At 59.1% G+C, this 57,671-nt stretch carries 47 protein-coding genes; 32 read left to right on the top strand and 15 right to left on the bottom strand.

Annotated features, from left to right (window positions below):
• Positions 1–18: 18 nt before the first annotated feature.
• Together yfbR and GUC32_RS17110 are read right to left on the bottom strand one after the other, a co-directional pair.
• Positions 19–618, bottom strand: coding sequence for a 5'-deoxynucleotidase (yfbR, locus tag GUC32_RS17115; protein ID WP_025303666.1), 600 nt, complete (start codon positions 616–618; stop codon positions 19–21).
• A gap of 107 nt (positions 619–725) precedes the next feature.
• Entirely contained in the window at positions 726–1,940 is a 1,215-nt protein-coding gene (locus GUC32_RS17110) for a pyridoxal phosphate-dependent aminotransferase (protein WP_025303665.1), read from the bottom strand.
• 856 nt (positions 1,941–2,796) lie between these two features.
• Between GUC32_RS17110 and lrhA the strand changes: the two genes are divergently transcribed.
• The 14 genes from lrhA (at position 2,797) to nuoN (ending at position 19,517) form a co-directional block, all read left to right on the top strand.
• Positions 2,797–3,741 carry a transcriptional regulator LrhA gene (lrhA, locus tag GUC32_RS17105; RefSeq protein ID WP_025303664.1) on the top strand — a complete coding sequence of 315 codons (945 nt, stop codon included), beginning with the start codon at positions 2,797–2,799 and terminating at the stop codon, positions 3,739–3,741.
• 708 nt (positions 3,742–4,449) lie between these two features.
• Positions 4,450–4,887 carry an NADH-quinone oxidoreductase subunit NuoA gene (nuoA, locus tag GUC32_RS17100; RefSeq protein ID WP_025303663.1) on the top strand — a complete coding sequence of 146 codons (438 nt, stop codon included), beginning with the start codon at positions 4,450–4,452 and terminating at the stop codon, positions 4,885–4,887.
• Positions 4,888–4,902: 15 nt separating this feature from the next.
• Positions 4,903–5,577, top strand: a complete 675-nt coding sequence (locus GUC32_RS17095; protein ID WP_004936039.1) for an NADH-quinone oxidoreductase subunit B family protein — start codon at positions 4,903–4,905, stop codon at positions 5,575–5,577.
• Between the two features lie 96 nt (positions 5,578–5,673).
• Complete coding sequence (gene nuoC, locus GUC32_RS17090; protein WP_025303662.1) at positions 5,674–7,470, top strand: NADH-quinone oxidoreductase subunit C/D; 1,797 nt, start codon at positions 5,674–5,676, stop codon at positions 7,468–7,470.
• Between the two features lie 2 nt (positions 7,471–7,472).
• Positions 7,473–8,024, top strand: a complete 552-nt coding sequence (gene nuoE / locus GUC32_RS17085; protein WP_004936034.1) for an NADH-quinone oxidoreductase subunit NuoE — start codon at positions 7,473–7,475, stop codon at positions 8,022–8,024.
• Entirely contained in the window at positions 8,021–9,367 is a 1,347-nt protein-coding gene (gene nuoF / locus GUC32_RS17080) for an NADH-quinone oxidoreductase subunit NuoF (protein ID WP_015378579.1), read from the top strand. Before nuoE ends, nuoF begins: the two co-directional genes overlap by 4 nt.
• 77 nt (positions 9,368–9,444) lie before the next feature.
• Positions 9,445–12,183 (top strand): NADH-quinone oxidoreductase subunit NuoG, encoded by a 2,739-nt coding sequence (gene nuoG, locus GUC32_RS17075; RefSeq protein ID WP_369435350.1) that lies wholly within the window; start codon positions 9,445–9,447, stop codon positions 12,181–12,183.
• A complete protein-coding gene (gene nuoH, locus GUC32_RS17070) occupies positions 12,180–13,157 on the top strand; it encodes an NADH-quinone oxidoreductase subunit NuoH (RefSeq protein ID WP_025303661.1) in 978 nt (325 codons plus the stop codon). The genes nuoG and nuoH overlap by 4 nt, the downstream gene beginning before the upstream one ends.
• Positions 13,158–13,171: 14 nt before the next feature.
• Positions 13,172–13,714, top strand: coding sequence for an NADH-quinone oxidoreductase subunit NuoI (gene nuoI / locus GUC32_RS17065; RefSeq protein WP_025160170.1), 543 nt, complete (start codon positions 13,172–13,174; stop codon positions 13,712–13,714).
• A gap of 13 nt (positions 13,715–13,727) precedes the next feature.
• Positions 13,728–14,285: an NADH-quinone oxidoreductase subunit J gene (gene nuoJ, locus GUC32_RS17060; RefSeq protein ID WP_019453717.1), complete on the top strand. Its 558-nt coding sequence runs from the start codon at positions 13,728–13,730 to the stop codon at positions 14,283–14,285.
• Entirely contained in the window at positions 14,282–14,584 is a 303-nt protein-coding gene (gene nuoK, locus GUC32_RS17055) for an NADH-quinone oxidoreductase subunit NuoK (protein ID WP_004936014.1), read from the top strand. Before nuoJ ends, nuoK begins: the two co-directional genes overlap by 4 nt.
• Entirely contained in the window at positions 14,581–16,428 is a 1,848-nt protein-coding gene (gene nuoL, locus GUC32_RS17050) for an NADH-quinone oxidoreductase subunit L (RefSeq protein ID WP_019453716.1), read from the top strand. The genes nuoK and nuoL overlap by 4 nt, the downstream gene beginning before the upstream one ends.
• A gap of 95 nt (positions 16,429–16,523) precedes the next feature.
• Positions 16,524–18,053 carry an NADH-quinone oxidoreductase subunit M gene (nuoM, locus tag GUC32_RS17045; protein ID WP_025303660.1) on the top strand — a complete coding sequence of 510 codons (1,530 nt, stop codon included), beginning with the start codon at positions 16,524–16,526 and terminating at the stop codon, positions 18,051–18,053.
• Positions 18,054–18,059: 6 nt separating this feature from the next.
• A complete protein-coding gene (gene nuoN, locus GUC32_RS17040) occupies positions 18,060–19,517 on the top strand; it encodes an NADH-quinone oxidoreductase subunit NuoN (RefSeq protein WP_025303659.1) in 1,458 nt (485 codons plus the stop codon).
• 59 nt (positions 19,518–19,576) lie between these two features.
• Here the strand turns inward: nuoN and GUC32_RS17035 are convergent, their stop codons facing one another.
• A complete protein-coding gene (locus GUC32_RS17035) occupies positions 19,577–20,452 on the bottom strand; it encodes a LysR family transcriptional regulator (protein ID WP_025303658.1) in 876 nt (291 codons plus the stop codon).
• A 288-nt stretch (positions 20,453–20,740) separates the two neighbouring features.
• On the opposite strand from GUC32_RS17035, the gene GUC32_RS17030 reads away from it, so the two are divergent.
• The 10 genes from GUC32_RS17030 (at position 20,741) to menE (ending at position 31,116) form a co-directional block, all read left to right on the top strand.
• A complete protein-coding gene (locus tag GUC32_RS17030) occupies positions 20,741–21,976 on the top strand; it encodes an MFS transporter (RefSeq protein WP_197819230.1) in 1,236 nt (411 codons plus the stop codon).
• Between the two features lie 130 nt (positions 21,977–22,106).
• Positions 22,107–22,616, top strand: coding sequence for a DUF1097 domain-containing protein (locus tag GUC32_RS17025; protein WP_025303656.1), 510 nt, complete (start codon positions 22,107–22,109; stop codon positions 22,614–22,616).
• Positions 22,617–22,855: 239 nt separating this feature from the next.
• The gene (gene idnO / locus GUC32_RS17020) at positions 22,856–23,620 is read left to right on the top strand and encodes a gluconate 5-dehydrogenase (protein ID WP_025303655.1); all 765 of its coding nucleotides are present in this window, start codon (positions 22,856–22,858) and stop codon (positions 23,618–23,620) included.
• 22 nt (positions 23,621–23,642) lie between these two features.
• Positions 23,643–24,674, top strand: coding sequence for an L-idonate 5-dehydrogenase (gene idnD / locus GUC32_RS17015; protein ID WP_099817464.1), 1,032 nt, complete (start codon positions 23,643–23,645; stop codon positions 24,672–24,674).
• A gap of 81 nt (positions 24,675–24,755) precedes the next feature.
• Complete coding sequence (elaB, locus tag GUC32_RS17010; RefSeq protein ID WP_025303653.1) at positions 24,756–25,067, top strand: stress response protein ElaB; 312 nt, start codon at positions 24,756–24,758, stop codon at positions 25,065–25,067.
• A 380-nt stretch (positions 25,068–25,447) separates the two neighbouring features.
• Positions 25,448–27,124, top strand: coding sequence for a 2-succinyl-5-enolpyruvyl-6-hydroxy-3-cyclohexene-1-carboxylic-acid synthase (menD, locus tag GUC32_RS17005; RefSeq protein ID WP_369435349.1), 1,677 nt, complete (start codon positions 25,448–25,450; stop codon positions 27,122–27,124).
• Entirely contained in the window at positions 27,121–27,891 is a 771-nt protein-coding gene (gene menH, locus GUC32_RS17000; protein WP_369435348.1) for a 2-succinyl-6-hydroxy-2,4-cyclohexadiene-1-carboxylate synthase, read from the top strand. The genes menD and menH overlap by 4 nt, the downstream gene beginning before the upstream one ends.
• 11 nt (positions 27,892–27,902) lie before the next feature.
• Complete coding sequence (gene menB / locus GUC32_RS16995; RefSeq protein WP_025303650.1) at positions 27,903–28,760, top strand: 1,4-dihydroxy-2-naphthoyl-CoA synthase; 858 nt, start codon at positions 27,903–27,905, stop codon at positions 28,758–28,760.
• Positions 28,760–29,743 carry an o-succinylbenzoate synthase gene (menC, locus tag GUC32_RS16990; RefSeq protein ID WP_025303649.1) on the top strand — a complete coding sequence of 328 codons (984 nt, stop codon included), beginning with the start codon at positions 28,760–28,762 and terminating at the stop codon, positions 29,741–29,743. The genes menB and menC overlap by 1 nt, the downstream gene beginning before the upstream one ends.
• Positions 29,731–31,116: an o-succinylbenzoate--CoA ligase gene (gene menE, locus GUC32_RS16985; RefSeq protein WP_264383662.1), complete on the top strand. Its 1,386-nt coding sequence runs from the start codon at positions 29,731–29,733 to the stop codon at positions 31,114–31,116. Before menC ends, menE begins: the two co-directional genes overlap by 13 nt.
• Before the next feature lie 43 nt (positions 31,117–31,159).
• Here menE and katA read toward each other — a convergent pair whose 3' ends face one another.
• On the bottom strand, positions 31,160–32,596 hold the full coding sequence (gene katA / locus GUC32_RS16980; RefSeq protein ID WP_369435347.1) for a catalase KatA: 1,437 nt from the start codon (positions 32,594–32,596) through the stop codon (positions 31,160–31,162).
• A 338-nt stretch (positions 32,597–32,934) separates the two neighbouring features.
• Here katA and GUC32_RS16975 point away from each other — a divergent pair, with 338 nt between their 5' ends.
• Positions 32,935–33,474 carry a YfaZ family outer membrane protein gene (locus GUC32_RS16975; protein WP_369435346.1) on the top strand — a complete coding sequence of 180 codons (540 nt, stop codon included), beginning with the start codon at positions 32,935–32,937 and terminating at the stop codon, positions 33,472–33,474.
• 61 nt (positions 33,475–33,535) lie between these two features.
• Here GUC32_RS16975 and tyrP read toward each other — a convergent pair whose 3' ends face one another.
• Positions 33,536–34,744: a tyrosine transporter TyrP gene (tyrP, locus tag GUC32_RS16970; protein ID WP_004935940.1), complete on the bottom strand. Its 1,209-nt coding sequence runs from the start codon at positions 34,742–34,744 to the stop codon at positions 33,536–33,538.
• 245 nt (positions 34,745–34,989) lie between these two features.
• On the opposite strand from tyrP, the gene GUC32_RS16965 reads away from it, so the two are divergent.
• On the top strand, positions 34,990–36,186 hold the full coding sequence (locus GUC32_RS16965) for a nicotinamide mononucleotide deamidase-related protein YfaY (RefSeq protein WP_043136517.1): 1,197 nt from the start codon (positions 34,990–34,992) through the stop codon (positions 36,184–36,186).
• A gap of 3 nt (positions 36,187–36,189) precedes the next feature.
• Here the strand turns inward: GUC32_RS16965 and GUC32_RS16960 are convergent, their stop codons facing one another.
• Complete coding sequence (locus tag GUC32_RS16960) at positions 36,190–37,398, bottom strand: FAD-dependent oxidoreductase (protein ID WP_369435345.1); 1,209 nt, start codon at positions 37,396–37,398, stop codon at positions 36,190–36,192.
• A gap of 116 nt (positions 37,399–37,514) precedes the next feature.
• Between GUC32_RS16960 and GUC32_RS16955 the strand changes: the two genes are divergently transcribed.
• Positions 37,515–38,336: a helix-turn-helix domain-containing protein gene (locus tag GUC32_RS16955; RefSeq protein WP_043136550.1), complete on the top strand. Its 822-nt coding sequence runs from the start codon at positions 37,515–37,517 to the stop codon at positions 38,334–38,336.
• A gap of 230 nt (positions 38,337–38,566) precedes the next feature.
• Complete coding sequence (locus GUC32_RS16950) at positions 38,567–38,719, top strand: Hok/Gef family protein (RefSeq protein WP_004935921.1); 153 nt, start codon at positions 38,567–38,569, stop codon at positions 38,717–38,719.
• A gap of 59 nt (positions 38,720–38,778) precedes the next feature.
• Here GUC32_RS16950 and yfaE read toward each other — a convergent pair whose 3' ends face one another.
• The 4 genes from yfaE to ubiG all read right to left on the bottom strand — a co-directional run bounded on the left by yfaE (position 38,779) and on the right by ubiG (position 43,693).
• The gene (gene yfaE, locus GUC32_RS16945; RefSeq protein ID WP_025303642.1) at positions 38,779–39,039 is read right to left on the bottom strand and encodes a class I ribonucleotide reductase maintenance protein YfaE; all 261 of its coding nucleotides are present in this window, start codon (positions 39,037–39,039) and stop codon (positions 38,779–38,781) included.
• A gap of 3 nt (positions 39,040–39,042) precedes the next feature.
• Positions 39,043–40,173 (bottom strand): class Ia ribonucleoside-diphosphate reductase subunit beta, encoded by a 1,131-nt coding sequence (gene nrdB, locus GUC32_RS16940; protein WP_019453694.1) that lies wholly within the window; start codon positions 40,171–40,173, stop codon positions 39,043–39,045.
• A gap of 67 nt (positions 40,174–40,240) precedes the next feature.
• Positions 40,241–42,529 carry a class 1a ribonucleoside-diphosphate reductase subunit alpha gene (gene nrdA, locus GUC32_RS16935; RefSeq protein WP_025303641.1) on the bottom strand — a complete coding sequence of 763 codons (2,289 nt, stop codon included), beginning with the start codon at positions 42,527–42,529 and terminating at the stop codon, positions 40,241–40,243.
• A 438-nt stretch (positions 42,530–42,967) separates the two neighbouring features.
• Positions 42,968–43,693 (bottom strand): bifunctional 2-polyprenyl-6-hydroxyphenol methylase/3-demethylubiquinol 3-O-methyltransferase UbiG, encoded by a 726-nt coding sequence (ubiG, locus tag GUC32_RS16930; RefSeq protein WP_025303640.1) that lies wholly within the window; start codon positions 43,691–43,693, stop codon positions 42,968–42,970.
• 212 nt (positions 43,694–43,905) lie between these two features.
• Here ubiG and gyrA point away from each other — a divergent pair, with 212 nt between their 5' ends.
• Both gyrA and rcsC read left to right on the top strand, forming a co-directional pair.
• On the top strand, positions 43,906–46,548 hold the full coding sequence (gene gyrA / locus GUC32_RS16925) for a DNA topoisomerase (ATP-hydrolyzing) subunit A (RefSeq protein ID WP_308370323.1): 2,643 nt from the start codon (positions 43,906–43,908) through the stop codon (positions 46,546–46,548).
• Positions 46,549–46,715: 167 nt separating this feature from the next.
• The gene (gene rcsC, locus GUC32_RS16920; RefSeq protein WP_025303638.1) at positions 46,716–49,577 is read left to right on the top strand and encodes a two-component system sensor histidine kinase RcsC; all 2,862 of its coding nucleotides are present in this window, start codon (positions 46,716–46,718) and stop codon (positions 49,575–49,577) included.
• 61 nt (positions 49,578–49,638) lie between these two features.
• Here rcsC and rcsB read toward each other — a convergent pair whose 3' ends face one another.
• The 4 genes from rcsB to GUC32_RS16900 are packed head-to-tail and all read right to left on the bottom strand — an operon-like array spanning position 49,639 to position 54,621.
• A complete protein-coding gene (gene rcsB, locus GUC32_RS16915; RefSeq protein WP_004935900.1) occupies positions 49,639–50,289 on the bottom strand; it encodes a response regulator transcription factor RcsB in 651 nt (216 codons plus the stop codon).
• Positions 50,282–52,984: a phosphotransferase RcsD gene (gene rcsD / locus GUC32_RS16910; RefSeq protein WP_265527242.1), complete on the bottom strand. Its 2,703-nt coding sequence runs from the start codon at positions 52,982–52,984 to the stop codon at positions 50,282–50,284. Before rcsD ends, rcsB begins: the two co-directional genes overlap by 8 nt.
• Before the next feature lie 20 nt (positions 52,985–53,004).
• Positions 53,005–54,159 (bottom strand): MFS transporter, encoded by a 1,155-nt coding sequence (locus GUC32_RS16905; protein ID WP_369435344.1) that lies wholly within the window; start codon positions 54,157–54,159, stop codon positions 53,005–53,007.
• A 54-nt stretch (positions 54,160–54,213) separates the two neighbouring features.
• Positions 54,214–54,621 (bottom strand): DUF4186 domain-containing protein, encoded by a 408-nt coding sequence (locus GUC32_RS16900; protein ID WP_089180481.1) that lies wholly within the window; start codon positions 54,619–54,621, stop codon positions 54,214–54,216.
• Between the two features lie 703 nt (positions 54,622–55,324).
• On the opposite strand from GUC32_RS16900, the gene ompC reads away from it, so the two are divergent.
• Together ompC and GUC32_RS16890 are read left to right on the top strand one after the other, a co-directional pair.
• Positions 55,325–56,455 carry a porin OmpC gene (gene ompC / locus GUC32_RS16895; RefSeq protein WP_025303634.1) on the top strand — a complete coding sequence of 377 codons (1,131 nt, stop codon included), beginning with the start codon at positions 55,325–55,327 and terminating at the stop codon, positions 56,453–56,455.
• 158 nt (positions 56,456–56,613) lie between these two features.
• The gene (locus GUC32_RS16890; RefSeq protein WP_025303633.1) at positions 56,614–57,030 is read left to right on the top strand and encodes a VOC family protein; all 417 of its coding nucleotides are present in this window, start codon (positions 56,614–56,616) and stop codon (positions 57,028–57,030) included.
• Here GUC32_RS16890 and GUC32_RS16885 read toward each other — a convergent pair.
• Entirely contained in the window at positions 57,024–57,602 is a 579-nt protein-coding gene (locus GUC32_RS16885) for a TetR/AcrR family transcriptional regulator (protein WP_049207296.1), read from the bottom strand. The two genes, GUC32_RS16890 and GUC32_RS16885, sit on opposite strands and share 7 nt — an antisense overlap.
• Between the last annotated feature and the right edge of the window lie 69 nt (positions 57,603–57,671).

Here is a 57,671-nt window from a genome sequence, read left to right as displayed (position 1 = left end):
GAGGCTGCGCCGGTGGGGTTACAGCGAGCTGTCGAGGCTGATTTCGTCCAATGACAGGCTGAAACTGGGAATGAACACGTCCATAAAGTAGTCCATTTCCGGGCTGCGGCGCTGTTCCAGGGTTTTATCCAGCCGCGCCTTGGCCAGGGTGAATTCATTGTTGCCGGCAGAGAGTTCCTCCAGGCATTTCAGGTAGGCGCACAGCGCGTCTGCCTGCTTCACTACCTGCTTTTCATCTTCGCTGTAGTAGTGCTCATCGAGAATGGTGCGGAAATCGTTGCGCAGCTCAGCGGGGATCATGTCCAGCAGCTTTTGCTGGGCGATCTTTTCGATCTTCTTGTATTCATGGGCGATCTGCGGATTGTAGTACTTGATCGGCGTCGGCATGTCGCCGGTGATCACTTCGCTGGCGTCGTGATACATCGCTAACAGCGCAACGCGGTCGGCATTGAGGTTGCCGTTGAATTTGCGGTTCTTGATCACCGCCAACGCGTGGGCGACGAAAGCCACCTGCAGACTGTGTTCGGAGACGTTCTCGGTACGCACGTTGCGCATCAGTGGCCAGCGGTTGATCAGTTTCAGGCGGGACAGATGGGCGAAGAAATGGCTCTGGCTCATGGTGCTCTCTTTAACGGCAAGTGAGGGCCCCATTGTGAAGCAGTGACGGCGAATTTTGCAACCGGGCAATAAGAGAAGGGCGCAGCAAGGCGCTGCGCCCCAGGCGATTACTGGTGGTAACCTTCAAGGAAGCGGCCCAGCTTGCCGACCGCCATTTCCAGTTCGTCTACGCGCGGCAGGGTGACGATGCGCACGTGATCCGGGTAAGGCCAGTTGAACGCCGAACCTTGCACCAGCAGCACTTTTTCCTGTAGCAACAGATCCAGCACCAGCTTCTGGTCGTCGTGGATGTTGAAGCGTTTGGCATCGATGCGCGGGAACATGTACAACGCGCCCTGCGGCTTCACGCAAGAGACGCCCGGGATGTCGTTGAGCAATTCCCAGGTGCGGTTGCGTTGTTCGTACAGGCGGCCGCCGGGCTGAATGAATTCGCTGATGCTCTGATAACCGCCCAGCGCGGTCTGAATGGCGTGCTGCATCGGCACGTTGGCGCACAGGCGCATCGAAGCCAGCATCTCCAGCCCTTCGATATAGCCTTTGGCGTGCTTCTTCGGCCCGTTCAGCACCATCCAGCCCTGGCGGAAGCCCGCCACGCGGTAGGTTTTCGACAGGCCGTTGAAGGTCACGGTCAGCAGATCTGGCGCCAGTGCGGCGATCGAGTGGTGTTCGGCGTCGTCGTACAGGATCTTGTCGTAGATCTCGTCGGCGAAGATGATCAGGTTGTGTTGACGGGCGATCTCGACGATCTGCTCAAGCAGCGCTTTGCTGTAAACCGCGCCGGTCGGGTTGTTTGGGTTGATGATCACGATACCGCGGGTGCGCGGGGTGATCTTGCTGATGATATCGTCCAGATCCGGGAACCAGCCGGCCTGCTCATCGCACAGGTAGTGCACGGCCTTGCCGCCGGACAGCGATACCGCAGCGGTCCACAGCGGGTAGTCCGGCGCCGGTACCAGCATTTCGTCGCCGCTGTTGAGCAGCGCCTGCATGGATTGGACGATCAGCTCAGAGACGCCATTGCCAATGTAGATATCCTCAACGGTCACGTCACGCATGTTGCGCGCCTGATAGTGCTGCATGATCGCTTTACGCGCCGAGAAGAGGCCCTTGGAGTCGGAGTAGCCTTGCGCCGTGGGCAGATTGCGGATCACGTCGACCAGGATTTCGTCCGGGGCGTCGAAACCGAACGGGGCAGGGTTGCCGATGTTCAGTTTCAGGACTTTGTTGCCTTCTTCTTCAAGACGTTTAGCTTCTTTAAGCACCGGGCCGCGAATGTCATAGCAGACGTTGTCCAGTTTGCTGGATTTCTCAATGGGGGACATAAAAAGTTGAGCCTTTTGCTGGGATAGGGGCGCTCCTACCGTGGGACGCCGCAACCCGCCCAATGTACTCCTGGCGTAGTTGCTTTTGAAGGGTTTTGCACGCCTTTGGTGCAAATGCATGTCGTAACGGGGGATTTTAGTTATGATAAGCAAAGGTAAAGTTATTTTGTGGTTCATAATTTCATGAACTATAATTTTACTAGGGTTTTGTTCTGTTAAATCAAGCGTCGATAAACGAGACGTGCCGGCGATCGCGGCCGGCAGCAGTGAACTGATAAGCCGAAAGGGAGAATAGGCTTCAATAAACTGTAAAGGAACGATAATACCGGAGTAGTCTGATAGCGGGGTGTCGGTTCGCGCACCACACTAAGGAAAATGACATATTTACATTAGCTTTACTTTATATTTTACCTTAAGCATTGTTTATGTGGTTATAAGATTATTATTTAAAGCAAAAATCTTAATGATTGAATTTATTAAATTCATTGAGTAGTAACATGAAGTCGGTACCGTTAATTATTTATCTTTTTTGCTCTGGAATGCAGTCTGAAGGCCGGTTGATAAGGGTTCTCAGTAGCACGAATGGAGTGGAAATTAGGCAGTATGAATGAGTAAAATCTCAGGTTCGGTGGGGGTTTTCCCTTTTCACCGGTATTCAGTCCCCCGCGTTCTATAAGCACCATCGATAGATCGCATTTTAAAAAGCGATAGAGGTAACGAATCATAAGTAATTTTTTTGCCCTCCACTTATGAGTGGGGTACTGTCATAACAGGCGCCGTCCTTTTCAACGGCGTCTGAGAAACACACCAGGGTAGTAGTTCGTAAATTAGAATTTAAAAAAGTGAAGAATACACTATGACAACTGCAAATCGTCCGATACTTAATCTCGACCTCGATCTGCTAAGAACCTTTGTTGCGGTTGCTGATTTGAATACCTTCGCCGCGGCGGCTGTTGCCGTTTGCCGTACTCAATCAGCCGTCAGTCAACAAATGCAGCGATTAGAGCAACTGGTCGGCAAAGAACTGTTTGCCCGCCATGGGCGCAACAAACTCCTGACTGAGCATGGCATTCAGCTTCTCGGTTATGCCAGGAAGATCCTGCGCTTTAACGACGAAGCCTGTACCTCGCTGATGTACAACAATATAAAAGGTGTTCTGACCATCGGTGCTTCCGACGACACCGCCGATACCATTCTGCCTTTCCTGTTGAACCGCGTGACCGCCATCTATCCGAAGCTGGCCATTGACGTGCGCGTAAAGCGCAGTACGACGATGGTCGATCTGCTGGAAGAGGGCGAGATCGATCTGGCGGTGACCACGGCCGATCCTGCCGGGCACCCGCACATCGTGCTGCGCACGTCGCCGACGCTGTGGTATTGCGCCGCCGATTATCACTATCAGGCCGGCGAACCGATCCCGCTGGTGGTAATGGATGAGCCAAGCCCGTTCCGCGCGCTGGCGATTAAACAGTTGGACGAAGCCGGTATTCCGTGGCGTATCGCCTACGTCGCCTCCACGCTGTCCGCGGTGCGGGCGGCCTGTAAAGCCGGCCTGGGCGTGACCGCACGGCCGATCGAGATGATGAGCCCCGATCTGCGGGTGCTGGGCGCGGTGGAAGGTTTGCCGCCGCTGCCGGATACCCAGTATGCGCTGTGCAAAAACGCGCAGTGCAGCAACGAGCTGGCGATGGCCATCTTCAGCGCGATGCAGGGCGGCAATGACGGCTATGGCTTCAACGGTGCGGAAGGCGGTCTCCAGAGCGATCAGGATGACGCCAGCCTGGTGGACGAAGAAGAATAACGTCGCGGCGCGATATCTGATGAAAAACCTCTGCTTCGGCGGAGGTTTTTTTTGCCCTTTTTTTACCTAAAAATTTATTTATATGTATTTGGCTTGTATTTTCAATTGAGTTGGCTGTTTTTTTAACTTTTAAGCGTTAATGAAAAGAGAGTTTGGCCGGGTTTAATACGCTAAGTTCGTTTTTTGAGCAATAAGATTGAATGGGTTAAAGGCATGGTAATAGCAAGGGTATTTTGTTAGCTTATAGCGGCCGTTTTTGCGGCTCAATTTGAGGAAAATTGTTAAAGGGCCACACTTTTTTTGAGGATTTATGCTGAAAACGTGTCCTGGATCAAAAAAATACCCCTAGGTAGTGAGTGGAAGAACAGGGAATTCCTGAGACAATGGTATAGTAAAACTGAAATGTGCATGTTGGTTTATATCTATCTGTTTCTACACAAAAATTAACTGACACGATTTAGCCTGTCCCTGGCGCATCAAATGTTAATCAAATGATACGTATGTAAACTAGTGTGTAGATACTTTTGTCAAAGTTGACAAAAGGTTATAGAAAGGAGTAAAAAGCCCACAGAAAAACGCTGCCTAACTCGCTGTAAAAGCAGTTTGTTTGTGTGGTTATTTATCCTTCCCTTAAATCGATGTGGCGCACTAACTGCCGGTGACAAGAGCAGTGCGATCGACGCCACTTTTGATGAGTAAGCATAGAGTATGTCAACAACCACTGAAGTTATCGCTCATCACTGGGCGCTCGCCGTATTTCTCGTTGTGGCTATCGGGCTCTGCGGCTTAATGCTGCTGGGCGCGTTCTTCTTGGGCGGGAGAGCCCGGGCGCGCGCCAAACACACCCCGTTTGAATCAGGCATCGACTCGGTCGGCACGGCGCGCATGCGCTTGTCCGCCAAGTTCTACCTGGTGGCCATGTTCTTCGTTATTTTCGACGTTGAAGCCTTATACCTGTATGCCTGGTCGGTCTCGGTTCGCGAGAGCGGTTGGGTAGGCTTTATCGAAGCCGCCATTTTCATTTTGGTGCTATTGGCCGGTCTGGTTTATCTGGTGCGCATCGGCGCGTTGGATTGGACTCCGGCGCGTTCCCAACGCCGCAGCAAACCGAGCACGATCACTAACACCAACAGTCATCCGCAGTAACAGCGAGGCATTAAGATGGACTATACGCTCACCCGCATAGACCCGAACGGTGAGAACGACCGTTATCCCCTGCAAAAACAGGAGATCGTCGCCGATCCCCTGGAACAACAGGTCCACCGCACGGTTTACATGGGTAAACTCGAACATGCGCTGCATGACATGGTGAACTGGGGGCGTAAAAACTCTATTTGGCCGTATAACTTCGGCCTTTCGTGCTGTTACGTGGAGATGGTGACGTCGTTTACCGCCGTTCACGACGTGGCGCGTTTCGGTGCGGAAGTGTTGCGCGCCTCCCCGCGTCAGGCTGACCTGATGGTGGTGGCCGGTACCTGTTTCACCAAGATGGCCCCGGTCATCCAGCGCCTGTACGAGCAGATGCTGGAACCGAAGTGGGTGATCTCGATGGGCGCTTGCGCCAACTCCGGTGGTATGTACGACATCTATTCCGTGGTGCAGGGCGTGGACAAGTTCCTGCCGGTCGACGTGTACATTCCCGGCTGCCCACCGCGTCCGGAAGCCTACATGCAAGCGCTGATGCTGCTGCAGGAATCTATCGGCAAAGAACGTCGCCCGCTGTCGTGGGTTGTCGGCGATCAGGGCGTTTACCGCGCCAATATGCAGTCTGAAAGAGAGCGTAAACACGGCGAGCGCATCGCGGTGACCAACCTCCGGACGCCTGACGAGATTTAAGACGTTCATTTAACGTCCATCTTAGTGCGCTATTGGTTAACACAGCGAAAAGTGAAACTTGCGGCGAATAACCCTTTAGTGTGGTGAAAAAAAATTATGACAGATTTGACGACGCACGACGCCTTGCCTGCCTGGCAGACCCGAGATCACCTTGACGACCCGGTGATCGGCGAACTGCGCAACCGTTTTGGGCCGGAAGCCTTTACTGTTCAGGCCACCCGTACCGGCATGCCCGTGGTATGGGTTAAACCTGACCAGTTACTGGAAGTAATGACGTTCCTGAGAAAACAGCCGAAGCCGTATGTCATGCTGTTCGATCTGCATGGCGTGGACGAACGTCTTCGCACCCACCGCGACGGCCTGCCCGCTGCGGATTTCTCCGTTTTCTACCATCTGATTTCCATCGAGCGCAACCGCGACATCATGCTGAAGGTGGCGCTGTCTGAAAAAGACCTGCACGTGCCCACGGCGACCAAGGTATTCCCGAACGCCAACTGGTATGAGCGCGAAACCTGGGAAATGTTCGGCATCACCTTCGACGGCCACCCGCACCTGTCGCGCATCATGATGCCGCAGACCTGGGAAGGGCACCCGCTGCGCAAGGACTACCCGGCGCGCGCCACCGAATTCGATCCTTTTGTGCTGACCAAGCAGAAAGAAGATCTGGAGATGGAAGCGCTGACCTTCAAGCCGGAAGACTGGGGCATGAAGCGCGGCACCGAGAACGAAGACTTCATGTTCCTCAACCTCGGCCCGAACCACCCGTCTGCGCACGGTGCGTTCCGCATCATTCTGCAGCTGGACGGCGAAGAGATCGTCGACTGCGTGCCGGACATCGGTTATCACCACCGCGGCGCCGAGAAGATGGGCGAGCGTCAATCCTGGCACAGCTACATTCCGTACACCGACCGCATCGAGTATCTCGGCGGCTGCGTGAACGAAATGCCTTACGTGCTGGCGGTCGAGAAGCTGGCCGGTATTAAGGTGCCTGAGCGCGTCGACACTATCCGCGTGATGCTGTCCGAGCTGTTCCGTATCAACAGCCACCTGCTGTATATCTCCACCTTCATTCAGGACGTCGGCGCGATGACCCCGGTGTTCTTCGCCTTTACCGACCGTCAGAAAATCTACGATCTGGTGGAAGCGATTACCGGCTTCCGTATGCACCCGGCCTGGTTCCGCATCGGCGGCGTCGCGCACGATCTGCCGCGCGGTTGGGATCGCCTGCTGCGTGAATTCCTCGACTGGATGCCGAAACGTCTGGATTCTTACGTGAAAGCGGCGCTGAAGAACAGCATCCTGAAAGGCCGTTCCATCGGCGTAGCGTCTTACAACGCCAAGGAAGCGCTGGAGTGGGGTGTGACCGGTGCCGGCCTGCGTGCTACCGGCGTTGAGTTCGACGTGCGTAAATGGCGTCCTTACTCCGGCTATGAGAACTTCGACTTCGAAGTGCCAGTGGGCGACGGCAACAGCGACTGCTACACCCGCGTGATGCTGAAGGTGGAAGAGCTACGCCAGAGCCTGCGCATCCTCGAACAGTGCCTGAACAACATGCCGGAAGGCCCGTTCAAGGCCGATCACCCGCTGACCACGCCGCCGCCGAAAGAGCGCACGCTGCAGCACATTGAAACGCTGATCACCCACTTCCTGCAGGTTTCCTGGGGCCCGGTGATGCCAGCCAACGAATCATTCCAGATGATTGAAGCCACCAAAGGGATCAACAGCTACTACCTGACCAGCGACGGCAGCACCATGAGCTACCGCACCCGGGTACGTACGCCGAGCTTTGCGCACCTGCAGCAGATCCCATCGGTCATCCGAGGCAGCCTGGTTTCCGACCTGATCGTCTATCTGGGTAGTATCGATTTTGTAATGTCAGATGTGGACCGCTAACTATGCATGATCAAAAAGACAATCACGCAGTCAACGATGCGCTCGAGCCCATCAATGCAGCCGCTCCTCAGAGCGGCGTTGATGCATTTGTACTGAGCGCGGAAGAACGTGATGCGATCGAGCACGAAAAGCACCATTACGAGGATCCGCGCGCCGCTTCCATCGAAGCACTGAAAATTGTGCAGAAGCAGCGCGGCTGGGTTCCGGACGGTGCGATTTACGCCATCGCGGAAGTGCTGGGCATCCCCGCCAGCGACGTAGAAGGCGTGGCCACGTTCTACAGCCAGATTTTCCGTCAGCCAGTAGGACGTCACGTGATCCGTTATTGTGACAGCGTTGTTTGTCACATCACCGGTTACCAGGGCATTCAGGCCGCTATCGAGAAGAAGCTGAACATCAAGCCGGGTCAAACCACTTTTGATGGCCGCTTCACGCTGCTGCCGACCTGCTGTCTGGGCAACTGCGATAAAGGGCCGACCATGATGATTGATGAGGACACTCACAGTCAGTTGAAGCCTGAAGATATCGAGACGCTACTGGAGCAGTATCAATGACCAAGCACATTGTACGCACTCCCGAAACGCATCCGCTGACCTGGCGTCTGCGCGATGACAAGCAGCCGCTGTGGCTGGACGAATACCGCAGCAAAAACGGCTATGCCGGCGCAGAAAAGGCCCTCAAAGGCCTGGCCCCGGACGAGATCGTCGGCCTGGTGAAAGACTCCGGGCTGAAGGGCCGTGGCGGCGCGGGCTTCTCCACCGGTTTGAAGTGGAGCCTGATGCCGAAAGACGAATCCATGAACATCCGTTACCTGCTGTGTAACGCCGATGAGATGGAGCCGGGCACCTATAAAGACCGTCTGCTGATGGAGCAGCTGCCGCACCTGCTGGTGGAAGGCATGCTGATCTCCGCGTTCGCGCTGAAAGCCTACCGCGGTTACATCTTCCTGCGCGGCGAATATATCGAAGCAGCGGCGCATCTGCGTCGCGCCATCGCGGAAGCCACCGAAGCCGGCTATCTGGGCAAGAACATTCTCGGCACCGGATTTGATTTCGAGCTGATCGTGCACACCGGCGCCGGCCGTTACATCTGCGGCGAAGAAACTGCGCTGATCAACTCGCTGGAAGGCCGCCGCGCCAACCCGCGTTCCAAGCCGCCATTCCCGGCCAGTGCCGGCGTCTGGGGCAAGCCGACCTGCGTCAACAACGTCGAAACGTTGTGCAACGTGCCGGCCATTTTGGCGAACGGCGTGGAGTGGTACACCGGCATCTCCGGCAGTGAAGACAAAGGCACCAAGCTGATGGGCTTCTCCGGCCGGGTGAAAAATCCGGGCGTCTGGGAGCTGCCGTTCGGCACTACCGCGCGCGAGATCCTGGAAGACTACGCCGGCGGCATGCGCGACGGTCTGCGTTTCAAAGCCTGGCAGCCGGGCGGCGCGGGCACCGACTTCCTGACCGCCGATCACCTCGACTTGCCGATGGAATACGGCGCGATCGGCAAAGCCGGCAGCCGTCTCGGCACCGCGCTGGCGATGGCGGTAGACCACGAGATCGGCATGGTGCCGCTGGTGCGTAACCTGGAAGAGTTCTTCGCCCGCGAGTCCTGCGGCTGGTGTACGCCATGCCGCGACGGCCTGCCGTGGAGCGTGAAGATCCTGCGTGCGTTGGAAAACGGCGAAGGGCAGCCGGGGGATATCGAAACCCTCGAACAGCTGTGCCGCTCCCTCGGCCCGGGCAAAACCTTCTGCGCCCACGCGCCAGGTGCCGTAGAGCCACTGCAAAGCGCGATTAAATATTTCCGTGAAGAGTTCGAGGCGGGTATCGCCGTGCAGCACTTCGGCAACGCCCATGCGATTGGCGGCATTCAGCCGAACAATCTGCTGAAGCAGCGCTGGTAAGCCGAACTCGCCCGAACACGGCCAGAATTTTTGATTAACGCCTGCCGCAAGGCAGGCCACTTGGAAGCATGCTGACTATGGCTACGATTCATGTAGACGGCAAAGAGTATGAGGTAGACGGGGCGGACAACCTGCTGCAGGCTTGTCTTTCCCTCGGCCTTGATATTCCTTACTTTTGCTGGCATCCGGCGCTGGGAAGCGTCGGCGCTTGCCGCCAATGTGCGGTAAAGCAATACCAAAACGCGGAAGATACGCGCGGCCGTTTGGTGATGTCCTGTATGACCCCGGCATCCGATGGCACCTTCATCTCCATCGATGACGGCGAAGCGAAGCAGTTCCGTGAAAGCGTGGTCGAGTGGTTGATGACCAACCACCCGCACGATTGCCCGGTCTGTGAAGAAGGCGGTAACTGTCACCTGCAGGATATGACGGTAATGACCGGCCACAGCTTCCGCCGCTACCGCTTCACCAAGCGTACCCACAACAACCAGGAGCTGGGGCCGTTTATCTCGCACGAGATGAACCGCTGCATCGCCTGCTACCGCTGCGTGCGTTACTACAAAGACTATGCGGACGGCACCGACTTCGGCGTGTACGGCGCGCACGACAACGTCTACTTCGGTCGCCCGGAAAGCGGCACGCTGGAAAGCGAGTTCTCCGGCAACCTGGTGGAAGTGTGCCCGACCGGCGTATTCACCGACAAAACGCACTCCGAACGCTACAACCGTAAATGGGACATGCAGTTCGCGCCGAGCATTTGCCAGCAGTGCAGCATCGGCTGTAACACCAGCCCGGGCGAACGCTATGGCGAGCTGCGCCGTATCGAAAACCGTTACAACGGCAGCGTGAACCACTACTTCCTGTGCGACCGCGGTCGTTTCGGTTACGGCTACGTCAACCAGAAAGATCGTCCGCGTCAACCGCAGCAGCTGCGCGGCGATGACTGGATCACCCTGAACGCCGAGCAGGCGATGCAGGGCGCGGCGGACATCCTGCGTCAGGCGAAGAAAACCATCGGCATCGGCTCCCCGCGCGCCAGCCTGGAAAGCAACTTCGCACTGCGCGAGCTGGTCGGCGCCGAGAACTACTACACCGGTATCGCTCAGGCGGAGCAATCACGCTTGGCGCTGATGCTGAACGTGCTGAAAAACGGCGGCGTCCATACGCCGGCGCTGCGTGAGATCGAAGATTACGACGCGGTGCTGGTGCTGGGCGAAGACCTGACGCAAACCGGTGCGCGTATCGCGCTGTCCGTGCGCCAGGCCGTCAAGGGGAAAGCTCGCGCGATGGCGGCGGCGCAACGTGTTGCCGACTGGCAGATCGCGGCGGTGCAGAACATCGGTCAGCACGCCAAGTACCCGCTGTTCACCACTAACGTCGACAACACCCGCCTGGACGACATTGCCGCCTGGAACTACCGCGCGCCGGTGGACGAGCAGGCACGCTTCGGCTTCGCCATCGCGCACGCGCTGGATAGCGCGGCACCGGCGGTGAACGATCTGGCCGAAGGCCTGAACAAGAAAGTCGATATCATCGTGCAGGCGCTGACCGGCGCACGCAAACCGCTGATCATTACCGGCAGCAACGCCGGCAGCGAAGCCATCATCGAAGCGGCGGCCAACATCGCCAAAGCGTTGAAGGATCGCGGTTCCGATGTCGGCATCACCTTCGTGGCGGGCGCCGCCAACAGCATGGGCCTGGCGATGATCGGCGGCGGTTCGCTCGATCAGGCGCTGGAACAGCTGGCGAGCGGCGCAGCCGATACCGCCATCGTGATGGAAAACGATCTCTATCGCCATGCGCCGGCGGCGCAGGTGGACGCAGCGTTGGCCAAGGTCAACAACCTGATCGTTGCCGATCACCAGCGCACCGCGATCATGGACAAAGCCAACCTGATCCTCTCCTCGGCCAGCTTTGCCGAGAGCGACGGTACGCTGATCAACCAGGAAGGCCGCGCGCAGCGCTTCTTCCAGGTATACGATCCGGCTTACTACGACGACGCCAAGAAGAATCAGTTCACCGTGATGCTGGAAAGCTGGCGCTGGATGCACTCGCTGCACTCCACCTACACCAGCCGCCATGTGGACTGGACTCAGCTCGATGACGTGATCGCCGCTTGCGTCGCCGCGTTGCCGCAGCTGCAGGGCATCGTCGATGCCGCGCCGGACGCGACGTTCCGCATTCGCGGTCAGAAGCTGGCGCGTTCGCCGCACCGTTCCAGCGGCCGTACCGCCATGCGCGCCAACATCAGCGTGCACGAGCCGCGTCAGCCGCAGGATAAAGACACCATGTTCGCCTTCTCGATGGAAGGGAACAACAGCCCGCTGGCCGATCGTCAGCAGATCCCGTTCGCCTGGGCGCCAGGCTGGAACTCACCGCAGGCATGGAACAAGTTCCAGGCCGAAGTGGGCGGCAAACTGCGCCACGGCGATCCGGGCGTGCGCCTGATCGAAGCGGGGGAGGGCAGCCTCGGTTACTTCGACCGCGTGCCAGCCGCCTTCAATCCGAACGACGGCTGGCGTGTCGCGCCTTACTACCACCTGTTCGGCAGCGATGAAATGTCGCAGCGCTCTCACGTGATCCAGCAGCGCATGCCGGAAGCTTACGTGATGGTCAACCCGGCCGACGCGGCGACCCTTGGCGTCAACGCGGGCAGCCTGGTGGAGTTCAGCTGTGCGGGCCAGACCTTGCGTCTGCCGGTACGTCTGAGTGAAACCCTGACCCAGGGCCAGGTTGGTTTGCCGCTCGGCTTGCCAGGGATCCCGCCGATTTTGGTGGGTGCTAAGGTAGACAATCTGCGGGAGGCAGCACGATGAGCTGGTTTACCCCTGAGGTGATCGACATTCTGATCGCCGTTCTTAAAGCGGTCGTGATCCTGTTGGTGGTCGTGGCGTGCGGGGCGTTCATGAGCTTCGGCGAACGCCGCCTGCTCGGCCTGTTCCAGAACCGTTACGGACCGAACCGCGTAGGCTGGGGCGGCTCGCTGCAGCTGGTCGCCGACATGATCAAAATGTTCTTCAAGGAAGACTGGGTGCCGAGATTCTCCGACCGGGTGATCTTCACCCTGGCGCCGATGATCGCCTTTACTTCCCTGTTGCTGGCATTTGCCATCGTGCCGGTCAGCCCGACCTGGGCGGTGTCCGATCTCAACATCGGTATTCTGTTCTTCCTGATGATGGCCGGCCTGGCGGTGTACGCCGTGCTGTTCGCCGGATGGTCGAGCAACAACAAATACTCGCTGTTGGGCGCGATGCGCGCCTCCGCGCAAACCCTGAGCTACGAAGTGTTCATCGGCCTGTCGCTGATGGGCGTGGTGATGCAGGCGGATTCGTTCAACATGCAGGCCATCGTTGAATCCCAGGCGCACGTCTGGAACGTCATTCCGCAGTTCTTCGGCTTCGTGACCTTTGCGATCGCCGGCGTGGCGGTGTGTCACCGCCACCCGTTTGACCAGCCGGAAGCCGAGCAGGAACTGGCTGACGGTTACCACATCGAATATTCCGGCATGAAGTTCGGTCTGTTCTTCGTGGGGGAATACATCGGTATCGTCACCGTGTCCGCCCTGATTGTGACGTTGTTCTTCGGCGGCTGGCAGGGTCCGTTCCTGCCGCCATTCATCTGGTTCGCGTTGAAAACGGCCTTCTTCATGATGATGTTCATCCTGATCCGTGCCGCGCTGCCGCGTCCGCGTTATGACCAGGTGATGTCCTTCGGCTGGAAAGTGTGCCTGCCGCTGACGCTGCTGAACCTGCTGGCAACCGCCGCGGTCATTTTGTACAACGCTCAATAAGGGGTGAATAAACCATGACATTGAAAGAGTTAGTGGTTGGTTTCGGCACCCAGGTGCGCAGCATTTGGATGATTGGCATGCATGCCTTCGCCAAGCGCGAAACCCAGATGTATCCGGAAGAACCGGTTTACCTGCCGCCGCGCTACCGTGGCCGCATCGTGCTGACGCGCGATCCGGACGGCGAAGAGCGCTGCGTCGCCTGTAACCTGTGTGCGGTGGCCTGCCCGGTCGGCTGTATCTCGCTGCAAAAAGCGGAACAGAAAGACGGCCGTTGGTATCCGGAGTTCTTCCGCATCAACTTCTCGCGCTGCATTTTCTGTGGCCTGTGCGAAGAGGCTTGCCCGACTACCGCTATCCAGCTGACGCCGGATTTCGAACTGGGTGAGTACAAGCGTCAGGATCTGGTGTACGAAAAAGAAGATCTGTTGATCTCGGGGCCGGGTAAATATCCGGAATATAACTTCTACCGGATGGCCGGTATGGCGATTGACGGCAAAGCCAAAGGCGAAGCCGAAAACGAAGCCAAACCGATCGACGTCAAAGGTCTGTTGCCCTAAGGAGCCAGCAAGCATGGAAATTGCATTTTATCTGGCAGGTTTGATTGCGGTGGCCGCGACGATTCGCGTGATCACCCATACCAACCCTGTGCATGCGCTGCTGTATCTGATCGTCTCGTTACTGGCGATCTCGGCAGTCTTCTTCTCTCTCGGCGCCTACTTTGCCGCCGCGTTGGAAATCATCGTCTATGCGGGCGCCATCATGGTGCTGTTCGTGTTCGTGGTGATGATGCTGAACCTCGGCAACGTGCAGCAGCAAGAGCGCGACTGGATGAAGCCGACGGTGTGGATCGGGCCTGGCCTGCTGTCGCTGGCGCTGCTGGTGGTATTGATCGTCGCGATCCGCAGCGTATCCGATCAGGGTATCAGCGGTGAGATGGTCGACGCGAAGGCGGTGGGTATCAGCCTGTTCGGGCCTTACGTACTGGCGGTTGAGCTGGCTTCAATGCTGCTGTTGGCGGGTCTGGTTGTCGCCTTCCATATCGGCCGCGAGCACAAGCCTGGCGAGGTGCTGAGCAACGCGCCGGCGAGTGGCGAAATGGCGAGAAGAAAATCGGAGGAGCAAGCATGATCCCTCTTCAACACGGCCTGATCCTGGCGGCTATCCTGTTTGTGCTCGGGCTGACCGGGCTGCTGGTGCGCCGCAACCTGCTGTTTATGCTGATCAGCCTGGAAGTGATGATCAACGCTGCGGCGTTGGCGTTTATCGTGGCGGGAAGCTACTGGGGCCAGGCGGATGGGCAGGTGATGTACATCCTGGCGATCAGCCTGGCGGCAGCCGAGGCCAGTATCGGCCTGGCGCTGCTGCTGCAGCTCTACCGTCGTCGTCATACCCTGAATATTGATACTGTCAGTGAGATGCGCGGATGAACCTATTATATTTAACAATTCTGCTACCGCTGATCGGGTTCCTGCTGTTGGCATTTTCCCGCGGTCGTTGGTCTGAAAACACGGCGGCCACCGTCGGCGTGGGTTCTATCGGCCTGGCTGCGCTGGTCACGGTGTATGTGGCGATGGATTTCTTCGCCCAGAAAGCCGCCGGCGTGCAGCTGTTCGAGCAAAGCCTGTGGACCTGGATGGCCGTCGGCAACTTCAATATCGGCGTGACCCTGGTGCTGGACGGCCTGTCGCTGACCATGCTGTCGGTGGTCACCGGCGTCGGCTTCTTCATCCACATGTTCGCTTCCTGGTACATGCGCGGTGAAGAGGGCTATTCGCGCTTCTTCGCTTACACCAACCTGTTTATCGCCAGCATGGTGGTATTGGTGCTGGCGGACAACCTGCTGCTGATGTATCTGGGTTGGGAAGGAGTGGGCCTGTGCAGCTACCTGTTGATCGGTTTCTACTATAAAGATCCGGCCAACGGCGCGGCGGCGATGAAAGCCTTTATCGTCACCCGCGTGGGCGACGTGTTCCTGGCGTTCGCGCTGTTCATCCTCTACAACGAGCTGGGCACGCTGAACATCCGCGAGCTGATGATCCTGGCGCCGCAGAAACTGGCGGTGGGCGACACGGCCATCACCTGGGCGACCCTGATGCTGCTGGGCGGCGCGGTCGGTAAATCGGCGCAGCTGCCGTTGCAAACCTGGTTGGCGGACGCGATGGCGGGCCCAACCCCGGTTTCCGCACTGATCCACGCGGCGACCATGGTGACCGCGGGCGTCTATCTGATCGCCCGTACGCACGGCCTGTTCCTGATGGCGCCGGAAGTGCTGCACCTGGTGGGCATCGTCGGTGCGGTCACTCTGCTGCTGGCCGGCTTCGCCGCGCTGGTGCAGACCGACATCAAGCGCGTGCTCGCTTACTCCACCATGAGCCAGATCGGTTACATGTTCCTGGCGCTGGGCGTGCAGGCATGGGACGCGGCGATCTTCCACCTGATGACCCACGCGTTCTTCAAGGCGCTGCTGTTCCTGTCGTCCGGTTCGGTGATCCTGGCTTGCCACCACGAGCAAAACATCTTCAAGATGGGCGGCCTGCGCAAGAGCATCCCGCTGGTGTACGTCTGCTTCCTGGTGGGCGGCGCGGCGCTGTCTGCGTTGCCGCTGGTCACGGCCGGCTTCTTCAGTAAGGACGAGATCCTGGCGGGCGCGATGGCCAACGGTCACATCAATCTGATGGTTGCCGGCTTGGTTGGTGCGTTCATGACCTCGCTGTACACCTTCCGTATGATTTTCATCGTGTTCCATGGCGAAGAGAAAATCAAAGCGCATGCCGGTAAAGGCATCACTCACCATCTGCCACTGCTGGTTCTGCTGGTGCTGTCTACCTTCGTCGGCGCGATGATCGTGCCGCCGTTGCAGGGCGTGCTGCCGGATACCACCGAACTGGCGCACGGCAGCGTGCTGACGCTGGAAATCACCTCTGGCGTGGTGGCTATCGTCGGCATTCTGCTGGCGGCCGCGCTGTGGCTGGGCAAACGCAGCCTGGTCAACAGCATCGCCAACAGCGCGCCGGGTCGTTTCTTCTCGACCTGGTGGTTCCATGCCTGGGGCTTCGACTGGCTGTATGACAAAGTGTTCGTCAAGCCGTATCTAGGCATTGCGAAGCTGCTGCAGCGTGATCCGCTGAACTCGCTGATGAACCTGCCGGCCGTCTTCTCCCGCTGGGGGAACCGCGGTCTGACGGTGAGCGAGAACGGTCAGGTGCGTTGGTATATAGCGTCTATGGGTGTGGGTGCAGTGGTCGTATTGGCTCTGTTGATTTTGGTTTAATTGAATAATTTAAACAGACGCATTTTTCGGGCGTAGCGCCGGGTAGGCGCTACGTACAAAGTTTGAAATTATTCGTATAAGGGACACAAAACGCCATGCTATTACCTTGGCTAATTCTTATCCCCTTTATCGGCGGTCTGCTGTGTTGGCAGCTTGAGCGCTTCGGTACTAAGGTGCCGCGCTGGATAGCGCTGATCGCAATGGGGCTGACGTTGGCGCTCTCTCTGCAGTTGTGGATGCAGGGCGGCTATACCTTGACCACGCCGAAAGGCATTCCGCAGTGGCAGAGCGAATTCCTGCTGCCGTGGATCCCGCGCTTCGGCATCTCCATCCACCTGGCGCTGGACGGTCTGTCGCTGCTGATGGTGGTGTTGACCGGTCTGCTGGGCGTTCTGGCGATCCTCTGTTCCTGGCGTGAAATCCAGAAGTATCAGGGCTTCTTCCACCTCAACCTGCTGTGGATCCTGGGCGGCGTTATCGGTGTGTTCCTCGCCATCGACATGTTCCTGTTCTTCTTCTTCTGGGAAATGATGTTGGTGCCGATGTACTTCCTGATCGCGCTGTGGGGGCACAAAGCGTCGGACGGTAAAACCCGTATCACCGCGGCGACCAAGTTCTTCATCTACACCCAGGCCAGCGGTCTGGTGATGCTGATTGCGATCCTGGGCCTGGTGTTCGTGCATTACAACGCCACCGGCGTGTGGACCTTCGATTACGAAGACCTGCTGCAAACGCCGATGTCCCACAACGTGCAATATCTGCTGATGCTGGGCTTCTTCATCGCCTTCGCGGTGAAAATGCCGGTGGTGCCGCTGCACGGCTGGTTGCCGGACGCGCACAGCCAGGCACCGACCGCAGGTTCCGTCGACCTGGCGGGCATCTTGCTGAAAACCGCGGCCTACGGCCTGCTGCGTTTCAGCCTGCCGCTGTTCCCTGAGGCTTCGCACGAGTTCGCGCCAATCGCCATGTGGCTGGGCGTGATCGGCATCTTCTACGGCGCCTGGATGGCGTTCGCGCAGACTGACATCAAGCGTCTTATCGCCTACACCTCGGTATCGCACATGGGCTTCGTGCTGATTGCCATCTACACCGGCAGCCAGCTGGCTTACCAGGGCGCCGTGATCCAGATGATCGCGCACGGTCTGTCCGCCGCCGGTATGTTTATTATCTGCGGCCAGCTGTATGAGCGTCTGCATACGCGCGACATGCGTCAGATGGGCGGCCTGTGGGGGCGTATCAAGTTCATCCCTGCGCTGTCGCTGTTCTTCGCCGTGGCTACGCTGGGGATGCCGGGTACCGGTAACTTCGTCGGTGAATTCATGATTCTGTTCGGCAGCTACCAGGTGGTGCCGGTGATCACCGTGATCTCTACCTTCGGTCTGGTGTTCGCTTCGGTTTACTCGCTGATCATGATGCAGCGCGCTTACTACGGTGCGCCTAAATCCGACCAGCCGCTGCAGGGCATGACCGCGCGCGAACTGTTCATCATTCTGCTGCTGGTGGTATTGCTGGTTCTGCTGGGGGTTTACCCGCAGCCGATTCTGGATACTTCCAACGCGGCGATGAGCAACGTGCAACACTGGTTTGGTTCGTCAGTTTCAGCAATTTCAACAACAAGGCCGTAATTCGCCATGACAATAACTCCTCAACAACTGATCGCACTGCTGCCGCTGTTGATCGTCGGATTGACGGTGGTGGTTGTGATGCTAGGCATTGCGTGGCGACGCGACCACTTTATCAACGCCACCCTGACCGTGATCGGTCTCAACCTGGCGCTGCTTTCGCTGTACTTTGTCGGCCAGGCAGGCCCAATGGACGTCACCCCGCTGCTGCGGGTTGACGGTTACTCGATGTTCTACACCGGGCTGGTGCTGCTGGCGAGTCTGGCGACCTGCACCTTCGCCTATCCGTGGCTGGTCGGCTATCCGGATAACCGCGAAGAGTTCTACCTGCTGGTGCTGATCGCCGCCATGGGCGGCATCCTGCTGGCGAGCGCCAACCATCTGGCTTCGCTGTTCATCGGTATCGAGCTGATCTCGCTGCCGCTGTTCGGCCTGGTGGGTTATGCCTATCGTCAGAAGCGCCCGCTGGAAGCCGCCATCAAGTACATGCTGCTGTCCGCCGCCGCGTCGTCGTTCCTGCTGTTCGGCATGGCGCTGCTGTACGCTGAATCCGGCGATCTGTCGCTGGCCGGCCTCGGCAAGAGCCTGCAGGAAAACATGATGCACCAGCCGCTGATCCTGGCCGGTATGGGCATGATGATCGTCGGTCTGGGCTTCAAGCTGTCGCTGGTGCCGTTCCAACTGTGGACGCCGGACGTGTATCAGGGCGCGCCTGCGCCGGTCTCGACCTTCCTGGCAACCGCCAGCAAGATTGCGATCTTCGCGGTCGTGATGCGTCTGTTCCTGTATGCCCCAGCCGCCGACAACGAAGCGCTGCGCCTGGTGCTGTCGATCATCGCGTTCTGCTCTATCTTGTTCGGTAACCTGATGGCCATCAGCCAGACCAACATCAAGCGTCTGCTGGGCTACTCGTCGATCGCTCACCTGGGCTACCTGCTGGTGGCGCTGATTGCGGTGCAAACCCATCAGTTGTCGCTGGAAACCGCCGGCGTTTACCTGGCCGGTTACCTGTTCAGCAGCCTGGGCGCCTTCGGCGTGGTCAGCCTGATGTCCAGCCCGTACCGCGGCCCGGATGCGGATTCGCTGTTCTCTTACCGTGGTCTGTTCTGGCATAAGCCAATCTTGTCCGCGGTAATGACGGTGATGATGCTGTCGCTGGCCGGTATCCCGATGACGCTGGGCTTTATCGGTAAGTTCTTCGTGATCGCGATGGGCGTCAGCGCACACCTGTGGTGGCTGACCGGCGCAGTCGTGGTAGGCAGCGCCATTGGCCTGTACTACTACCTGCGCGTGACTGTCAGCCTGTTCCTCAGCGCGCCGGAATCGCTGCAGCGCGACACCCCGAACAACTGGGCGTTGACCGCCGGTGGCGTCGTGGTGCTGATCTCAGCCGCGCTGGTGCTGCTGTTGGGGGTTTATCCGCAGCCGCTGATTTCGCTGGTGCAGATGGCGCAGCCGACGTTCTGATAACGCTTCAGACGGTAAAAAGGTCGCTTCGGCGGCCTTTTTTTATGGAGAAACGGCACTCAGCCGTAATGGGCGCTAAACGACGTTTCCAGCGCCTGCACCACCGCGCGCACGCGGGCGGCACGCTGCAAATCGGGATGCAGCACCAGCCAGATATCCACCCAGTCTTTATTCTCTGGCAACAGGCGCACCAGCTCCGGGTCTTTATCCGCCAGAAACGCGGAGAGCAGGCCGATGCCTAGCCCGCTGCGAGTGGCGGAGCGCAGCAGCAGCTGTGAATTGCATTGCAGCACGACGTTGGGCTCGTGCAGGGCTTCGCCGCAGAAATTGTTCCAGTGGCGCGGCACCAGCTCGCGCGGGAACATCAGCAGATCGTGACCGCGCAGCTGCTCGCCTTTGACCGGCATACCTCGCCGAGCCAGATAGTGCGGGCTGGCGTACAGGCCCATCTCGATGGTGGCCAGCCGCTTGATGATCAGTTCATCGTCATCGGGGCGTGCACCGCGGATCGCCAGATCCGCGCCGTGATAAGAGATATCGGCGATGTTCAGTGCCGTCAACAGCGTGACGGTGATGGCCGGATAGCGTTCCCGCAGATCTTGCAGCGCGGGTATCACGAAGGCTTCGGCCAGGGTATCGGTGGTGGCGATGCTCACGTGGCCGTGCAGGCTGTCATCGCCGCTGGCGGCTTTGCGGTTGATCGCCTGCACCGCATTCTCCATCTTCATCACGTCCGCCAGCATTTCTTCCCCCAACGGGCTGAGGGCGAAGGATTTCGGCGTGCGGATAAACAGCTTGGAACCGAGAGCGTCTTCGAAAGCGGAGAGCCGTCGACCGACGGTCGCCTGATCGACATGCAGCTGGTTGGCGGCTTTGCGTAGCGTGCCACAGCGTGCGACGGCCAAAAAGAAGCGCGCGTCGTCCCAATTCATCATGCCATTTCCTCTCTGCAGATTTGTCGGCGCCGTGGGGCACAGGCCGAGCCAGGCGAACAATAACGGTTTCTATCATAAAGCGTTGTTCTGCCCGGGGGGAGAGAAAGACGGTTAGCGGGCTGCACATCGGCGGTTATTTCTCCGGTGATGCAAGAATGCATCAGGGTGATTCATTCTTGACGATACTTCGCCCGTCGCCGGAACGCTATGATAAGCGCCGTTCCCGGCAGGCCGGGTGAGGAAAATGTCGACGGCAGGCCGCCGTCTGCCGACTTTGGGAGTTGAAACATGTCAGAAAATACCGCCAGCCAGATTGCGGCGCCGCAAAATGCTCAGGCGTCGGGCAGGACAATTTTATTGTTCCTGGCGCTGGCTTTGATGTCGGCATTGCTGAACAGCAGCGCGCCGACGCCGCTTTATCCGCTGTATCAGCAGCAGCTTACGCTAAGCTCGGTCAGTCTGACCGTCATCTACGGCGCCTATGCCGCCGGCGTGCTGATCTCTTTGTTCGGCGTCGGCAATCTGGCCGGCAAAGTAAAGGATTTACGCAGCATGATCGTGCCGGCATTGCTGGTGGTGTTGAGCGGCGCCCTGCTGTTCGCGCGGGCTGATACCTTTGCCATGATGCTGATGGCGCGGCTGTTGGCCGGGGTGGGCACCGGGGCGCTAACCGGCGCGGCGAACATCGCGTTGGTGCGGTTTGGGCCGCGCGACGGCGGCAAAAATGCGGCGTTGATCGCGACGCTGTCATTCACCACCGGATTGGCGCTGGGCCCGATCTTCAGCGGCATCGCCTTGCAGACCGGTTTCCATCCCACGACGCTGCCATTTGTTTTCATCATGGTCATGGCCGCCGTGGCTGCGTTGGGCGTGATGTTCTCGTGGCCGCGTGGCGTGGTTACGGCGCCGAGCCATGTTACGTCGGCCGAGACAGAAAACAGCTCGCTGCTCGATGGCTTGCGCGCCACCGGCGGTAAATTCTTTGTGTGTGCAGGGGCTTTATTTATCTGTTGGGCGCTGGCCGCCAGTATTTTGGCAATCGGCCCCGGCGTGGCGGAAACGCTGTTAGGCCTGCACGCTCGTGGCGTCTTTGGCTATGCGATTGCGGTGTATCTGCTGATCGCCGGTATCAGCCAGATCCTGAGCCGCCGCGTTAACGCCCGTCATTCGCTGTTGTTCGGTTGCCTGGCGCAGGTGCTGGCGGCAGTGGTGTTCACCATGGCGATCCAGTGGCATTCTCTTGGGCTGGCGGCGGTGGGGCTGGTGGTGGCCGGCTATGCTTATGGCGCCATTTTCGTCGGCAGCGCGACCCTGGTGAACCTGATTTCGCCGCCGACCAGCCATGCGCGCTTGCTTTCGCTGTTTTACGTTATCGCTTATATCGCCAACTGGGTGCCGATCTTGCTGGGCGTGGTGGTCGATCGCGTCGATCTGAATCAGGCAACCCATTTGCTGTTCCTGGGCAGCACCGTGGTGTGCCTGTTGTTGGCATGGAAGACGTCCCGGGTGGGGTTCCCTCGCTAATTACTTTGTGATGAATATCTATTTTTTATAATTAATGATTCTTTAATTACATTTATAGTGTGATTTTCATCGCATAAATTGGCCTGTTTTCGGGTAAACTGCGCGCTTTCTTTTTGCTGCAGGTCACTTTATGAACGTTCTTTTCGCCATTGCCGTCACCACCGGGATCCTGTCCGGCGTTTGGGGATGGGTTGCCGTCAGTTTGGGCCTGATCGGTTGGGCCGGCTTTCTCGGCTGCACGGCGTATTTCGCCTGCCCGCAGGGCGGACTGAAAGGGCTGTTGATCGGCGCGTTGACCTGCTGCAGCGGCGTCTTCTGGGCAATGGCGATCATCCACGGCAGCGAACTGGCGCCGCAGTGGAATCTGCTGGGGTATCTGCTGACCGGCATCGTGGCGTTCCTTATGTGCATTCAGGCTAAACAGCAGTGGCTGGGATTCGTACCCGGCACCTTTATCGGCGCCTGTGCGACCTTCGCCGGCGGCGGCGATTGGCCGCTGGTGACGCTTTCCCTGCTGGTGGGCCTGCTGTTCGGCTATGCGATGAAAAACAGCGGTCTGTGGTGGGCGGCACGCAGCGATAAAGCCCGCGCTACGCCGCCGATGGACCCGAATGCCGGCTCAAACGGTGCCGCCGAGTGAGTTGCTGCCGCGCCGCTGTGCGGCAGTATCTCCTGATAACCAGGACGGTAACGCTGTTGAAAATTGTCTATTTTAAAAGGGATAGGTATTGACTCTTCCTGTAGGGATTGCGTGAGATCACGTTAAAAGTAACAGGGTTTCGTAACATTATTTTCAGTGATTCCCATCACGTTTTTACCGGTAACAATCGGCTGAGATAGAGGTCTGTCCGATTGGAGGCCTGAAGGCCGGGAATCACCATGCACAACCTGTTTTCTCTGGATAACAAAACCGTCTTAATCACTGGTGCCTCGCGCGGCATTGGTTTTCTGCTGGCGCGCGGCCTGGCACAGCAAGGCGCGCATATTCTGATCAATGCCACCACCGAAGAACATGCCCGGCACGCCGCCGATCGCCTGCGTGAAGAGGGGCTGCGCGCCGATGCGGCGGCGTTCGACGTCACCGACTCCCAGGCGGTGCATGCCGCCATCGACCGTATCGAAGCGGACATCGGCGCGATAGACGTCTTGATCAACAACGCCGGTATCCAGCGCCGCCACCCGTTCACCGAATTTCCGGAGCAAGACTGGGACGACATCATCGCCGTCAACCAGAAGGCGGTCTTCATCGTGTCGCAGACCGTAGCGCGTTATATGGTGCCGCGCCGGCGCGGCAAGATAATCAATATCGGTTCGATGCAAAGCGAGCTGGGGCGGGACACCATTACCCCTTATGCGGCGTCCAAGGGCGCGGTGAAAATGCTGACGCGCGGCATGTGCGTGGAGCTGGCGCGCTACAACATTCAGGTCAACGGCATCGCCCCCGGCTACTTCAAAACCGAGATGACGCAGGCGCTGGCCGACGATCCGGCATTCACCGCCTGGCTGACCCAACGCACGCCTGCCGCGCGCTGGGGCGATCCTCAGGAGTTGATCGGCGCGGCGGTGTTCCTGGCCGCCGACGCCTCCGCCTTCGTCAACGGGCAGTTGCTGTTTGTCGATGGCGGCATGTCTGCGGCGGTGTAATCTTTTTTCGTGGAGTCTGGAGATGAAAATTCAAACCCAGTCCTGCGTGGTCAATGGCAAGCGAGACGTGGCGGTGATCGCGCAAGAAGTGGATTATCGGGGGCAGGGAACGCTGGTAAAAATCAGCCGCGGCGGCATCTGCGGCTCGGATCTGCATTACTTCCAGGAAGGCAAGGTCGGCAATTTTCAGGTGCGTCAGCCGATGGTGCTGGGCCATGAGGTGATCGGTGAGGTGGTCGCCAGCGATTCGCCGCAGCTGCCGGTCGGGCAGAAGGTGGCGCTCAATCCCAGCAAACCCTGCGGGCAGTGCAAATACTGTCTGGCGCAGCAAAGCAATCAATGCGTCGAGATGCGCTTTTTCGGCAGCGCGATGTATTTTCCGCACGTCGACGGCGCTTTTACCCAATACAAAGTGGTGGATAGCGCGCAGTGCATTCCTTACGCTGCCGATCGCGACGACAGGGTAATGGTGTTCGCCGAACCGCTGGCGGTGGCTGTCCACGCGGCGAAGCAGCCCGGCGATGTGACGGGGAAAAAGATTTTCGTGTCCGGCGTTGGCCCGATCGGCTGCCTGCTGGTGGCGGCGCTGAAAGCGCTGGGCGCCGCCGAGATTGTCTGCGCCGATCTCAGTCCGCGCTGCCTGGCGATCGCGAGGCAAATGGGGGCCGATCGGTGCCTGCATGCCGCGGACGACGATTTTAGCGGTTATCTGCAGGACAAGGGGTATTTTGACGTCGCCTTCGAAGTGGCGGGGCACCCGCAGTCGCTGCAGCGCTGTCTGGAGATCACCCGCGCCAAAGGCACTGTGGTGCAGGTGGGCATGGGCGGCAGCTTCCCCGATTTTCCGCTGATGTTGTTGATTGCCAAGGAACTGAATCTGCTTGGATCGTTCCGCTTCGTGGCGGAGTTCACGTTGGCGGTGGCCTGGCTGGCCGACGGCGTGATCGATCCGCTGCCGTTGCTGTCGGCGGAATTCGCCAGCGGGCAGTTGGCGCAGGCGCTGACGTTTGCCGGCGATAAACGCCAGGCTGCCAAGGTGCAATTGGTGTTTTAGGGTAAAAGTCCGATGGCCGCAGGCGGCGATCCTTGTCTATAGTGTAGGAACGCTTAATTTTTCAACCACGGAGATCTCACGATGGCAAGACATACGGATGCTGAGCAAACTACGCTGGATGACGATCTGAGAATGCTGACCGAGACGCTGGAAGAAGTGCTGCAATACACCGGCGACCGCGCGGATCAGGCCTACATCGACATCAAGTCGCACGCCGAGCAGGCGCTGAGTGAGGTCAAGGCGCGCTGGGCGAACACCGGCGAATCTTACTATGCGCGCGCCAAAGAAGCGGTGCACCGCACCGACGACTACGTGCGGGACAAACCCTGGCACAGCGTGGGCATCGGCGCCACCGTCGGGCTGGTGCTGGGATTGTTGCTGGCTCGCAAATAAACCATGCCATCGGGGCGGCGCAGGCCGCCCCGTGTTTTTCTTCAGACTGTGTTGTTCATTCCGCCGTTTTACCGAAAGCTTTTCCTTATCCCGCCTATACTTCCCGCTAGCCGCCGTTGGAGCACCCCTATTTCCCTTGTTTTTATATGGACGGATTGAGCCGACGCCGCCGCAAGTGTAAAGTGTTTGTGTATTTATTGTTTGTTTTTTGTTCTAAATCAAATAATTATCTGGTGTAAACACCCAGGGATATACGGCGTTCTTGCGCTGGCGCAAAAGCCGTGAAAATAACACCTCATATAATACAGAGCGTAACTACAGGCGCGGCGTCTGTCGGCTGCGTCGGAGACGATCTCTGCTAACTGACTTGTGAGCGAACTATGTCGACAAGTGTTTTTAATCGCCGGTGGGCGGCTGTGCTGCTCGAGGCGCTGGCCCGCCATGGGGTGCGGCATGTTTGTATCGCTCCGGGATCGCGCTCCACGCCGCTGACGCTGGCCGCCGCGGCCAACCGATCGTTTATCTGCCATACCCATTTTGATGAGCGCGGGCTCGGTCATCTGGCACTCGGGCTGGCGAAGGCGGCGCGTGAGCCGGTGGCGGTGATCGTCACGTCCGGCACCGCGGCGGCGAACCTTTACCCGGCTTTAATCGAAGCCGGCCTGACCGGTGAACGGCTGGTGTTTCTCACCGCCGATCGGCCGCCGGAACTGATCGACTGCGGCGCCAATCAGGCGATCCGTCAAAACGGCCTCTACAGCAGCCACCCGACGCTGACGATCGATCTGCCGCGTCCTACGCCGGATATTCCGGCCGCGTGGCTGGCCTCCAGCGTCGACAGCGCGATGGCGCGCTTGCAGCATGGCGCTTTGCATATCAACTGCCCGTTCGCCGAACCGCTGTACGGCGGCGATGAGCGTCACTATGCCGATTGGTCCGCCGCGCTGGGCGACTGGTGGCAGAGCGATCGGCCTTGGCTGCAGGAAAGCGAGACGCATGCAGTGCCATTGCCGCAGCCGGACTGGTTTTTCTGGCGACAAAAGCGCGGCGTGGTGCTCGCCGGCCGCATGAACGCACAAGAGGGCGCACAGGTGGCCGAATGGGCCGAAACGCTGGGTTGGCCACTGATCGGCGATGTACTGTCGCAGACCGGGCAACCGCTGCCCTGTGCCGATTTATGGCTCGCGCATCCGCAGGCGCAGCGCCTGTTGCAAGACGCGCAGCTGGTGGTGCAGTTCGGCGGCAGCTTGACCGGCAAACGCCTGCTGCAGTGGCAGGCGCAGTGCCGGCCGGAAGAGTATTGGGTCATCGACGAGCTGCCGGGGCAGCTCGATCCGGCCCAGCACCGGGGGCGGCGCCTGCGCGCCGGCGTGGCGCAGTGGTTGGCGCAGCATCCGGCGCAACCGCGCGCGCCGTGGGCCGCCGGGCTGGCTGCGCTGGCGGATAAGGCGCTGACGGCGGCGTCCACGCATCTGTACGATAACTTTGGCGAAGCGCAGCTGGCGCACCGCCTGCCGGAACTGTTGCCGGAGAACGGCCAGCTGTTTCTCGGCAACAGCCTGGTGGTGCGACTGATCGACGCGTTAACGCCATTGCCCGTCGCTTACCCGGTATTCAGCAACCGTGGCGCCAGCGGTATCGACGGTCTGATTTCCACCGCCGCCGGCGTACAACGTGCCACCGCCAGGCCAACGTTGGCGGTGGTGGGCGACCTTTCCGCACTGTATGACCTCAATGCGCTGGCGCTGCTGCGCCACTGCTCGGCGCCGACGGTGCTGATCGTCGTCAATAACAACGGCGGCCAAATTTTCTCGCTGCTGCCGACGCCCGAAGAAGATCGTCAGCGCTTTTACTGCATGCCGCAGAACGTCGAGTTCAGCCATGCGGCGGCGATGTTCCAGCTTGACTACGCGCGGCCGGAGAACTGGAGCCAGCTGCAACAAGCGGTTGAGCAAGGCTGGCGGCGCGGCGGCGCCACGCTGATAGAACTGCAGGTGTCGCCGAGTGAAGGGGCCGAAAGCCTGCAATACCTGGTACAACAGATGGCGGTGCAATGATGCTGGCGACGCGAATTTTGCAACAGGGCGAAGCGGGCCGCCCGTGGCTGGTGTGGCTGCACGGCCTGCTCGGCAACAACAATGAATGGCGGGTGATCGCCGCGCGCTGCCCGGAATGGCCGTCGCTGGCCATCGATCTGCCCGGCCACGGCGATTCCGTGGCGGTGGGCTGCCGCGGCTTCGACGACATCAGCGCGCAAATCGCCGCGACCCTGCAACTGCGCAATATTGAACGTTATTGGCTGGTGGGCTACTCGCTCGGCGGGCGCATCGCCATGTATCACGCTTGCCACGGCCGCCATGACGGCCTGCAAGGGGTGATCGCCGAGGGCGGCAATCCGGGGCTTGAGGACGAACAACAGCGCCGCGATCGTTGCGAGCAGGATGCGCGATGGGCGGCGCGTTTTCGCAGTGAGCTGATTGCCGAAGTCTTGGCGGACTGGTATCAGCAACCGGTGTTCAAAGAGCTTAGCCATGTGCACCGCCAGGCGCTGATCGCCGCGCGTTCGGTCAACAGCGGCCCGGCGATTGCCGACATGCTCGAAGCCACCTCGCTCGGGCGGCAGCCTTATCTGGCGCCGCAGCTGCGCCAACTGACCGTGCCGCTGCGGGTGCTGTGCGGTGAGAACGACCCCAAATTTCAACGGCTGGCGCGCGACGCCTGGTTGCCGTTGCGCATCGTGCCGCAGGCCGGCCACAACGCGCATCTGGCCAATCCGCAGGATTTCGTCGCCGAGCTGCAGACATTTCTCGTTAACCCTGGTTAAAGGAACCGAACATGCTTTATCCGAATGAAGAACACCTGTATGCCGCTATCGCCTGGCAGGATTGCACCGGCGATTTCGAAGACATCCTGTATCACAAATCCACCGACGGCATCGCCAAAATCACCATTAACCGGCCGCAGGTGCGCAACGCGTTCCGCCCGCAAACGGTCAAAGAGATGATCGACGCGCTGGCCAACGCCCGTTACGACGACGGCATCGGCGTCATTATTCTGACCGGCGCCGGCGATAAGGCCTTCTGCTCCGGCGGCGATCAGAAAGTGCGCGGCGACTACGGCGGCTATCGCGACGACAGCGGCGTACACCACCTCAACGTGCTGGACTTCCAACGCCAGATCCGCACCTGCCCGAAGCCGGTGGTAGCTATGGTGGCCGGCTATTCGATCGGCGGCGGCCACGTGCTGCACATGATGTGCGATCTGACCATCGCGGCGGATAACGCCATCTTCGGCCAGACCGGTCCGAAAGTGGGCTCGTTCGACGGCGGCTGGGGCGCGTCTTACATGGCGCGCATCGTCGGCCAGAAGAAGGCGCGCGAAATTTGGTTCCTGTGCCGCCAATACGATGCCGCCGCCGCGCTAGACATGGGCCTGGTCAATACCGTGGTGCCGCTGGCCGAACTGGAAAAAGAGACGGTGCGCTGGTGCCGCGAAATGCTGCAGAACAGCCCGATGGCACTGCGCTGTCTGAAGGCGGCGCTGAATGCCGACTGCGACGGCCAGGCCGGTTTGCAGGAGCTGGCGGGCAACGCCACCATGCTGTTCTACATGACCGACGAAGGGCAGGAAGGGCGCAACGCGTTCAACGAGAAGCGCCAACCGGACTTCAGCAAATTCAAGCGTAACCCGTAATGAGCGGAACAAACCGCAGCGCGGCGCTATACCGTTACAGCCTGCCGATGGAGGCGGGCGTGGTGCTGCGCAATCAACGGTTGAAAACGCGTGACGGGTGGGTGGTGCAGCTGTGTCAGGGCGAGCGTGAAGGTTGGGGCGAGATCGCGCCGCTGCCGGAATTCAGCCGGGAAACGCCGGCGCAGGCCGAACAGGCCGCGTTGGGCTGGCTGCAGGCCTGGTTGGCGGGCAACGAACCGGAGCACAGCGCGTTGCCCTCGGTGGCCTTTGGGCTCAGCTGTGCGCAGGCCGAGCTGGAGCAGCGTTTGCCGATGCAGGCGGATTTTCGCAAGGCGCCGCTGTGCACCGGCGATCCGGATGAGCTGTTCGAGACATTGAGCGCTTTGCCGGGCGAGAAAGTCGCCAAGGTGAAGGTGGGGCTGTATGAGGCAGTGCGGGACGGCATGATCGTCAACGTGTTGCTGGAGGCGCTGCCGGATCTGCGGCTGCGGCTGGACGCCAACCGCAGCTGGACCCGCGCCAAGGCCGACGGCTTCGCCAGGTATGTTAACCCGGCATGGCGCGATCGTATCGCCTTCCTGGAAGAGCCCTGCAAGACCCGTGATGAATCGCGCGACTTCGCCCGGGCGACCGGTATCGCCATCGCCTGGGATGAGAGCGTGCGGGAGGCGGACTTTGTGGTGCAGGCCGAGCCGGGCGTGGCGGCCATCGTGATCAAGCCGACGCTGGTCGGCAGCCTGGCGCGTTGCCAGACGCTGGTGGCGCAGGCGCACGCGGCGGGCCTGACGGCGGTGATCAGCTCCAGCCTCGAATCCAGCCTGGGGTTGACTCAACTGGCGCGCATCGCCCATTGGCTGACGCCGGATACCGTGCCGGGCCTGGACACGCTGGGGTTGATGCAGGCGCAGGTGCTGCGCCCGTGGCCGGGCAGCGCGTTGCCGCTGCTGGATGTCTCGGCGCTGGAGTGCCTATGGCGCCGTTGAACGATTGGCCGTGGCGACACTGGGCGCGCACTCAGCCGCAGGCGACGGCGCTGATGCTCGGCGAACAACCGCTGAGCTGGCTGGCGTTGCAGAGCCAGGTGGATGAGCTGGCGGCGGATTTCCAGCATCAGGGCGTTGAACCGGGCTGCGGTGTGGCGCTGTGCGGTAAAAACAGCTATCCGCTGCTGCTGGCCTATCTGGCGCTGTTGCAGTGCGGCGCACGCCTGTTGCCGCTCAATCCCGCCTTGCCGACGCCGCTGCTGGCGCAGCTGTTGCCGGAATTGGATATGACCTTTGTCTTCGGCCCGGACTCGTTGCCGGCGCTGCCGGAAGACGTGATTCGATTGACCCCGCCGTCGACCGAGCCGCGTTGGCCAGACCTGCCGACGTGGGATGCGCAGCGTCTGGCGACGCTGACGTTGACCTCCGGTTCCAGCGGCATGCCGAAAGCGGCCGCACACAGCTATGCCAACCATCTGGCCAGCGCCGCCGGGGTGTTGGGGCTGATGGCGTTTCAGCGCGAGGATTGCTGGCTGCTGTCATTGCCGCTGTTTCACGTCTCCGGCCAGGGTATCGTCTGGCGCTGGCTGGCGGCGGGCGCCCGGTTGGCGGTGCGCGAGATGCACCCGCTGAACGAGGCGTTGGCGGGATGCACGCATGCCTCGTTGGTGCCGACCCAGCTGTGGCGGCTGCTGGCGCAACCGCTGGCGGACATGACGCTGAAGGCGGTGCTGCTCGGCGGCGCGATGATCCCGGTGGAACTGACCGAGCGGGCGGAGGCGGCGGGGATCCGTTGCTGGTGCGGCTACGGGCTGACCGAACTGGCCTCCACGGTGTGCGCCAAGCGCGCCGATGCGCGGCCGGGCGTCGGCCTGCCGCTCGGCGGCCGTGAGGTAAAACTGGTGGATGAAGAGGTCTGGATCCGCGCCGACAGCCTGGCACTCGGCTACTGGCGTCATGGTCATCTACAGCCGCTGGCCGATGAACAGGGCTGGTTTGCGACCCGCGATCGCGGCGCGATGATCGAGGGGGAGCTACGCATTCTCGGCCGGCTGGACAACCTGTTTTTCAGCGGCGGCGAAGGGGTGCAGCCGGAAGATATCGAACGCGTGCTGGCGGCGCACCCGCAGATATCGCAGGCGTTTGTGGTGCCGGTGGCGGACGCCGAGTTCGGCCAGCGGCCGGTGGCGGTAATCGATGGCGATCCGTCGCTGTCGCTGGCGACGCTGCTCGCCTGGTCGCAGGATAAGCTCGCCAATTTCCAACGCCCGACGGCATTGCTTCCGCTGCCTGACGAGCTGAAAAACGGCGGCATCAAGATTTCGCGCCGCCAGTTGCAGCAGTGGGTGGCGCAGCGTCTCTCTGAGGCATAAAAAAGCCGCCCGTAAGGGCGGCTGAGTGAATGATGCAAGGGGATTATTTCAGCCCCAACGCCTTGGCGACGCCGGCGCCGTAGTCGGGGTGCACCTTGGTGAACAGCTCGACCTGACGACGCTGGATGTGTTCCGGCACCTGCGACAGTTCGCCGGCGATGCGGGTGAACATGCGCTGGTGCTCTTCGGCGCTCAGCAGGTTGAACAGCGCGCGCGGCTGGCTGTAGTAATCGTCGTCTTCACGATGATTCCAGTGGTCGGCCGCGCCCTCAATGCTCAGCGGCGGCTCGCTGAAGTCCGGCTGCTCCTGGAACAGGCCGAAGCTGTTCGGTTCGTAGGTGGCGCCGTTGCCGCTGTTGCCGTCCACGCGCATCGCGCCGTCGCGATGGTAGTTGTGGAACGGGCATTTGGCGCCGTTAACCGGGATTTGGTGGTGGTTGACGCCCAGGCGGTAGCGGTGCGCATCGCCATAGGAGAACAGGCGGCCCTGCAGCATTTTATCCGGCGAGAAACTGATGCCCGGCACTACGTTGGCGGGGTTCATCGCCACCTGCTCAACCTCTGAGAAGTAGTTGTCGGGGTTGTGGTTCAGCTCGAAATAGCCGACGTCGATCAGCGGGTAGTCGCCGTGCGGCCACACCTTGGTCAGATCGAACGGGTTATACGGCGTCTGCGAAGCTTCGTGTTCCGGCATGATCTGAATTTGCAGCTTCCAGCGCGGAAAGTCGCCGCGTTTGATCGCGTCGAACAGATCGCGCTGTGAGCTTTCGCGATCCTTGGCGATGATCGCTTCCGCTTCTTCATCCATCAGGTTTTCAATGCCTTGTTCGCAGCGGAAGTGGAATTTCACCCAGAAACGTTCGTTGGCGGCATTGATAAAGCTGAAGGTGTGGCTGCCGAAACCGTGCATGTGACGGTAGGATTTCGGAATGCCGCGATCGCTGAAGTCGATGGTCAGCTGGTGCAGCGACTCCGGCAGGTGGGAGAAGAAGTCCCACTTGTAGACTGGGTTGCGCAGGTTGGTATGCGGATCGCGTTTCACCACGTGGTTGAGATCGGGGAATTTCAGCGGATCGCGCAGATAGAACACCGGCGTATCGTTACCCACCAAATCCCAGTTGCCTTCTTCGGTATAGAACTTCATGGCGAAACCGCGAATGTCGCGCTCGGCGTCGGCGGCGCCGCGCTCACCGGCGACGGTGGAGAAGCGGATAAACATGTCGGTCTGCTTACCGATTTCGGAGAAGATCTTGGCGCGCGTGTAGCGGGTGATGTCATGGGTGACGGTAAAGGTGCCGTAGGCGCCGGAACCCTTGGCGTGCATGCGGCGTTCGGGGATGACTTCACGGTCGAAGTGGGCCAGTTTTTCCAGGAACCACACGTCCTGCAACAGCATCGGGCCGCGTTTGCCTGCGGTGATCACGTTATTGTTATCGACAACCGGGGCGCCGGCTGCGGTGGTCAGTCCTTTCTTGCTCATCACTTGCTCCTTATCGTAGTGCAGTTAAGTAAAGACTCGGGCGGTTTAAGCGTTCATCAGCATAGTCCTTTGGCGGGGCTTCTTCCCCTGACCTTGGTCAAAGCCACTACTAGTTGTAGCCCTATTGCCGAGCGACGGCAAATAGGTCTCGGTTATCGTTGGCATCGCCTTGACGAATATGGATTTTTGTTTGCAAATTCTTACATTTATTTGATTATTGAAGAATTTTTTCGCTTTTATCCCTTAAATACTCATTGCGCTTTGGTATAGACTCATGACGTTATTATTATGCGTTGATTCGATCATTCGGTACGGATGACAAACCAGAGGGAAAGATGATGAAAAAGACTTGGGTCGCGTGCGCGGCAGGATTGCTGTTGGTGACCGGTGCGGCGAACGCCATCAGCGTGTCGGGCGAAGCCGGGCAACACTACACCAACCTGGGCGTTGGCATGAGCACCGGCTCTTCAGGTCTGGGCCTGACCGGCAACTGGGCGCGCAGCGACCACGACGGCAATGTCGGCAACGTGGGGTTGAACTTCGGCGTGCCGCTGGGGCCGTTGACGGCGACCGTGGGCGCCAAAGCGCTGTACCTCAGCCCGAAAGACGGGAAGAGTGGCGGGGCGGTCGCGCTGGGCGGCGGCCTGGAGTGGGAGATCAACCGCTACTTCAGCCTGCACGGCGAAGGTTACTTTGCGCCTGACTCTTTCACCAGCGGCGTGAAGGCCTATAACGAAGCCAGCGGCGGCCTGCGCTGGAAGTTCCGTCCGCTGAGCGTGGACGTGGGCTACCGTTACATGCAGATGGAAGGCAAAGACGGGCGTCGCGACAACACCCTGGCCGATGGCCCTTATGTCGGTGTCGGCCTGAGCTTCTAAGGCTGCGAAAAAAGGGGCCATTGCGGCCCCTTTCTCTCTATCATTTCTTGTCTTTCGGCGCTTACCCGACCGCCGGCAGCATGCCGCTGGCGATGCCCAGTTGAATGGCGATCACCGTTACCCCGCAGACAAACACCAACGCCAGCGCAGGGGTGCCGCCCCAGACGCGATATTGTGCCTGATGCTTTTGGCGAGTTTTCCACACCAGCAGCGAAGGCAGCAGCAGCGCCAGCACCGACAGGGCGATGGCGGCGAAACCCAGCGCCAGCACGAAACCGCGCGGGTAGAATAGCGCGAAGGCCAGCGGCGGCAGGAAGGTGATGGCGCCGGTTTGCAGGCGGCCACGCACGTTATCTTGACGCTTGAACAGGTCAGCCAGGAAATCGAACAGCCCGAGCGCGACGCCGAGGAACGAGGTCGCCAGCGCCAGATCGGCGAACAGGTGCACCGCCAGTTCAACGTGCGGTGAAGCTACTGCATCACGCACCGCCTGCAACAGGCCGTTTAGCCCGGCCTGCTGAGCCAGGATGCCGACGAAGGTGTCGGAGCTGATGCTGCCCAACGTCGCCAGCTGCCAGAAGATATAGGCGATCAGCGGGATCGCGCTGCCGATGATAAACACCCAACGCAGTTTGCGAATGTTGCCGCCCATGTAGTTGACGATGCTCGGCACGCTGCCGTGGAAGCCGAAAGAGGTGAAGATCACTGGAATGGCCGACAGCGCCAGGCCTTGCTCCAGCGGCAACGTCATCAGATTGGTCTGGTGGATATTCGGCAACATCAGGCCGAGCATCACCACCAGGAACACCACTTTCGCGCTGAACAGGATGCGGTTGAACAAGTCGACCGAGTGGGTGCCGATGCACACCACGCCGCCGGCCACCAGGGTGAACAGCAGGACGCCGAGCGACACCGGGAAGTCCTGCGACGTCCATTGGCTGATGCTGGTGGCGAGCAGTTCTCCGGCGCCGCTGATATAGGCGGCGGTGAGGGCGTACATCAGGAACATCATGCTAAAGCTGGTCAGCCACTGGCCGCCGCCGCCGAGATAACGTTTGGCGAGCGTGCCCAGACCGGTATCCGCCTGCTCATGCTGGTAAACCTCCACCAGTAACAGCGCGGTGTAACACATCAACAGCCACAGCCCGACCAGTAAGGCCAGCGTGACGCCGAAACCGACGCCGGCCGCCGCCAGCGGCATCGCCAGCATCCCGGCGCCAATGGTGGTGCCCGCCACGATAAAAACACTGCCAAGAGTGCGATTCTTCACGTTTTTTCTCTACCAGCCGAAAGATTTTGAAAATTATAGGTAACGATTTATGAGGATGGCAGGATAGTGGAAGCCCTAATTTGTGTCAAACCGACGTTACGCATGATGTACATTAATGTTTACATCTCGCAGGCCTGCATCGCACATGAGAAACGGACCCATGGCTGAAATTATCCGCAGGCGGCTAGTGAAAAGTTATTTACGGGCTTCTATAGTGGAATGACCAAAAAATGTGGGAGAGATCAATGTTAAGGGTAGAGATGCTCAGTACCGGCGATGAGGTGCTGCACGGGCAAATTATTGATACCAACGCCGCCTGGCTGGCGGACTACCTGTTCCAGCAGGGGCTGCCGATGAGCGGGCGTGAAACGGTCGGAGACAGCCTCTCTGCGTTGATCGAGATCCTGCAGGAACGAAGCCATATCGCCGATGTGCTGATCGTCAACGGCGGCCTGGGGCCGACCAGCGACGATCTCAGCGCGCTGGCCGCGGCGAAAGCCTGTGGCGTAGAGCTGGTCGAACGGGCCGACTGGCTGGCGCGCATGGAAGCCTATTTCACCGAGCGTGGGCGGCCGATGGCTCCTTCCAATCGTAAGCAGGCGCAGATCCCGGCCAACGCGGAAATGCTGGATAACCCGGTGGGCACCGCCTGCGGTTTCGCATTGCAGCTGAACAAATGTCAGATGTTCTTCACTCCCGGTGTACCGTCGGAATTCAAAGTGATGGTCGAACAGCAGATCGTGCCGCGCCTGCGCCAGCGCTTCACCTTACCGGCGCCGCCGCTATGCCTGCGCCTGACGACGTTCGGCACTTCCGAGAGCGATCTGGCCGCCGAGCTGGATGGCATGCCGCTGCCGCCGGAAGTGGTGCTGGGTTACCGCTCATCCAGCCCGATTATCGAACTGAAGCTGACCGGGCCGGAAAGCCGGCGTGCGGAAATGGAGCAGGCATGGCGGCGCGTGCGCGAAGTGGCGGGGGACAACTGCATTTTTGAAGGCACCGTCGGGTTGCCGGCGTTGTTGACGCAGCGGCTGAGTCAGCAAGGGCTGAAGCTGGCGTTGAGCGAGCAATTCAGCGGCGGGTTGATCAATCTGCAGCTGCAAAGCGAGGGTGCACCGCTGGCGGGGGGCGAGCTGCTGCCGGCGCACTGTATCGAAACGCTGGAAACGACGCTGGCCCGCGCCCGCTCGCTGGCGGAGTTGACCGGTGCGCCGTTGGCGTTGGCGGTCAGCGCCATGCGCGATGAGCAGGTGAGCATTGCGCTGCACACGCCGCGTGGCGGCATTGGCCAGACCGTGCGTTATCGCGCGTCGCGCCACGGCCTGCGGCTGCGTCAGGAGTCGGTGGCGATGCTGGCGCTGGATATGCTGCGCCGCTGGCTGAATGGGGGCCAGGCGTGCGGTAAAAACGCCTGGCTGGAGGTGGTGGAAATTATCGAGTGACGGTCATGGCGCCGAGTTGCCGGCGTCACGGCTTTGCTGCAGCCGTTCGGACGCCAGCCGTGACAGGCGAATCGCCGCGGCACCCCGCACGTGCAGTTCCAGACCGTAGTCCCTGAGCGCCTGCGCGGCGCTGCCGGCTTGCGCCAGATGCGTCGCCAGGCTGGCGGCGTCCGCCAGCGCGGTGTTGGCGCCAAGCCCGCCCGCCGGGCTCATGGCGTGCACGGCGTCGCCGAGAAAGGCGATGCGTTCGCTGTGCCACACCGGCATCGCCTTCGTAACCTGCACCGTCCGCACGCTGAGCGACAGGGGATCCGCCAGCGCTAACGCCGTTTGCAAAGCGGGCGCCCATCCCTGCGAGATATGCCGTACATGTGCCTGCAGCGTTGCGCTTCCCTTCGCCCGTGTCGGCCCGCCGAGCCGTTCAGCCGATCCGATACAGGCCCAATAGAGATAATCGTCGACCGGCGTGAGGCGGCAATCGGGCGCGTAGTCGGCCGCCAGCTGCGCCATGGGCGCCTGAAAGCGCATCGGTTCAATCACCAGCGATACGCCGTCGGCGAAGATCACCGATACGCCGTTCAGCAGCTCAGGGGCCAATTGGGCCCGGGTTGCCGCATCGAGCGGTGTTTTGCCGTAGAGGGTGACCGCGCCGCTGTCTTCGGGCCCCGCCTCGGGCAGGCAGCGCCGCCGCACCAGCGAGTTGACGCCGTCGGCGGCGATCAGCACATCGACTCGCACTTGCTCGCCGTTTGCGAACGGTAGCTCCACGCCCTGCGGCGTTTGTGCAAATTCACGCAAGGTATGGCCGAAACGCACCCGGTCTTGCAGGCCGGCAAGCAGGATCTCGCGCAGCGTTTGGCGATGAATGCCGAGATCGCCGCTCGGTTCTTGCGTTTGGCGCTGGCTGGACGGCAACCAGTGCTCGGGGCGCCGGCCGGTGAGCGGGGCAAGCTGCGGATCCCATAGATTGCTCTCGCCGCTGTTTTGCGCGCTGCCGGCGCAGAGCAACCGGTAGTGCGCCGGCGGCAGGCAGGCGGCCAGCGCCTGCTGGCCAGACGGATCGATGCGCAGCCGGTAGCCCTGATCGCGCGCTTGCGGCGTGGTGTCGCGTTCAAACACCGTGGCGTGGATGCCGAAGCGGCTCAGCCCCTGAGCCAGACACAGACCGCCGGGCCCGGCGCCGATAATGCCAATGCTGGGTGTTGTCATCATGTTCCCTCGTGAGTCAGTGGCCACAAACGGGAGCGGCCGGAAGCATTTCATTATGTCGGCGCAGGAAAAGGTTGATATAACGGTATCTGGACTAAAAATAGTGATAAGTGGCCAATGTGAACGATAACCCTCACTTCACTGACGCAGACTGCAGCGAATGGCGGGCGGGCCCCTGGCTGATCGCCCTTGGCGGCCGCGACGCGGCAGGCCGGGAGTATCGGTTGGGCACGCGCGAATACGACTGGCATCAGCATGTGCGCGGGCAGTTGCTGTGCGTCGAAAGCGGCTTGTTGCATGTACGCACGGCGCAGGGCGATTGGGTGCTTCCGCCTCAGCGGGCGGGTTGGATCCCACCGGCGACGGAGCACCGGGTGCAGGTCTGCGGCGCACTGAGCGGCTGGAGTTTGCTGCTGGCGCCGGAGGCCTGCCACGATCTGTCGAATGTACCCTGCGTCATCGGCATTAGCGCCGTGCTGCAGGCGCTGGCTCAGCGAGCAGAAGGCTGGGACAAGCGCAGCGCGCTCACCCTGGAGCAGGATCGCATGGCGCAGGTGATGCGGGACGAGATACGTTTGGCGCCGACGGAACCACTGCATTTGCCGATGTCGTCCCATCCGCGCCTGGCCGGCGTTCTGCAGGCCTTGCTGGCGCAGCCGGGGAGCGAGCGTTCGCTGGAGGCGTGGGCTGAATGGGGGGCGATGTCGCCGCGTACCCTGCGGCGGCTGATGATCGGCGAGACGGGGTTGAGTTTTGCACAGTGGCGCCAGCAGGCCCGGTTGTCGTATGCGTTAGCGAAGCTGGCCGAAGGCGAGACGGTGCTGCAGATAGCGGAAACGCTGGGGTATGCCTCGCCGAGTAATTTTATCGCCATGTTTCGCAAAGCCTTTGGCGATTCTCCGGCACGTTATTTTTCCGCATCGGCGGGAAAGGGGCGCTAAGCGAAATACTTTGAGGATAGTTATATATCCCTAATTAATCATAAGGTTATAGGGGATATTCGCGGCGAGAGAATGCTGTTACTCTCTTGACGGGTGCTTGAGACTGTTCGTCTTGGGCATTGTGTGACAAGGCGGATAGATGAAAGCCCCAAACTGACTCTCAATCAGAATGGGGCTGCCCTAACGCCTAGACACCGTTATGGTAGCCCCTTCACAGCAAGGAGGCAAGCATGCGCTTAAGGCATGTGTTTCACTCGCTAACAGTTGTATGTATTACGGTTTTGTTATTTATCTGGATGATAAGAGACTCGCTGTGCGAGCTGAAAATCTACCAGGAAAATATCACTATCCTGATCAGGTTGGCGTGTGAGGTGAAGCGGTAATCATAGGGCGGGGGCAACCCCGCCTTCTGGTCTCCAGGCGCGGTTTCCGGCACCCGACTTTACATTTCCAGCTCGATATCCGTCAGCGGCATGCAGCAGCAGGGCAGGATCTCGCCGGCGTTGATAAACGCCAGCGGCTGCTGGCGGTAGGTCACTTCACCTTTCACCAGCTTCAGGCGGCAGGCACCGCAATAGCCGGATCGGCACTGATACTCCACCTGCACGTCGTGCAGTTCCAGCACGTCGAGCAGACAGTTTTCACTGTTGGGGCAGGAGAGCTGCGTGCCGGCGGCGCGCAGCGTTACGATTGGCGTCGCCATCGCTTACAGTTCGAAGTCGCTCAGGTCGTCGGCGTTGATCTCCGAGTCGATCTGGCCAACCAGGTAGGAGCTCACTTCCACTTCCTGCGGCGCTACCTGCACGTTGTCGGACACCAACCAGGCATTGATCCATGGGATCGGGTTGGAGCGGGTTTCGAACGGCAGACCAAGGCCGACCGCCTGCATGCGGATATTGGTGATGTATTCCACATACTGGCACAGGATGTCTTTGTTCAGGCCAATCATCGAGCCGTCGCGGAACAGGTATTCCGCCCACTCTTTCTCCTGCTGGGCGGCCAGCACGAACAGATCGTAGCACTGCTGTTGACATTCCTCGGCGATCTCCGCCATTTCCGGATCGTCGGCGCCGGAACGCATCAGGTTCAGCATGTGCTGGGTGCCGGTCAGGTGCAGCGCTTCGTCGCGGGCGATCAGCTTGATGATCTTGGCGTTGCCTTCCATCAGTTCGCGCTCGGCGAACGCGAAGGAGCAGGCAAAGCTGACGTAGAAGCGGATCGCTTCCAGCGCGTTCACGCTCATCAGGCACAGGTACAGCTGCTTCTTCAGCGCGCGCAGATTGACGGTGACGGTTTTACCGTTCACCTGGTGGGTGCCTTCACCCAGCAGGTGATAGTAGCTGGTCATCTCGATCAGATCGTCGTAGTAGCCGGAAATGTCTTTCGCGCGCTTCTTGATCTCTTCATTGGTGACGATGTCGTCGAACACCAACGCCGGATCGTTGACGATGTTGCGGATGATGTGAGTGTAGGAACGGGAGTGGATGGTCTCGGAGAACGACCAGGTTTCCACCCAGGTTTCCAACTCAGGGATCGAGATCAGCGGCAGCAGGGCGACGTTCGGGCTGCGGCCCTGGATGGAGTCCAGCAGCGTCTGATATTTCAGGTTGCTGATGAATATGTGCTTCTCGTGCTCCGGCAGCGCCTGGTAATCGATACGGTCGCGGGAAACGTCAACTTCTTCCGGGCGCCAGAAGAAGGAGAGCTGTTTTTCGATCAGCTTTTCGAAGATTTCATGCTTTTGCTGGTCGAAACGCGCAACGTTTACCGACTGGCCGAAGAACATCGGCTCTTGCAGCTGGTCGTTTTTGGTCTGAGAAAAAGTGGTGTAAGCCATAAGCCTGAATCCATCGTAACGTGGCTAAATGAAGGGGCCGGAAAATTCCGGCCCGCTAGGTCAAACTTTAGATCTTGCAGGCGCCGCTTTCGCAGTCGTCATCGCCGGCCTTGGCAGGCTGCAAATCTTCCTGGGCGTCTTCCGCACCGTCGCGGGTGTTTTGGTAGTACAGCGTTTTCACGCCGAACTTGTAGGTGGTGAGCAGGTCTTTCAACAGCTGCTTCATCGGCACCTTGCCGCCCGGGAAGCGGGTCGGATCGTAGTTGGTGTTGGCCGAGATCGATTGGTCGATGAATTTCTGCATCAGCCCAACCAGCTGCAGATAGCCGTCGTTGCTCGGCATTTCCCACAGCAGCTCGTAGTTGTCTTTCAGACGCTCATACTCCGGCACCACCTGGCGCAGGATGCCGTCTTTCGACGCCTTGATGCTGATGTGGCCGCGCGGCGGCTCGATGCCGTTGGTGGCGTTGGAAATCTGCGAAGAGGTTTCCGATGGCATCAGGGCGGACAGCGTCGAGTTGCGCAGGCCGGTTTCCTGGATCTCTTTACGCAGGGTTTCCCAGTCGTAGTGCAGCGGCTCGCTGCAGATCGCATCCAGGTCTTTCTTGTAGGTGTCGATCGGCAGGATGCCCTGCGAATAAGTGGTTTCGTTGAACCACGGGCAAGCGCCTTGTTCCTGAGCCAGACGGTTGGAGGCTTTCAGCAGGTAGTACTGAATGGCTTCGAACGTTTTGTGGGTCAGGTTGTTGGCGCTGCCGTCGGAATAGCGTACGCCGTTCTTCGCCAGGTAATAAGCGAAGTTGATGACGCCGATGCCCAGGGTGCGGCGACCCATCGCGCCACGGTGCGCAGCCTTGATCGGGTAATCCTGATAATCCAGCAGGGCGTCGAGTGAACGCACCGCCAGGGTCGCCAGCTCTTCCAGGTCGTCCAGGCTGTCGATCGCGCCCAGGTTGAAGGCAGACAGGGTACACAGCGCGATCTCGCCGTTTTCATCGTTGACGTCTTCCAGCGGCTTGGTCGGCAGGGCGATTTCCAGGCACAGGTTGGACTGACGCACCGGCGCGATCTGCGGATCGAACGGGCTGTGGGTGTTGCAGTGGTCGACGTTCTGGATGTAGATACGGCCGGTAGAGGCACGTTCTTGCATCATCAACGAGAACAGCTCAACCGCTTTCACGCGTTTCTGGCGAATGCTGTCATCTTTCTCGTACTGGGTGTACAGGCGCTCGAATTCGTCCTGATCGGCGAAGAACGCGTCGTACAGCCCCGGCACGTCGGACGGGCTGAACAGGGTGATGTCTTCGCCCTTGATCAGACGCTGGTACATCAGGCGGTTCAACTGCACGCCGTAGTCCATGTGACGCACGCGGTTGCCTTCAACGCCACGGTTGTTTTTCAACACCAGCAGGCTTTCTACTTCCAGGTGCCACATCGGGTAGAACAGCGTTGCCGCGCCACCGCGCACGCCGCCCTGTGAGCAGGATTTGACGGCGGTCTGGAAGTGTTTGTAGAACGGAATGCAGCCAGTATGGAAGGCTTCACCGCCACGGATCGGGCTGCCCAGCGCGCGGATGCGGCCGGCGTTGATGCCGATGCCGGCGCGCTGCGAAACGTATTTCACAATGGCGCTGGAGGTGGCGTTGATGGAGTCCAGGCTGTCGCCGCACTCGATCAGCACGCAGGAGCTGAACTGGCGGGTTGGGGTGCGCACGCCGGACATGATCGGCGTAGGCAGCGAAATCTTGAAGGTGGAAATCGCATCGTAGAAACGTTTGACGTAGTCCAGACGGGTTTCACGCGGGTAGTTGGAGAACAGGCACGCAGACACCAGCAAATACAGGAACTGGGCGCTTTCGTAGATTTCGCCGCTGACGCGGTTCTGCACCAGGTATTTGCCTTCCAGCTGCTTGACGGCGGCATAAGAGAAGTTCATGTCGCGCCAATGATCGATAAAGGAATCCATCTGCTCGAACTCTTCAGCGCTGTAGTCTTCCAGCAGATGCTTATCGTATTTGCCCATCTCGACCATGCGAGTGACGTGGGCGTGCAGCTTCGGTGGCTCAAACTGGCCGTAAGCCTTTTTACGCAGGTGGAAGATCGCCAGGCGAGCGGCCAGGTACTGATAGTCCGGCGCATCGCGGGAGATCAGGTCAGCTGCGGCCTTGATGATGGTTTCGTGAATGTCGGCGGTTTTGATGCCGTCATAAAACTGAATGTGTGAACGCAACTCTACTTGAGAAACCGAGACGTTGTGTAATCCCTCAGCGGCCCAATCGATGACCCGGTGGATTTTGTCGAGATTGATGCGCTCTTTACGGCCATCGCGTTTAGTTACAAGCAGACTTTGGTTCATGTGGTGTTTTACCTGTCCGTATGGTGCCCCTAAGCAGAAGTGTAGTCGCTCTGCTCAGTATGTAAACACTATATATAGGGGTTGTATGTCGGTGAGGTAACAAGATAGTGAGAAAAAACGGCGTTTGCAAGTGAACAAAACCGGCCTAATTTGTGGATAACTTGGGGGTGAAATGCCACTTGCCGTTCGCAGTGCGCGCCGTGACTGGCGCGACAAGCTTGTCAATAAGCACGATCAGATTTTACTGAAAAACTGAAAAAACCGATCGTTTGGCGCTTTATTAAACGTTAGAAAAAAACGGCATATTGATCTGATTTAATATTCTAAAAAACTGTCTACAACCGCTATTTTGATCGAAGTCGCGGAAATTAGGTATTTTTCCTAATACCGCGTTGGCGCCGCCCCCCGGTAATGCAGGGCCGGCGCGGTTTACCGTGCTTAACCTTCGTGCTGGGTGTGCACCATGTAGTTCACGTCAACGTTGCGCCCAAGCTTGAAATGATCGGTGATCGGGTTGTAATGCAGGCCGATCATGTGCTTTTCGCGCAGCGGCGTGCCGTCGACCCAGCCGATCAGTTCGGACGGGCGAATAAACTTCTTATGATCGTGGGTGCCCTGCGGCACCATCTTCAGTACGTACTCGGCGCCGATCACCGCCATCAGCCAGGCTTTGGTATTGCGGTTAATAGTGGAAAAGAACACGTGACCGCCCGGTTTCACCAGATGGGCGCAGGCGCGCACCACCGAGGCCGGATCGGGCACGTGCTCCAGCATCTCCATACAGGTGACCACGTCGTAGCGCTGCGGATTGGCCTGAGCGTGGCTTTCTACGGTTTCCTGCACATAGGTGACGTCCATGCCGCTTTCCAACGCGTGCAGCCGGGCGACCTGCAGCGGCTCTGCGCCCATGTCCAGGCCGGTCACTTTGGCGCCTTCGCGCGCCATGCTTTCCGCCAGAATGCCCCCGCCGCAGCCCACGTCGAGCACCTGCTTGTCAAAGATGCCGCCGGCGCGCTGCATGATGTAGTTCAGGCGCAGCGGGTTGATGCGGTGCAGCGGTTTGAACTCGCCTTCCAGATCCCACCAGCGGGAGGCGACAGCCTCGAACTTGGCGATTTCCTGGTGGTCAACGTTTTGCACTCGGCTGGATGATTCTGCGTTCATGGGCTGGTCTGGCTCCTTGTTCTCGTTGCGCGGATTATACATGTTCCGGCGCGGCATCGTCTGCGCCGATGCGTTTTTAGCGCACTTATCTGCACAATTTCCGTGAAACAGCGGCGGTTATTTTCCCGTAAAGCGTGCTTTGTGATATAGTTTTACACCTTTGCCACTATGGCAGCGGGCAGATGAATCATTAGTAGAGGGATAGCAGCTCCATGAGCGACCTTGCCAGAGAAATCACACCGGTAAACATCGAAGACGAGTTGAAAAACTCGTATCTGGACTATGCGATGTCCGTTATTGTCGGACGTGCGCTGCCAGATGTTCGTGATGGACTGAAGCCGGTTCACCGCCGCGTTCTGTACGCGATGAGCGTATTGGGTAACGACTGGAATAAACCATACAAGAAATCGGCCCGTGTCGTCGGGGACGTGATCGGTAAATATCACCCGCACGGTGACAGCGCGGTTTATGACACTATCGTGCGTATGGCTCAGCCGTTTTCACTGCGCTACATGCTGGTGGACGGTCAGGGTAACTTCGGTTCCGTCGACGGCGACTCCGCCGCGGCGATGCGTTATACCGAAGTGCGCATGTCCAAAATTGCTCACGAACTGTTGGCGGATCTGGAAAAAGAAACCGTCGACTTCGTGCCTAACTATGATGGCACCGAGCAGATCCCGGCCGTCATGCCGACCAAGATCCCGAACCTGCTGGTCAACGGCTCATCGGGCATCGCCGTGGGCATGGCCACCAATATCCCGCCGCACAACCTGGCGGAAGTCGTCAACGGCTGCCTGGCCTATATCGACGATGAAAACATCAGCATTGAAGGGCTGATGGAACACATTCCGGGGCCAGACTTCCCGACGGCGGCGATCATCAACGGCCGCCGCGGTATTGAAGAGGCCTACCGCACCGGGCGCGGCAAAATCTACCTGCGCGCGCGCGCGGAAGTGGAAGCCGACGCCAAGAGCGGGCGCGAAACCATCATCGTTCACGAGATCCCGTATCAGGTGAACAAGGCGCGTCTGATCGAGAAGATCGCCGAGCTGGTCAAAGAAAAACGCGTGGAAGGCATCAGCGCGCTGCGCGACGAGTCCGATAAAGACGGCATGCGCATCGTCATCGAAGTCAAACGCGACGCGGTCGGCGAAGTGGTGCTGAATAACCTGTATGCGCTGACGCAACTGCAGGTCACCTTCGGCATCAACATGGTTGCGCTGCATCAGGGGCAGCCTAAACTGCTGAACCTGAAAGACATCCTCGAAGCCTTCGTGCGCCACCGCCGCGAAGTGGTCACCCGCCGCACCATCTTCGAACTGCGCAAAGCCCGCGATCGCGCCCATATCCTGGAAGCGCTGGCTATCGCGCTCGCCAACATCGATCCAATCATCGAACTGATTCGCCGTGCGCCGACCCCGGCGGAAGCGAAAGTCGCGCTGGTAGCTCAGCCGTGGGATCTGGGCAACGTCAGCGCCATGTTGGAACGCGCCGGTGACGACGCCGCCCGCCCTGAGTGGCTGGAGCCGGAGTTCGGCATCCGCGACGGCAAGTACTACCTGACCGAGCAGCAGGCTCAGGCGATTCTGGATCTGCGTCTGCAGAAACTGACCGGCCTGGAGCACGAAAAGCTGCTGGAAGAATATAAAGAGCTGCTCAACTTCATCGCCGAGCTGATCTTTATTCTGGAAAGCCCAGAGCGCCTGATGGAAGTGATCCGCGAAGAGCTGGTGGCGGTCAAAGAGCTGTACAACGACGGCCGTCGCACCGAGATCACCGCCAATACTTCCGACATCAACATCGAAGACCTGATCAACCAGGAAGACGTGGTGGTGACCCTGTCTCACCAGGGCTACGTGAAGTATCAGCCGCTGTCCGACTATGAAGCCCAGCGCCGCGGCGGCAAAGGCAAGTCCGCCGCGCGTATTAAAGAAGAAGACTTTATCGATCGCCTGCTGGTGGCCAACACCCACGATACGATCCTGTGCTTCTCCAGCCGTGGCCGCCTGTACTGGATGAAGGTGTACCAACTGCCTGAAGCCAGCCGTGGCGCGCGCGGTCGTCCAATCGTCAACCTGCTGCCGCTGGAAGCCGATGAGCGTATCACCGCCATCCTGCCGGTACGCGAGTATGAAGAAGGGCGCCACGTGTTCATGGCCACCGCCAGCGGTACCGTGAAGAAAACCGCGCTGACCGAGTTCAGCCGTCCGCGCAGCGCCGGCATCATCGCCGTCAACCTCAACGAGGGCGACGAGCTGATCGGTGTCGATCTGACCGACGGCAGCAACGAAGTGATGCTGTTCTCCGCCAACGGTAAAGTGGTGCGCTTCCCGGAAGCGCAGGTGCGTTCGATGGGCCGTACCGCGACCGGCGTGCGCGGCATCAACCTCGGCGAAGGCGACAGCGTGATCTCACTGATCGTGCCGCGCGGCGAAGGCGACATTCTGACCGTCACGCAAAACGGCTTCGGTAAACGTACCGCCGTGACCGAGTATCCGACCAAGTCACGCGCCACCCAAGGGGTTATCTCCATCAAGGTGAGCGAGCGTAATGGCCAGGTGGTTGGCGCCGTGCAGGTGGAAACCAGCGATCAGATCATGATGATCACCGATGCCGGCACGCTGGTGCGCACCCGTGTTTCGGAAGTCAGCGTGGTGGGCCGTAACACCCAGGGCGTGACGCTGATCCGCACGGCGGAAGACGAAAACGTCGTCGGTCTGCAGCGCGTGGCCGAACCGGTGGAAGACGAAGAGCTGGATAGCCTGGAACCGGGCGAGGAAGCGGTGGAAGAAGACACCACGCCGCTGGACGATGGCGACGACGCGGCTGAGCCGATGGACGACGACAACGTTTAAAGCAAGGTGAGGGCGTCGGCATGCCGACACCGTAATGCACTGAGACAAAAGGGCCTGGCAGCGATGCTAGGCCCTTTTTCAGTTATATGGTTTAATTGGCGCACCGAGCCGCCGGCCGCCGTGCCGGCGATAGCGTGCGCCGCCACTGACTTTCGTATGGTATCCGATTGAAATACTTAGCCTCTTTTCGAACTACGCTGAAGATATCCCGCTATCTGTTCCGGGTGCTGGCGATTTTGCTGTGGTCGTTGGGAGCGCTGCTCACCACCTTTTATATTCTGAATATCCTGCATCAGAAAGAATCGGACATCCGGCAGGAGTACAACCTCAATTTCGACCAGGCACAGGGCTATATCCGCCATTCCGCCGACATCATCCGCGACATCAAGTATATGGCGGAGAACCGCCTCAACGGGTCGGTCAGCAGCCTGGACATGTTCAGCGGTGTGTTTCCCGGCAAGGGCAGCCCGCCGCAATTCTTTCCGCTGTACCCGGAGTCCAACTGTGCGCTGAGCACCACCTACCGCAGTTCGCTCGATTCACTGAGCGGCCTGATCCAGTATTGGAAAGAGAACTTCGTAGCGGCCTACGATCTCAACCGGGTGTTCTTCATCGGCGGCGACAGCCTGTGTATGGCAGAATTCGGCGGCGGCAATGCGAGTGCCAATCGGGAAAATGTGCTGAAGTCACTGCACGAGCGCATTCTGAAATACCGCAACGCCAAGAATCAGGACAAAGACAACAACCTGTATTGGATCAGCCCCAGCGCGCAGCGGCCGGACGTCGGTTATCTGTATGTACTGACGCCGATCTATATCGGCAACAAGCTGGAGGCGTTGTTGGGCATCGAACAAACCGTTCGGTTGGAGGATTTCGTTACCGCCGGCAACCTGCCGATCGGCGTCACGCTGCTGGATGAGAACAACGAGCCGGTGCTGCGTCTGGCGGACGGCGATCGTTATGCCGCCTCACTTAACAGCTATCCCGTAGAGCACGCGTACTTCGGCTATGTCGACAATTACCGCGACCTGATTCTGAAGAAAGCGCTGCCACCTTCTTCGCTGAGCATCGTCTATGCACTGCCGGTGAAAAGCGTGGTGGAACGCTTCAAAATGCTGATCCTCAACGCGCTGTTGCTGAACCTGTTGTCAGCCATCGTGCTGTTCACGCTGGCGTGGCTGTTTGAGCGCAAGATGTTCCTGCCGGCGGAGGACAACGCGTTTCGCCTGGAAGAGCACGAGCAGTTCAACCGCAAGATCGTCGCCTCGGCGCCGGTGGGTATCTGTATCCTGCGCATCAGCGACGGTACCAATATCCTGAGTAACGAACTGGCGCATAACTACATCAACCTGTTGACCCACGAAGATCGCGATCGCATTACGCGTATCATTTGCGAACAGCAGGCGAATTTCGTCGATGTGATGACCAGCAACAACAACAACCTGCAGATCAGCTTTGTTCACTCGCGCTACCGTAACGAAGAGGTGGCGATTTGCGTGCTGGTGGACGTCAGCGCGCGCGTGAAGATGGAAGAGTCGTTGCAGGAGATGGCGGCGGCGGCGGAGCAGGCCAGCCAGTCCAAATCTATGTTCCTGGCTACCGTCAGCCATGAGCTGCGCACGCCGCTGTACGGCATTATCGGCAACCTCGATCTGCTGCAAACCAAGGCGTTGCCGCAAGGGGTCGATCGGCTGGTCAATGCGATGAACAACTCTTCCGGCCTGCTGCTGAAAATCATCAGCGATATTCTCGACTTCTCCAAAATCGAGTCCGAGCAGTTGAAGATCGAACCGCGCGAGTTCTCCTGCCTGGAGGTGATCACCCATATCGCCGGCAACTATTTGCCGCTGGTGGTCAAGAAACGTCTGGGGCTGTACTGCTTTATCGAACAGAACGTGCCGGAGCGCATCTTCGGCGATCCGGTGCGGTTACAGCAGGTGCTCTCCAATTTGGTGAACAACGCCATCAAGTTCACCGATACCGGCTGTATCGTGCTGCAGGTCTGCACCCGCGGCAGCTACCTGGAGTTCAGCGTGCGCGATACCGGCGTCGGTATTCCGGAGAAAGAGGTCTCGCGCCTGTTCGACCCGTTCTTCCAGGTGGGGACCGGTGTTCAGCGCCACTTCCAGGGAACCGGTTTGGGGCTGGCGATCTGCGAAAAATTGGTCAACCTGATGGACGGCGATGTCTCTGTCGAGTCCGAACCGGGGTTGGGCAGCTTGTTCAGCATTCGCATTCCGCTGTTCAACGCCCAGTTCCCGATCCCGCAGGCCAGCGATACCTGGCAGGGCCGGCGGCTGTGGCTGGATATCCGCAATCAGCGGCTGGAAAGCTACCTGATGGCGATCCTGGGCGGTTACGGCGCCGATATCCAACGCTATGACGGGCAGGAGACCGCTGCCGGTGAGGTGCTGCTCAGCGATTACCCGCTGATGCTGGACACGCCGCTGCTGGCTCAGATCCAATTCTCCACCGAGCATATCGGCCCGTCGCAGGAAACCCGGCCAGGCTATTGGATGCACAGCACCTCCACGCCGCGTGAAACGTTGACCTTGCTCAACCGGTTGTTTGGCGTCGGCGGCGGCGCGGCAGAGGGGCTGGTGCAGCTGCCGGTGCCCGCCAAGGCCAGCGCGGCGGACAACGGCGATATTCATCTGCTGGTGGTCGACGATCATCCGATCAACCGTCGCCTGTTGTCCGATCAGCTGGGGTCGCTGGGGTATCAGGTGGTGACCGCCAACGACGGCGTCGACGCGCTCGGCGTACTGAAACAGCATCACGTCGATATTGTGCTGACCGACGTCAATATGCCGAACATGGACGGTTATCGCCTGACGCAGGAACTGCGACAGATGCAGTTCAGCGCGCCGGTAATCGGCGTGACGGCGAACGCGCTGGCGGAAGAGAAGCAGCGCTGTCTCGAGGCGGGCATGGATAATTGCCTGTCGAAACCGGTTACGCTGGAGACGCTGGAACAGACGCTGGCTTACTACAGTCAACAGGTGCGCTACAGCCGCAGCGAGGCTTGAAAAACAAACAGGCACGGCGGATGCCGTGCCTGTTTGGCGTTCACCTGCCGTGAGGCGGGCTTTAGTCTTTGTCCAACGGCGTCATGCTGACGGACGAGAGATAGTTGAGCAGGGCGATGTCGTTCTCGACGCCCAGCTTCATCATCGCCGATTTTTTCTGGCTGCTGATGGTTTTGATGCTGCGGTTGAGCTTTTTAGCGATTTCGGTCACCAGGAAACCTTCGGCGAACAGACGCAGCACTTCGCTTTCTTTCGGCGACAGGCGTTTGTCGCCATAGCCGCTGGCGCTGATTTTTTCCAGCAGTTTAGAGACGCTTTCCGGCGTGAACTTCTTGCCTTTCTGCAGGGCGGCCAGCGCCTTCGGCAGATCGGTCGGCGCGCCTTGTTTCAGCACGATGCCTTCGATATCCAGATCCAATACCGCGCTCAGGATCGCCGGGTTGTTGTTCATGGTCAGCACGATGATCGACAACTGCGGATAGTGACGCTTGATGTACTTAATCAGCGTGATGCCGTCGCCATACTTGTCACCCGGCATCGACAGATCGGTGATCAGCACGTTGGCGTCCAGCTTGGACAGATTGTTGATCAGTGCGGTTGAGTCTTCGAACTCCCCAACGACATTCACCCATTCAATTTGCTCAAGTGACTTCCGGATGCCAAACAGTACGATAGGATGGTCATCAGCAATAATTACGTTCAGGTTATTCATGTTGTTGGCTACCTTGCTTCAGCAGTCTGCTGACGAAAAAATCAATCTGACTGATGTTATTCTCGATCTCGGGCGCATCACCTTCTGCGATGCGCTGTTCTAACGATTCGCACAGCTGCTTGCCGGGAAGCAGATTTAACATGGCAAACACGCCTTTCAGGCGGTGTGCGGTTTGTGACAGCGCATTGAAATCACTGCTGCCCGCCTCAGTATACAGTTTTTTGACATCGTCGGGTACTGTATCGACAAACAGCCCATAGTAATCACTTGATTTCAATTGTTTTTCATAGAGTTGGATATCTTCTGAACTCAATGAAAGCGGGCTTTCTTCCTGTTCCAGCGCGGCCATTTGCTGTTCGATCAACATCAGCACAGCGTCGATTAATGCCCCGTTCAGGTTGTAGTTCACCCTAATGTAGCGTTTATCCAGCGCTTGCCAACCCGGCTCATCGGTCGCCAGCAGCAGGGTGTAGTCATCGGCCCGCTGCGGGTTATCCGTCAGCAGCACGTCATAATCGCGATTGACCGCGCGATCTTCGGCGACGAGACAGTCGGCGCCGTAGGCCTGCAACAGGCGGGTCACGATGCCGCGCACTTCATCCGACGTGACGTCCAGCAGGGTGGTGACGCCGTCGAGCAGCTTTTCCTGCTCCTGCGGTTCTTTTTTCTCCATCTCCATGGCGACGCGAATGGTGTAGCGAGTGCCGATATCCACCTTGCTGTGAATGTCCAACTGGCCGTTAAGCTTCTTGCACAGCTGATTGCACAGGAAGAAGGTGAGGCCGGAACCGTGGTTGAAGCGGTCCACCAGCGTCTGGCTGAGGAACGGATAGTTGAGGTTGCTGATCTCTTCGTTGGAGATGCCGGAGCCGGTGTCGTTGATTTGGAAAATCAGGCGGTCAGGGTGCTCGGGCTCATGGTCGATGACCAGAGAAATCTTGCCGCAGGCGGTAGTGATAATGGCGTAATGCACCAGCAGCGAGATCACCTTGCGCAGCGCGTTGGCGTCGCCGATATAGTTCTGCTCGACGTCCAGCTGGAAATGCTTGAACAGCGCCAGCCCCTTTTGATTGAGGGCAGGCAGGGCCTCCAGCAGTAACTCGTCGATCAGCGCCGTTGGGTTGAACGGCTCGCGTGTGGGTTGCCAGTCCTGGGTTTCCAGCCGGGTCAGCAGGGTGATGTTATCGATCAACTCCAGTACCGAAGCCGACGCCGTCGTCAGCTGGCCCAGCAGCGCCTGCTGTTGTTCCTCATCCGGCCGGTTGTGCAGGCGGTCGACCAGATCGTGCATCTGACGTACCGGCTGATTCAGCTCGATGCCCAGATTGTGCAGCATCAGTTTGCGCGCCTGAACGTTTTTGTCGTATTCGCGCCGCGCCTGCTGCAGCCGCTTGTTCACCATCACCTCTTTATCCTGATCGTTCATCAGGAACAGGTAGGTGTCCGGCGAGAGCTGGCTGCGGAAAATGCGAATTTCATACACCTCGTTGTTGACCGTCGCCTGGATCACTCCGTGATGCTGTTCGGCCATATGGGCGATCTTTTGCAGGCTGAGATGCGGCAGCAGGTGTTCGGCGATTTTGTTGCTGGCGATCACCGTATTGTTGGCGAAGCTGTAGACCAGCAGGCCGGAGGGCAGGCTGGAGACGATCTCCCGATTCAGCGCGCGCTCGGCCTCCAGTTCCACTGCCATGTTTTCGCTCGGGCGAATGTACTGGCGGCGGATAAAGTAGATGCTCAGCATCGACAGCGCCAGCAGCAGCAAGTTGACTGCGATCAGCCAGATGTTGTTGCGCAGCAGATCGATGGCCAGATTGATAGCCGAAACGCGATACACCACCTTCAGCGGCGCATTGGGCAGGGCGGCGCTGAACTCCACCCAGCCCCCGCTCATCGTTGCATGGGTACCGAGGACGGTTTCCGACGGGATGGTGCTGTCGTCGAGATCGACATCATCCGGCAGCAGCAGGAAATTGGCGCGGGCCAGATTGGCCGGAATGATGTCGTTGATCGGCAAATCAAAGGCGATCACCGTCGCCAGATGCCCCGGCTGATTAAAGGTGGTGCGAATCGAAAACGAATAGGCGTTCTGGAAGCGTTGCTTGCGCAGATCGGAAAAGCTCTCGCGTTCGTCGAGCATATTGGCCTGCTGCAGCATCTCGGCGCGGCGTTCGTCCGCCGAGGTGGTCAGGTAGCTTTCCCGAAAGCGCGAAGCCAGCTCTTTGAGCGGCTGGGTAGTGATCAGGCTGAGGCTGTTGTCCTGACCATTGAGGTAATACATGGCGTAGTTCTCGGTCTTGGCGCCCCAGCGGGTGTCCAGGTAGTCCGAGATGTTGGCGATCATCGCCAGCGTGTTCTCGTCATGGCTGCCGAAGATCACCGCGTCGGTTTTCTTGTGCGGTTTCTCGACATAATAGACGTCGGGCCGCAGGCGGGTTTCCTGCAAACCAGGATCGACATTCTGCGCCGGCGCATTGCCGAATTTGTCATAGACCTGATAGGTCATATAGCGGTAGGTATCGATACGCTTTTGCAGCGAACCGGCGATGCTATTGAGCGTGTACTTCTTTTCCGCCAGCCAGGCATTGGTGTAGTTGTAGCCATACAGACCGATGCCGATCGTCAGCAGCACGATAAACAGCAGGAAGCAGCGGGTAATGTTGCTGGAGCTTATGGTCAGTTGTTTATTTTGCATAGTGGCTGCGCATTCCTGAATCAGCGAGTGACGGCCCTGGCGCTGGCGGTCACCGCCAACAGCAGAGCGGCTATGCAGGCGAAGGCCACCGTCAGGTTGGAAAACTGAGCGATGAAGCCGATCAGCGCCGGGCCGGCCAGAATACCGGCATAGCCGACGGTGGTGACGGAAGCGATCGCTAAATTGGCCGGCATGTCGCGCTGGTTGCCTGCGGCGCTGAACAGGATCGGCACGACGTTCGAGGCGCCCAGGCCGACCAACATGAAACCGGCCAGCGAAACGGTGGCGTGATTGAAGGCGATGGCCAGACCCAGGCCGAAAGCGGCACACAGGCTGCCCAGCAGCAGCACCCGGTAGCGGCCCAGCGAGTTCACCACCCGATCGCCATTGAGGCGGCCGAGCGTCATGGTGATGGAAAACAGCGCATAGCCCAGACCGGCCTGGCTGTGTTCGACACCGCGCAACGTGGTGAGGAACAGCGCGCTCCAGTCGAGCATCGATCCTTCCGCCAGAAACATGATAAAGCACAGAATGCCGATGAACATCACCCAACCGCGCGGCAAGACGAACATCGGCCCGCCGTCGTCGGCGCCGCTCTCACGCAGCAGATGGCGGCTGGCAAGCGCCAGCAGGACTATCACCGCCAGCACGGTGAGCAGGGTGGATTGCAGCGGTGTCAGCCCCAACCACAGCAACGCGCTGACGCCGCCGGCGCCGGCAATACCGCCGATGCTGAAGAAACCGTGAAAGCCGGACATCATCGCCTTGCCGCTGGCGCGTTCGACGATCACCGCCTGAACGTTCATCGCTACGTCGATCATGCCGATTGCCGCACCGAATAGCAGCAGCGCCACGGCCATGCCGCCGAGGGAATCCATCAGTGCCAACAGCGGCAGATCAATACACAATCCCAGACCCGCCATCAGGATCACTGCGCGGCAGCCCAGTTTGCCGGTCAGGAAACCGGTCAGCGGCATCGCCAGCATGGAGCCGGCGCCGATACAGAGCAGCAACAGGCCGAGCGAACCGTCATCGATACCGATGCGCGCTTTGGCGAAGGGGACCAGCGGCGCCCAGGCGGCCATGCCGAGACCGGCGACGAAAAAGGCCAGACGGGTGGCGATCTGTTGAGGAATGCCGGGCGTTTGCTGTTCATTGCACAAGGTAGCTGTCATGTAAGCGTCAGGATCTTGGGTCAAAAGAATGGTGAAAGTTACTGACAGTTTTTATCACAATCCGCGATCCGGATCGAAAATATTCGCGCCTGACATGTCCCTGGCACCGCCTCTGCGCACCAGCCACAGCGCGATAGCTTGGACAATATACTCCTTTTGCTGCTCGTTCAGTGTGACACCTTGCGGTATGCCGTGCCACTTTTCCAGACAGCTGCGGCAGCAGGTGGCGGTGGCATGCTGGGCGACGAACACCGGGTGGCCGCGCATCGGTGTTTGCTTGCCGTCATTCTTAGGATGGGCGGCGGCCAGGCGGCGGTCGATAAAATCGCGGGCATGGCTGAGTATCAGCGGCAATCCCTTGCCGTCGAGATAAGTCTGGTCTTTGGCATTTAAACGGAAGCGAGCGCGGAAGGGGGAGGTTTGTAGCCGCCGCCACAGCACGTCGGGTTGAAAGGGCATCATGAATTTTACTCGCTGGAGGTGCACTTTTTCCAGGTTATCAGAATTGAAACTCTGCGGCTAATTGTGCCTGCGGCGGGAAATAATCGATGGGATAAAGCACGAAATGAAAAGTAATTTCAATTTGTAGACTAAAATAAGGGAAAAGATTAGCAATTAGTGCGAAAGTAAATTAATGAAACTATATCATTAGGTTATTTATTTGCGTGCTATTTGTACGAGTCGGAATTGTGAGGAGAGTATGGAGAAAAATAAAAAACCGGCCAGAAGCCGGTTAAAGGAGTGCAGAAATTATCCTCGGATCTCGGATAATGAAGGTAATAATGAAAATAATGATGATAGCGAGGTGATTATAGCGGCTGCGTGCGGACGGCGTTTTGGCACAATGTGCTTATTGTCTGGCTCAATTGTATGGTTGGCTTTTTTTTCTTAAAGATATGTATAACTACATGATTTTTTTATCAATTAATCTATTCTTTGTCTTTAAGTGCTTTATTTTGTTTGTCTGTAATGTTTTGTGAAAGTTCGCGCGTATTTACATTTGGAAACCTTTATTAATTACACTGAAACACTATCGGATACTTGGTATCATTTTCTTTCTGGATTAATATAACCCTTGTTACCAGAATGGTAATGCACAGTCGTGCTAATAATGCTCGAAAAGGGCAGTGGCCGTAGCTCGACATAATTAACGAGGATAATAACGATGAAACTTCGAGTACTCTCTCTGATGGTACCCGCACTGCTGGTTGCAGGCACAGCAGGCGCGGCGGAAATCTACAACAAAGACGGTAATAAACTGGATTTGTACGGTAAAGTCGACGGTCTTCACTATTTCTCCAGCAACAACGGCGTGGACGGCGATCAGTCTTATATGCGTTTTGGCCTGCGCGGCGAAACGCAAATCAGCGATCAGCTGACCGGTTACGGCCAGTGGGAATATCAGGCGAACCTGAATCACGCTGAAAGCCAGGACAACAAGAACTTCACCCGTTACGGCTTCGCCGGTCTGAAATTCGGCGACTATGGCTCCTTCGACTACGGCCGTAACACCGGCGTGCTGTACGACGTCGCGGCGTATACCGACTTGCAGCCTGAGTTCGACGGTATGACCTACGGCGCCGACCAGTTCATGTTCCAGCGCTCCAGCGGCCTGGCGACCTACCGTAACAACGACTTCTTCGGTCTGGTTGACGGCCTGAACTTCGCCCTGCAGTACCAGGGTAAAAACGGCAACGGCGAAGAGACCAACAACGGTCGTGACGTTCTGGGTCAAAACGGCGAAGGCTACGGTATGTCCATGAGCTATGACATGGGCTACGGCATCAGCGCCGCAGGTGCCTTCTTCAACTCGCGTCGTACCAGCGAGCAGAACGGCGGTAACGGTCATCAGAACATCATGGGTCGCGGCGACAAGGCCGAAGGGTACTCCGGCGGTCTGAAATATGACGCCAACGACGTCTACCTGGCGGTGATGTTCACCCAGTCCTACAATGCGGCGCGTTTCGGTAGTTCTGACAGCAGCGTTTATGGCTACGCCAACAAGGCGCAGAGCTTCGAAGCCTACGCGCACTACCAGTTCGACTTCGGTCTGCGTCCGTTCGTGGGTTATAACCAGACCAAAGGTAAAGACCTGGGCCGCGCCGGCAACGGCAAGGACTACGGCGATCAAGATCTGGTCAAATTCGTCGACCTGGGTGCGACCTACTTCTTCAACAAAAACATGTCCACCTATGTTGATTACAAAATCAACCTGGTGGACAACAACGACTTCACCGACGCTGCCGGTATCAACACCGACAACGTGGTTGCCGTGGGCCTGGTTTACCAGTTCTAAGCACCTCAGTGTGAACGTCATCGCGCGGCCTTCGGGCCGCGTTTTTTTTGCCTGTAAGCCGGTAAAAAAGCACGGATTGATCCGCTATCGGCACGGGAAGTACCGTGGTTTTCCTCCTCTAAGCCTACGCTGTCAGTACAGAAAAAGAGGGGGATGATATGGAACTCAAGATCGACAAGGTGATCGAAACGGTGCTGTACGTCAGCGATATTGAACGCGCGGACGCTTTTTACCGGGAGGTGCTGAAACTGCCGGCGATGGTCGCTAACGAACGGTTTCGCGCCTATAACGTCGGCGATCGAAGCGTACTGTTGCTGTTTATCGAGGGCGACTCGCTGCGCGGGGCGCACTATCCTACCGGGTTTATACCTGCGCACGATGGCGTGGGGCCGGCGCATATCGGGCTGGCGGTGGCGAAAGCGCAACTGCCACACTGGGAACGGCATCTGACGGCCAACGGCGTGGAGATTGAGGGGCGGATGCGCTGGGAACACGGCGGGGAGAGTATTTATTTTCGCGATCCCGACGCCCACCTGTTAGAACTGGTGACGCCGGGCATCTGGGCCAATTACTGATCGAACCCGCCTTGTGCCAGCAACGCCAGAGCGGCATTCAGCACCTGCAGCGCCGCCTGCGGTTGCCGCTCTATCTGCACTCTGACGATGGCGCCGTCGATCAGCATCGCCAGCATTGCTGCCTGCTGTTCCCGCCGTGGGCCGGCGGGCAGGTGACGTGCCAGTTCCTCCGCCATTTGCCGCTTATGCCGGCTGGCGATGTGCAGGCTTTCCGGCAGCAGATCGGCGATTTCCACCGCCGTATTGATAAATGCGCAGCCGCGAAAGCGCGGTTCGTCGAACCACTCCGCCAGGCAGGGCGCCAACGCCGGCAGCAGCCCACCGGTTTGCGCCACATGATGGGCCAGCGATGTGCTGAACCAGGTGAGCCACTGCTGATGGCGATAGGTCAAAAACGCCGTAATTAAATCATTCTTGCTGGGAAAGTGGCGATAGAAGGTCACCTTGGTCACGCCCGATTCTTTTATGATGCGATCGATGCCGGTGGCGCGGATCCCTTCTTGATAAAACAGATCGTGCGCCGTCAGCAGGATACGCTGGCGGGCGGGTAAGGCGTTGAGATCGGCGGTCATCATTTTCTCCCTGGCTATTTCCGAGTGATTGTAGACAACTCTGTCTACATGCGCTAGCGTAATGATGTA

Origin of the sequence: Serratia sp. NGAS9 (assembly GCF_009905295.1) — a bacterium.
GTDB classification, from domain to species: domain Bacteria; phylum Pseudomonadota; class Gammaproteobacteria; order Enterobacterales; family Enterobacteriaceae; genus Serratia; species Serratia bockelmannii.
Note: the sequence above shows the minus strand (reverse complement) of the source record. Positions and strands in the feature narration are given on the sequence as shown.

Excerpts from the sequence above, each read along its gene's own strand:
- yfbR (WP_025303666.1), bottom strand. The coding sequence starts at position 618 with ATGAGCCAGAGCCATTTCTTCGCCCATCTGTCCCGCCTGAAACTGATC.
- nuoE (WP_004936034.1), top strand. The coding sequence starts at position 7,473 with ATGCATGATCAAAAAGACAATCACGCAGTCAACGATGCGCTCGAGCCC.
- nuoH (WP_025303661.1), top strand. The coding sequence starts at position 12,180 with ATGAGCTGGTTTACCCCTGAGGTGATCGACATTCTGATCGCCGTTCTT.
- nuoG (WP_369435350.1), top strand. The coding sequence starts at position 9,445 with ATGGCTACGATTCATGTAGACGGCAAAGAGTATGAGGTAGACGGGGCG.
- gyrA (WP_308370323.1), top strand. The coding sequence starts at position 43,906 with ATGAGCGACCTTGCCAGAGAAATCACACCGGTAAACATCGAAGACGAG.
- GUC32_RS16975 (WP_369435346.1), top strand. The coding sequence starts at position 32,935 with ATGAAAAAGACTTGGGTCGCGTGCGCGGCAGGATTGCTGTTGGTGACC.
- rcsD (WP_265527242.1), bottom strand. The coding sequence starts at position 52,984 with ATGCAAAATAAACAACTGACCATAAGCTCCAGCAACATTACCCGCTGC.
- GUC32_RS17095 (WP_004936039.1), top strand. The coding sequence starts at position 4,903 with ATGGACTATACGCTCACCCGCATAGACCCGAACGGTGAGAACGACCGT.
- katA (WP_369435347.1), bottom strand. The coding sequence starts at position 32,596 with ATGAGCAAGAAAGGACTGACCACCGCAGCCGGCGCCCCGGTTGTCGAT.
- nrdA (WP_025303641.1), bottom strand. The coding sequence starts at position 42,529 with ATGAACCAAAGTCTGCTTGTAACTAAACGCGATGGCCGTAAAGAGCGC.
- ompC (WP_025303634.1), top strand. The coding sequence starts at position 55,325 with ATGAAACTTCGAGTACTCTCTCTGATGGTACCCGCACTGCTGGTTGCA.
- nuoA (WP_025303663.1), top strand. The coding sequence starts at position 4,450 with ATGTCAACAACCACTGAAGTTATCGCTCATCACTGGGCGCTCGCCGTA.
- nuoF (WP_015378579.1), top strand. The coding sequence starts at position 8,021 with ATGACCAAGCACATTGTACGCACTCCCGAAACGCATCCGCTGACCTGG.
- menE (WP_264383662.1), top strand. The coding sequence starts at position 29,731 with ATGGCGCCGTTGAACGATTGGCCGTGGCGACACTGGGCGCGCACTCAG.
- GUC32_RS16900 (WP_089180481.1), bottom strand. The coding sequence starts at position 54,621 with ATGATGCCCTTTCAACCCGACGTGCTGTGGCGGCGGCTACAAACCTCC.
- lrhA (WP_025303664.1), top strand. The coding sequence starts at position 2,797 with ATGACAACTGCAAATCGTCCGATACTTAATCTCGACCTCGATCTGCTA.
- GUC32_RS16950 (WP_004935921.1), top strand. The coding sequence starts at position 38,567 with ATGCGCTTAAGGCATGTGTTTCACTCGCTAACAGTTGTATGTATTACG.
- GUC32_RS16905 (WP_369435344.1), bottom strand. The coding sequence starts at position 54,159 with ATGACAGCTACCTTGTGCAATGAACAGCAAACGCCCGGCATTCCTCAA.
- GUC32_RS16890 (WP_025303633.1), top strand. The coding sequence starts at position 56,614 with ATGGAACTCAAGATCGACAAGGTGATCGAAACGGTGCTGTACGTCAGC.
- nuoJ (WP_019453717.1), top strand. The coding sequence starts at position 13,728 with ATGGAAATTGCATTTTATCTGGCAGGTTTGATTGCGGTGGCCGCGACG.
- nuoK (WP_004936014.1), top strand. The coding sequence starts at position 14,282 with ATGATCCCTCTTCAACACGGCCTGATCCTGGCGGCTATCCTGTTTGTG.
- elaB (WP_025303653.1), top strand. The coding sequence starts at position 24,756 with ATGGCAAGACATACGGATGCTGAGCAAACTACGCTGGATGACGATCTG.
- nuoM (WP_025303660.1), top strand. The coding sequence starts at position 16,524 with ATGCTATTACCTTGGCTAATTCTTATCCCCTTTATCGGCGGTCTGCTG.
- nuoI (WP_025160170.1), top strand. The coding sequence starts at position 13,172 with ATGACATTGAAAGAGTTAGTGGTTGGTTTCGGCACCCAGGTGCGCAGC.
- rcsB (WP_004935900.1), bottom strand. The coding sequence starts at position 50,289 with ATGAATAACCTGAACGTAATTATTGCTGATGACCATCCTATCGTACTG.
- idnO (WP_025303655.1), top strand. The coding sequence starts at position 22,856 with ATGCACAACCTGTTTTCTCTGGATAACAAAACCGTCTTAATCACTGGT.
- nrdB (WP_019453694.1), bottom strand. The coding sequence starts at position 40,173 with ATGGCTTACACCACTTTTTCTCAGACCAAAAACGACCAGCTGCAAGAG.
- nuoL (WP_019453716.1), top strand. The coding sequence starts at position 14,581 with ATGAACCTATTATATTTAACAATTCTGCTACCGCTGATCGGGTTCCTG.
- menC (WP_025303649.1), top strand. The coding sequence starts at position 28,760 with ATGAGCGGAACAAACCGCAGCGCGGCGCTATACCGTTACAGCCTGCCG.
- nuoC (WP_025303662.1), top strand. The coding sequence starts at position 5,674 with ATGACAGATTTGACGACGCACGACGCCTTGCCTGCCTGGCAGACCCGA.
- GUC32_RS17025 (WP_025303656.1), top strand. The coding sequence starts at position 22,107 with ATGAACGTTCTTTTCGCCATTGCCGTCACCACCGGGATCCTGTCCGGC.
- menD (WP_369435349.1), top strand. The coding sequence starts at position 25,448 with ATGTCGACAAGTGTTTTTAATCGCCGGTGGGCGGCTGTGCTGCTCGAG.
- GUC32_RS17035 (WP_025303658.1), bottom strand. The coding sequence starts at position 20,452 with ATGATGAATTGGGACGACGCGCGCTTCTTTTTGGCCGTCGCACGCTGT.
- GUC32_RS16885 (WP_049207296.1), bottom strand. The coding sequence starts at position 57,602 with ATGACCGCCGATCTCAACGCCTTACCCGCCCGCCAGCGTATCCTGCTG.
- yfaE (WP_025303642.1), bottom strand. The coding sequence starts at position 39,039 with ATGGCGACGCCAATCGTAACGCTGCGCGCCGCCGGCACGCAGCTCTCC.
- menH (WP_369435348.1), top strand. The coding sequence starts at position 27,121 with ATGATGCTGGCGACGCGAATTTTGCAACAGGGCGAAGCGGGCCGCCCG.
- nuoN (WP_025303659.1), top strand. The coding sequence starts at position 18,060 with ATGACAATAACTCCTCAACAACTGATCGCACTGCTGCCGCTGTTGATC.
- idnD (WP_099817464.1), top strand. The coding sequence starts at position 23,643 with ATGAAAATTCAAACCCAGTCCTGCGTGGTCAATGGCAAGCGAGACGTG.
- menB (WP_025303650.1), top strand. The coding sequence starts at position 27,903 with ATGCTTTATCCGAATGAAGAACACCTGTATGCCGCTATCGCCTGGCAG.
- GUC32_RS16965 (WP_043136517.1), top strand. The coding sequence starts at position 34,990 with ATGTTAAGGGTAGAGATGCTCAGTACCGGCGATGAGGTGCTGCACGGG.
- GUC32_RS16960 (WP_369435345.1), bottom strand. The coding sequence starts at position 37,398 with ATGATGACAACACCCAGCATTGGCATTATCGGCGCCGGGCCCGGCGGT.
- ubiG (WP_025303640.1), bottom strand. The coding sequence starts at position 43,693 with ATGAACGCAGAATCATCCAGCCGAGTGCAAAACGTTGACCACCAGGAA.
- GUC32_RS17110 (WP_025303665.1), bottom strand. The coding sequence starts at position 1,940 with ATGTCCCCCATTGAGAAATCCAGCAAACTGGACAACGTCTGCTATGAC.
- GUC32_RS17030 (WP_197819230.1), top strand. The coding sequence starts at position 20,741 with ATGTCAGAAAATACCGCCAGCCAGATTGCGGCGCCGCAAAATGCTCAG.